The sequence below is a fragment of the Paenibacillus marchantiophytorum genome (genome assembly GCF_014640555.1).
In the GTDB taxonomy this organism is placed as follows: Bacteria; Bacillota; Bacilli; order Paenibacillales; family NBRC-103111; genus Paenibacillus_E; species Paenibacillus_E marchantiophytorum.
Genome location: NZ_BMHE01000004.1, coordinates 30,997 through 88,667, shown reverse-complemented (window position 1 = coordinate 88,667; position 57,671 = coordinate 30,997). Strand labels below are relative to the sequence as shown.

Annotated in this window: 48 protein-coding genes and 2 pseudogenes (1 of these 50 running past the window's edge); 40 read left to right on the top strand and 10 right to left on the bottom strand. The window is 44.7% G+C overall.

What is annotated here, in order from left to right; genetic code table 11:
- Positions 1-110 carry the 3' end of a L,D-transpeptidase gene (locus IEY34_RS37485; protein WP_444544025.1) on the top strand. 1,345 nt of this gene lie to the left of the window's left edge, so 110 of the gene's 1,455 nt are visible here — the last part of the coding sequence; its start codon lies beyond the left edge, outside the window; the stop codon is at positions 108-110.
- Between the two features lie 501 nt (positions 111-611).
- On the opposite strand, the gene IEY34_RS37245 is transcribed toward IEY34_RS37485, so the two are convergent.
- Positions 612-746, bottom strand: coding sequence for a hypothetical protein (locus tag IEY34_RS37245; protein ID WP_268240109.1), 135 nt, complete (start codon positions 744-746; stop codon positions 612-614).
- Positions 747-1,118: 372 nt separating this feature from the next.
- Here IEY34_RS37245 and IEY34_RS05925 point away from each other — a divergent pair, with 372 nt between their 5' ends.
- The 12 genes from IEY34_RS05925 (at position 1,119) to IEY34_RS05870 (ending at position 13,637) form a co-directional block, all read left to right on the top strand.
- On the top strand, positions 1,119-2,474 hold the full coding sequence (locus IEY34_RS05925) for an ABC transporter substrate-binding protein (RefSeq protein WP_189009016.1): 1,356 nt from the start codon (positions 1,119-1,121) through the stop codon (positions 2,472-2,474).
- 86 nt (positions 2,475-2,560) lie between these two features.
- Complete coding sequence (locus IEY34_RS05920; RefSeq protein ID WP_189009013.1) at positions 2,561-3,466, top strand: carbohydrate ABC transporter permease; 906 nt, start codon at positions 2,561-2,563, stop codon at positions 3,464-3,466.
- Between the two features lie 42 nt (positions 3,467-3,508).
- On the top strand, positions 3,509-4,348 hold the full coding sequence (locus IEY34_RS05915; protein ID WP_189009010.1) for a carbohydrate ABC transporter permease: 840 nt from the start codon (positions 3,509-3,511) through the stop codon (positions 4,346-4,348).
- Between the two features lie 147 nt (positions 4,349-4,495).
- On the top strand, positions 4,496-5,938 hold the full coding sequence (locus IEY34_RS05910) for a PTS transporter subunit EIIC (RefSeq protein ID WP_189009559.1): 1,443 nt from the start codon (positions 4,496-4,498) through the stop codon (positions 5,936-5,938).
- 17 nt (positions 5,939-5,955) lie between these two features.
- Positions 5,956-6,789 (top strand): PRD domain-containing protein, encoded by an 834-nt coding sequence (locus IEY34_RS05905; RefSeq protein ID WP_189009006.1) that lies wholly within the window; start codon positions 5,956-5,958, stop codon positions 6,787-6,789.
- A 153-nt stretch (positions 6,790-6,942) separates the two neighbouring features.
- A complete protein-coding gene (locus IEY34_RS05900; RefSeq protein WP_189009003.1) occupies positions 6,943-8,040 on the top strand; it encodes a quinone-dependent dihydroorotate dehydrogenase in 1,098 nt (365 codons plus the stop codon).
- Between the two features lie 26 nt (positions 8,041-8,066).
- A complete protein-coding gene (gene yjbM / locus IEY34_RS05895; protein WP_189008999.1) occupies positions 8,067-8,864 on the top strand; it encodes a GTP diphosphokinase in 798 nt (265 codons plus the stop codon).
- A gap of 3 nt (positions 8,865-8,867) precedes the next feature.
- Positions 8,868-9,287: a DUF309 domain-containing protein gene (locus IEY34_RS05890; protein ID WP_189008996.1), complete on the top strand. Its 420-nt coding sequence runs from the start codon at positions 8,868-8,870 to the stop codon at positions 9,285-9,287.
- Between the two features lie 177 nt (positions 9,288-9,464).
- Positions 9,465-11,063 (top strand): spore germination protein, encoded by a 1,599-nt coding sequence (locus tag IEY34_RS05885; protein ID WP_189008994.1) that lies wholly within the window; start codon positions 9,465-9,467, stop codon positions 11,061-11,063.
- Between the two features lie 18 nt (positions 11,064-11,081).
- Entirely contained in the window at positions 11,082-12,281 is a 1,200-nt protein-coding gene (locus tag IEY34_RS05880; protein WP_189008991.1) for a Ger(x)C family spore germination protein, read from the top strand.
- A 7-nt stretch (positions 12,282-12,288) separates the two neighbouring features.
- A complete protein-coding gene (locus IEY34_RS05875; RefSeq protein WP_189008988.1) occupies positions 12,289-12,522 on the top strand; it encodes a hypothetical protein in 234 nt (77 codons plus the stop codon).
- Between the two features lie 11 nt (positions 12,523-12,533).
- Positions 12,534-13,637 carry a GerAB/ArcD/ProY family transporter gene (locus tag IEY34_RS05870; protein ID WP_189008985.1) on the top strand — a complete coding sequence of 368 codons (1,104 nt, stop codon included), beginning with the start codon at positions 12,534-12,536 and terminating at the stop codon, positions 13,635-13,637.
- Positions 13,638-13,672: 35 nt separating this feature from the next.
- Here the strand turns inward: IEY34_RS05870 and IEY34_RS05865 are convergent, their stop codons facing one another.
- Positions 13,673-14,182 (bottom strand): thioredoxin family protein, encoded by a 510-nt coding sequence (locus tag IEY34_RS05865; protein WP_189008982.1) that lies wholly within the window; start codon positions 14,180-14,182, stop codon positions 13,673-13,675.
- Positions 14,183-14,365: 183 nt separating this feature from the next.
- Here IEY34_RS05865 and IEY34_RS05860 point away from each other — a divergent pair, with 183 nt between their 5' ends.
- The 8 genes from IEY34_RS05860 to IEY34_RS05825 all read left to right on the top strand — a co-directional run bounded on the left by IEY34_RS05860 (position 14,366) and on the right by IEY34_RS05825 (position 29,685).
- The gene (locus IEY34_RS05860; protein ID WP_189008979.1) at positions 14,366-15,895 is read left to right on the top strand and encodes an RsmB/NOP family class I SAM-dependent RNA methyltransferase; all 1,530 of its coding nucleotides are present in this window, start codon (positions 14,366-14,368) and stop codon (positions 15,893-15,895) included.
- Positions 15,896-15,900: 5 nt separating this feature from the next.
- On the top strand, positions 15,901-16,650 hold the full coding sequence (locus IEY34_RS05855) for a pseudouridine synthase (protein ID WP_189008976.1): 750 nt from the start codon (positions 15,901-15,903) through the stop codon (positions 16,648-16,650).
- A gap of 472 nt (positions 16,651-17,122) precedes the next feature.
- Positions 17,123-18,181, top strand: coding sequence for an S-layer homology domain-containing protein (locus IEY34_RS05850; protein WP_189008973.1), 1,059 nt, complete (start codon positions 17,123-17,125; stop codon positions 18,179-18,181).
- Between the two features lie 53 nt (positions 18,182-18,234).
- On the top strand, positions 18,235-22,959 hold the full coding sequence (locus IEY34_RS05845) for a CARDB domain-containing protein (protein WP_189008970.1): 4,725 nt from the start codon (positions 18,235-18,237) through the stop codon (positions 22,957-22,959).
- On the top strand, positions 22,932-25,187 hold the full coding sequence (locus tag IEY34_RS05840) for a glycoside hydrolase family 78 protein (protein WP_189008967.1): 2,256 nt from the start codon (positions 22,932-22,934) through the stop codon (positions 25,185-25,187). The genes IEY34_RS05845 and IEY34_RS05840 overlap by 28 nt, the downstream gene beginning before the upstream one ends.
- Positions 25,188-25,247: 60 nt before the next feature.
- Positions 25,248-26,054: a Cof-type HAD-IIB family hydrolase gene (locus tag IEY34_RS05835; protein WP_189008965.1), complete on the top strand. Its 807-nt coding sequence runs from the start codon at positions 25,248-25,250 to the stop codon at positions 26,052-26,054.
- A 110-nt stretch (positions 26,055-26,164) separates the two neighbouring features.
- On the top strand, positions 26,165-28,243 hold the full coding sequence (locus tag IEY34_RS05830) for a hypothetical protein (protein WP_189008961.1): 2,079 nt from the start codon (positions 26,165-26,167) through the stop codon (positions 28,241-28,243).
- A gap of 5 nt (positions 28,244-28,248) precedes the next feature.
- Entirely contained in the window at positions 28,249-29,685 is a 1,437-nt protein-coding gene (locus IEY34_RS05825; protein ID WP_189008958.1) for a glycosyltransferase, read from the top strand.
- A 56-nt stretch (positions 29,686-29,741) separates the two neighbouring features.
- Here the strand turns inward: IEY34_RS05825 and IEY34_RS36580 are convergent, their stop codons facing one another.
- The gene (locus IEY34_RS36580; protein ID WP_229757502.1) at positions 29,742-29,828 is read right to left on the bottom strand and encodes a YjcZ family sporulation protein; all 87 of its coding nucleotides are present in this window, start codon (positions 29,826-29,828) and stop codon (positions 29,742-29,744) included.
- A gap of 157 nt (positions 29,829-29,985) precedes the next feature.
- Between IEY34_RS36580 and IEY34_RS05820 the strand changes: the two genes are divergently transcribed.
- Entirely contained in the window at positions 29,986-31,068 is a 1,083-nt protein-coding gene (locus IEY34_RS05820) for a hypothetical protein (RefSeq protein ID WP_189008955.1), read from the top strand.
- Positions 31,069-31,133: 65 nt separating this feature from the next.
- On the opposite strand, the gene IEY34_RS05815 is transcribed toward IEY34_RS05820, so the two are convergent.
- Complete coding sequence (locus tag IEY34_RS05815) at positions 31,134-31,763, bottom strand: nitroreductase family protein (protein WP_189008952.1); 630 nt, start codon at positions 31,761-31,763, stop codon at positions 31,134-31,136.
- Positions 31,764-31,923: 160 nt separating this feature from the next.
- Here IEY34_RS05815 and IEY34_RS05810 point away from each other — a divergent pair, with 160 nt between their 5' ends.
- The 9 genes from IEY34_RS05810 to IEY34_RS05770 all read left to right on the top strand — a co-directional run bounded on the left by IEY34_RS05810 (position 31,924) and on the right by IEY34_RS05770 (position 42,541).
- Complete coding sequence (locus IEY34_RS05810; RefSeq protein ID WP_189008949.1) at positions 31,924-32,205, top strand: hypothetical protein; 282 nt, start codon at positions 31,924-31,926, stop codon at positions 32,203-32,205.
- 62 nt (positions 32,206-32,267) lie between these two features.
- Complete coding sequence (queD, locus tag IEY34_RS05805) at positions 32,268-32,741, top strand: 6-carboxytetrahydropterin synthase QueD (protein ID WP_189008945.1); 474 nt, start codon at positions 32,268-32,270, stop codon at positions 32,739-32,741.
- Positions 32,741-33,421, top strand: coding sequence for a 7-carboxy-7-deazaguanine synthase QueE (locus tag IEY34_RS05800; RefSeq protein WP_189008942.1), 681 nt, complete (start codon positions 32,741-32,743; stop codon positions 33,419-33,421). Before queD ends, IEY34_RS05800 begins: the two co-directional genes overlap by 1 nt.
- A 21-nt stretch (positions 33,422-33,442) precedes the next feature.
- A complete protein-coding gene (gene queC / locus IEY34_RS05795; RefSeq protein WP_189008939.1) occupies positions 33,443-34,159 on the top strand; it encodes a 7-cyano-7-deazaguanine synthase QueC in 717 nt (238 codons plus the stop codon).
- A gap of 5 nt (positions 34,160-34,164) precedes the next feature.
- Positions 34,165-34,842 (top strand): response regulator transcription factor, encoded by a 678-nt coding sequence (locus tag IEY34_RS05790; protein WP_189008936.1) that lies wholly within the window; start codon positions 34,165-34,167, stop codon positions 34,840-34,842.
- The gene (locus IEY34_RS05785) at positions 34,839-36,233 is read left to right on the top strand and encodes a sensor histidine kinase (RefSeq protein WP_189008933.1); all 1,395 of its coding nucleotides are present in this window, start codon (positions 34,839-34,841) and stop codon (positions 36,231-36,233) included. The genes IEY34_RS05790 and IEY34_RS05785 overlap by 4 nt, the downstream gene beginning before the upstream one ends.
- 108 nt (positions 36,234-36,341) lie before the next feature.
- Positions 36,342-39,455 (top strand): efflux RND transporter permease subunit, encoded by a 3,114-nt coding sequence (locus IEY34_RS05780; RefSeq protein WP_189008930.1) that lies wholly within the window; start codon positions 36,342-36,344, stop codon positions 39,453-39,455.
- Between the two features lie 11 nt (positions 39,456-39,466).
- A complete protein-coding gene (locus IEY34_RS05775; RefSeq protein WP_189008926.1) occupies positions 39,467-40,765 on the top strand; it encodes an efflux RND transporter periplasmic adaptor subunit in 1,299 nt (432 codons plus the stop codon).
- Positions 40,766-40,822: 57 nt separating this feature from the next.
- Positions 40,823-42,541, top strand: a complete 1,719-nt coding sequence (locus IEY34_RS05770; protein ID WP_189008923.1) for a hypothetical protein — start codon at positions 40,823-40,825, stop codon at positions 42,539-42,541.
- Here the strand turns inward: IEY34_RS05770 and IEY34_RS05765 are convergent, their stop codons facing one another.
- Positions 42,542-43,435 (bottom strand): AraC family transcriptional regulator, encoded by an 894-nt coding sequence (locus IEY34_RS05765; protein WP_189008921.1) that lies wholly within the window; start codon positions 43,433-43,435, stop codon positions 42,542-42,544. It abuts the gene before it with no gap.
- A 146-nt stretch (positions 43,436-43,581) separates the two neighbouring features.
- Between IEY34_RS05765 and IEY34_RS05760 the strand changes: the two genes are divergently transcribed.
- From IEY34_RS05760 to IEY34_RS05750, 3 genes are all read left to right on the top strand, one after another.
- Positions 43,582-44,427, top strand: a complete 846-nt coding sequence (locus tag IEY34_RS05760; protein ID WP_189008917.1) for a sugar phosphate isomerase/epimerase family protein — start codon at positions 43,582-43,584, stop codon at positions 44,425-44,427.
- Complete coding sequence (locus IEY34_RS05755; protein WP_229757493.1) at positions 44,424-45,446, top strand: Gfo/Idh/MocA family protein; 1,023 nt, start codon at positions 44,424-44,426, stop codon at positions 45,444-45,446. The genes IEY34_RS05760 and IEY34_RS05755 overlap by 4 nt, the downstream gene beginning before the upstream one ends.
- A 151-nt stretch (positions 45,447-45,597) precedes the next feature.
- Positions 45,598-46,977 (top strand): MATE family efflux transporter, encoded by a 1,380-nt coding sequence (locus tag IEY34_RS05750; RefSeq protein WP_189008914.1) that lies wholly within the window; start codon positions 45,598-45,600, stop codon positions 46,975-46,977.
- Positions 46,978-47,048: 71 nt separating this feature from the next.
- Here IEY34_RS05750 and IEY34_RS05745 read toward each other — a convergent pair.
- Positions 47,049-47,774 (bottom strand): annotated as a pseudogene (locus IEY34_RS05745) (MerR family transcriptional regulator); the annotation flags it as partial.
- Between the two features lie 94 nt (positions 47,775-47,868).
- Between IEY34_RS05745 and IEY34_RS05740 the strand changes: the two are divergent.
- Positions 47,869-48,495 carry a LysE family transporter gene (locus IEY34_RS05740; protein ID WP_189008908.1) on the top strand — a complete coding sequence of 209 codons (627 nt, stop codon included), beginning with the start codon at positions 47,869-47,871 and terminating at the stop codon, positions 48,493-48,495.
- On the opposite strand, the gene IEY34_RS05735 is transcribed toward IEY34_RS05740, so the two are convergent.
- Together IEY34_RS05735 and IEY34_RS05730 are read right to left on the bottom strand one after the other, a co-directional pair.
- Positions 48,492-49,829, bottom strand: a complete 1,338-nt coding sequence (locus tag IEY34_RS05735; protein WP_189008905.1) for an amino acid permease — start codon at positions 49,827-49,829, stop codon at positions 48,492-48,494. The genes IEY34_RS05740 and IEY34_RS05735 overlap by 4 nt on opposite strands.
- A gap of 81 nt (positions 49,830-49,910) precedes the next feature.
- Positions 49,911-50,204: a Rieske (2Fe-2S) protein gene (locus IEY34_RS05730; RefSeq protein WP_189008902.1), complete on the bottom strand. Its 294-nt coding sequence runs from the start codon at positions 50,202-50,204 to the stop codon at positions 49,911-49,913.
- An 80-nt stretch (positions 50,205-50,284) separates the two neighbouring features.
- On the opposite strand from IEY34_RS05730, the gene IEY34_RS05725 reads away from it, so the two are divergent.
- Together IEY34_RS05725 and IEY34_RS05720 are read left to right on the top strand one after the other, a co-directional pair.
- A complete protein-coding gene (locus IEY34_RS05725; RefSeq protein ID WP_189008899.1) occupies positions 50,285-51,376 on the top strand; it encodes a threonine aldolase family protein in 1,092 nt (363 codons plus the stop codon).
- Positions 51,377-51,480: 104 nt separating this feature from the next.
- Entirely contained in the window at positions 51,481-51,657 is a 177-nt protein-coding gene (locus IEY34_RS05720) for an ATP-dependent DNA ligase (RefSeq protein WP_229757492.1), read from the top strand.
- Between the two features lie 42 nt (positions 51,658-51,699).
- On the opposite strand, the gene IEY34_RS05715 is transcribed toward IEY34_RS05720, so the two are convergent.
- Together IEY34_RS05715 and IEY34_RS05710 are read right to left on the bottom strand one after the other, a co-directional pair.
- Positions 51,700-52,194, bottom strand: coding sequence for a MarR family winged helix-turn-helix transcriptional regulator (locus IEY34_RS05715; RefSeq protein ID WP_189008896.1), 495 nt, complete (start codon positions 52,192-52,194; stop codon positions 51,700-51,702).
- Positions 52,195-52,310: 116 nt separating this feature from the next.
- Positions 52,311-52,727, bottom strand: a complete 417-nt coding sequence (locus IEY34_RS05710) for a MarR family winged helix-turn-helix transcriptional regulator (RefSeq protein WP_189009550.1) — start codon at positions 52,725-52,727, stop codon at positions 52,311-52,313.
- A gap of 273 nt (positions 52,728-53,000) precedes the next feature.
- On the opposite strand from IEY34_RS05710, the gene uvrA reads away from it, so the two are divergent.
- The 3 genes and pseudogenes from uvrA to IEY34_RS38100 form a co-directional block, all read left to right on the top strand.
- Entirely contained in the window at positions 53,001-55,505 is a 2,505-nt protein-coding gene (gene uvrA, locus IEY34_RS05705; protein ID WP_189008893.1) for an excinuclease ABC subunit UvrA, read from the top strand.
- Between the two features lie 61 nt (positions 55,506-55,566).
- Entirely contained in the window at positions 55,567-57,090 is a 1,524-nt protein-coding gene (locus IEY34_RS05700; protein WP_189008890.1) for an MDR family MFS transporter, read from the top strand.
- Positions 57,091-57,510: 420 nt separating this feature from the next.
- A pseudogene (locus IEY34_RS38100) lies at positions 57,511-57,671 on the top strand (IS91 family transposase); the annotation flags it as partial.

Here is a 57,671-nt window from a genome sequence, read left to right as displayed (position 1 = left end):
CGGGTGGTCCTGGATCTGGTGCTGGAAGAGGCAAACCGGATCAATCCTTCAATCTTCCTCTGCAAACGAAGGAAGATAATCCTGGGAAGAAGTACAAATGGCTTGACTAATTAAAAAAATCAACGTGAAGAACCGTCCTGCGATTGGCTAGGACGGTTTTGTTTAACGAGCCAGAATTAATGTGGTTTTGGGTTAGGGGGGGGGGCGAAGCTCCACCTATATTGTTGGCGTCCACCACAGATTTCTTGTTAAGTCGGTATGCGGCATCCAAGGATATCTAATGAACTGTAGGATGCTTATAGATGAGAAAATGGCTGCTTTGGCGATTTTAATGAACTGTATTGGCGCTATCGAGCAGCTTTTGGGCGGTAAAGTGAACGTTTACTTGAAATAGCGCCTCTGGAATTCATTAGATTTTCAGAATGACCGATTTTACGTGAATAAAGGGTATTGAGTTCGTAAGGGGTTTGCCTCAATGTTCATTGAATTGGAGACCTAGCCGAAGGCTAGGTTTTGGTTAATTACCAGAATGTGTTAGAAGAAACGCTTGACAATGAAATCGAAAGCGATTACAATTCAAATTGTGAAGAAATCAATCATTTCTGACATCGTCATTTGTTCAAAATGAGCAGTAAGGTCATGGCGATTATCACAACAACGAATATGGATCCTGTCCAAATGATGGCTTTCTTGTTTACTTCATCTTTGGCCTTGCGGTTCACGGTTAATGGTTTGCGTTTGGACATAAGAATCACCCTTTTCTTCGGAATTAACGATATGATCTATCATAGCATAAGTAAGCTGGATCATAGAATATGAATATGAAAAAGAAAATAAAAAAGATGTATTGACGACGATGTCATTTTATTGTAAGATTTAATCACACGAAGCACACAAAACAACTGAATATGTCAGTTTTGATAACATGTTACCGTAAGGGCATTAGTTATTGAAGAAAGCAAGTTTTTCTTCTATAACTATGCCCTTTTTATTTTTCCATTTATTGAATTGCGAAAGGGGTTGGTAGCACAAACTACTGAGGAACGTTAAACCCAGAAATTAGTTACTTCATAAATTTCAAACAAACAATCAGATTAAAAAAGGGAGAAGATGAACACATGAATATGAAGAAATGGTCAACAATGGGATTGGCTGCATCCATGGTACTTGTAGCTGCAGGCTGCGGTAAGGCAACACCAACAGAAACAACGAAACCGGCTGCTTCAACAGCTCCAACAGCAGCTGCTACGGCAGCAGCAACACCGGCTGGCGGAAAAAAATTAACCGGTGATTTTGAAATCCAGTACTTTGTCGGCGGTTATGGCGATAAATGGTGGAAAAAAGTTATTGCTGATTTCCAAGCAGCAAACCCAGAGTTGAAAATTAAAGAAAGTGCGGGACCAAAAATCAACGAGCAAATGAAACCCCGTTGGATCGCTGGTAACCCACCTGATTTCGTATATATCGATGGACCTGAATTGTTCGATCGCCAAATGGTGACGGACGGACAACTGGAAGACTTGACAGATTGGTTGAAAGACGCGAAAAACGTGGACGGCGAGAAAATTCTTGATTTGCTTGCCCAACAACCACCGCAATACGATGGCAAAATCTACAACATTCCTTTCGTTATGAGCTCATGGGGTATTTTCTATGACAAAGCGCTCTTCAAAGAAAAAGGTTGGGCTGAGCCAAAAGATTTCGAAGATTTCTTGAAAGTTAGTGAAACGATCAAGGGAGCAGGCATTAATCCATTCATTCACACAGGTAAATATCCTTACTACATCAATGGTTCCGTCTTGTACCCAGCTATCGTGTCTGCTAACAACAATGACTACAAATTGCTGCAAGATATGGCTGCAAACAACCTGGATGCATGGAAAAGCCCAGCTATTCTAAAAGGTTTGGACAAAATCGTTCAACTTCGTGACAAAGGTTACATCGACAAAGCTTCCGTTCAAATCAATCACACGGATTCCCAATCCTTGTTCCTGCAGCACAAAGATGCTTTCATTCCGAACGGTCTGTGGCTGCCAAACGAAATGGCCAAAGACGTTCCAGCTACTTTCGATTTCGGATTCATTCCATCCATCACGCAAGATAAAGGTGGAAAAGTGGTAGCTAATACTTCAACTTCAACGTTCGCAATTGCTAAAAAAGCAAAAAACAAAGATGCTGCCAAAGCATTCATGCAGTTCGTATTCTCCAAAACACAAGCATCCCAGTGGGCAGAGCTTAGTGGAGCGCCTTCAAACATTAAAGGTGACATCAGTTCTTCCAAAGCTCCTAACTTCGTTAAAGATGCAGCTAAATTCTTGTCTTCTCCTGATACCATTGTTGTTCCTACTGTTTCCTTCGCGGCTGACGTGGATAAAGCAATGCAAGATGCAACGGTTGCTTTGACTATTGGAACCATTAAACCTGATGAGTGGGTTAAACGTGTTACGGATGTTGTAGCGAAACAAAAGAAATAATAACTGAATGAAGCAGTGCGGAGAACAAGTAAGGTGCAGGCCTTAGGAGTTCTCCGCCATTTTAATGATAGGACGGTGAGGATAGAATGAAGGCCAAGTCAAAAATGTGGAAACGGAATTTGTTCATCGCTTCATTCATCATTCCGACTTTTTTGTTCTTCTGTGTATTTACGATCTACCCTGTTATACAGGCTTTGCAGAAGTCATTCTATGATTGGTCAGGAATGTCAGAGAACAGCACATTTATCGGTTTCGATAACTTTGTTGAATTATTTAAAGATCCAATTGTACTTAGAGCCATTGGAAATGACTATTTCCTCGTGGTTGGTAAAGTCATTGGCATCATGATTTTGGCGACGTTCTTCGCTGTAGCATTAACTCGTTTCAGCATAAAAGGATCCGGCTTCTTCCGGGCAATCTTCTTTATCCCAAATGTCATTTCGGTCGTTGTTATCGGTGTGCTTTGGAACTTTATCTACAATCCGCAAATTGGATTCTTGAATGCGTTCTTGTCACTCTTTACAGATCATAAGGTCGATATCACTTGGCTAGGTTTTCCACAGCACACGATCTGGATGCTATTACCTCCAACGATTTGGGCTGGTATCGGCTTCTATATGATCCTGATGATTGCTGCAATCGTGAATATTCCTGCTTCCTACTATGAGGCAGCTAATATAGATGGAGCCGGTCAATGGTCGCAATTCCGCAATATCACCATGCCGCTTATCTGGGAGCAAATTAAAGTTTCTATTGTTAACATCGTGATTACAACACTTAACGGATCTTTTGTCATCGTGCAATTGATGACGGGTGGCGGACAGCCGGATAATACGACCCAAGTTATGGGATCTTACCTGTATCGGATGGCATTTCAACAATATCATTTCGGTTATGGAGCAGCCATCGGAGTGTTGATTCTCATCATCTCCTTGATCACAACTCTTATCTTGCAGCGCGTTATGCGCCAAGAAACGATCGAAATGCATTAAAGTCATCTTAGAACCTGATTCTGAAGGAGGGGGAGCCATCGTATGGTCATCAAAAATCCGTTAGCCAAAATGCTTGTTTGGATCATTCTACTGATCTGGAGTGTAGCCGTATTGTATCCATTAATTTGGACATTACTGGACGCACTCAAAAATAATCAACAATTTTTCTTAAATGCCCCATGGGCTTTACCGAAATTCCCGCTGCTTTGGGAAAACTTCTCCTATGTTTGGAGTAAATATAACTTTAATATTTATTTCGCGAATTCCATTATCGTAACTGTTGGCAGTACACTGTTAGGCATGATTTTGGCTGCTATGACGGCCTACATTTTAGCAAGATATGATTTCAAAGGAAACAAACTCATTTTTACGATTTATATTGCTTCGATGATGATCCCTTTCGCGCTTGCGTTGATTCCACTTTTCTTTTTGCTAAGTGATTTACATTTGACGGATTCGTTAATCGGATTAATTCTCGTATATGCAGCACTGAATCTTCCATTCGGCATTTTCTTGCTCGTAGGGTTCTATAAATCATTACCGAAAGAAATTGAAGAAGCAGCCATCATTGATGGAACTTCGCATTACGGGACATTTTTCCGTGTTATGCTGCCATTGTCACAGCCTGGATTGGTTACCGTTATGATCACGAACATGCTGAACAACTGGAACGAGTATTTCCTAGGGGTTGTTATCAACAGTGACCCAACGAAATATACGCTGCCAATCGGTCTTGCTGTTATGCAAGCTGAGATGCAATATCGGACAGAGTGGGGGCCATTGTTCGCAGGACTTCTGATTACAACGGTACCTACACTGATTGTGTATATGATTTTCCAACGTCAAATTGCAAGTGGCATTACGGCTGGAGCGGTGAAATAACGGCATACTGGCTTGCATAGAAAAAACACCTTATCCTAGAGGATTTTATCCTTTCAGGAGGGTGTTCTTTCTACTATAATTGGGATATAAGCAAGAGCAAACAAGAAACGGCCAAACTTGTGGGCTTAAAGGTGAACTCATATGAGATTGATGTATATATTGCAAAAAATAGGACGTTCTTTGATGATCCCGATTGCGGTGCTGCCGGCGGCATCCATTCTCTTACGTATTGGCAAAATGACTTTTGATGATCCCTTTCTAATGCAGATGGCTCATATCTTTGAGTCTGGGGGAAGCGCGATCTTTGATAATCTGCCTTTAATTTTTGCGATTGGCATTGCCATAGGATTAACATCCGGTGATGGCATCGCTGCACTCGCGGCTACAGTTGGTTATTTGGTGTTCAACAATGTCTTGCAGCTTTTTCAAACGGGGACCAATTCTGCCGAGCGGATGGACATGGGCGTATTGGGCGGCATGCTTGTCGGCGGTTTGTCGGCGTTGTTTTTTAACAGATTCCAACACATTAAATTGCCTAAATCACTCGGATTTTTTGGGGGCAAGCGATTTGTGCCTTTACTTACATCGCTTGTGATGGTATTCCTTGGTGTCTTGATGGGAAACATCTGGCCTCCAGTACAGAAATTTATCAGTGTTATAGGCTTGTGGATTGTAGATAACGGAAATGTCGGTGTTCTCATTTATGGCATTATGAACAGGCTCTTAATTCCTACCGGGTTGCATCATATTATTAATAATATAGCATGGTTTCAAATCGGAGATTATACCACAGATACGGGCAAAATTGTCCATGGCGATATCTCGCGATTTTTCGCAGGAGACCCTGAAGCGGGAATGTTCATGACCGGTTTTTACCCCGTCATCATGTTCGGTCTTCCTGCAGCAGCATTAGCCATTATCAGAAGCTCATCTTCTGCCAATCGAACACTGATCGTGTCCGTCATGCTTAGCGCAGGGTTAACCAGCTTTTTGACGGGCATAACGGAACCCATCGAATTTGCCTTTATGTTCGTGGCACCTGGTCTCTATGTGATACATGCTGTTTTGACAGGCTTCTCCATGCTGATCATGAATATGCTCCAAGTCAAAATGGGATTTGGCTTTTCGGCTGGATTTATTGACTTTATTTTGAGTTGGCATGTATCTACAAAACCATATTGGGTTATTATCGTTGGAGCTGGGTATTTTATCTTATATTATGCAACTTTTCGTTTTTACTTGCACTTCTTCCCGTTAAAAGTGTCGAGCCGTGATGAATCTTCGGATGTCGAAGCCGAACCAGATTCTAATAAGGCTGAGTTCGTAGAAGACCGTCCCTCCCGTATTTTAAGGCATATTGGCGGAGCTGCGAATATTGTTTCCATTGATGCTTGCATAACCAGATTACGACTGTTAGTGAATGAAGATCATTTGGTCATTGATAATGAACTCAAAGAACTTGGAGCCATCGGGGTTATCAGGCTTGGCAAAGGAAATATACATGTGGTGTTTGGTACAGAATCGGAACAAATTCGTGAAAGCATTAAACCTATGCTGAGCTTACATAAAGACAAATCAGGACAAACCTAAGAACGCGGAGGTGTCTTATGATTGAAAGAACGATTATTCATGTTCTATCACATAATGTCGTGATGGCCCATTTGACATCCGGCAAAAATTCAATTGCCTTCGGCAAGGGGATTGGATTCAAGAAGACGCCGGGTATGCTTATTAATGAAGCTGAAATTACCCAGGAGTTTTTGTTGCACACGTCGGAAGTGCTCAAAAACTATGAACAAATATTAAATGCGGTTGATGTGAAAATTATCGGAATTACAGAGGAAGTCATCGCGTATGCACAAAGTATGCTCGAAGGCGACTTTTCCGAAACGATACATGCTTCTTTAGTTGATCATATTAATTTTGCCGTAGAGCGCCAAAAGCGCGGGATCTTCATTACTAACCCTTTTGCTTATGAAATCGGGTATATGTATCCAGAAGAATACAAGGTAGCTAAGAAAGCGGTTGAATTCTTGAATGACCATCTGGATGTCAAATTGCCGGAGGATGAAGTTGCTTTCCTGACGATGCATTTCAACAGTGCTCGCAAAAAAGAGCAGGCTGCAGATTCGTTAGCCGTCGTTCGAGTGGTTTCACAGACGATTGAATCGGCCAAGGAATTAGGCTTTAATTTCGATAATTCATTCTCTACCTTGCGTTTTATCAGCCATTTAAAAGGCGTCATTGAACGGGTTAAACAAAAAAAGACGCTTCAAAATTCCTTGCTGGATAAAATAAAAGAAGAGTACGGGGATACTTATGTGAAAGCAAAAGTGCTCTCCTTGATGCTCAGTGATGCGCTCCAACTCGAAGTGCCGGATGACGAAACGGGCTACTTGACGATGCATCTGGAACGAATGCTTCAGCGAACAGAAGTATAGTGTTGGTATAATGATAATGGATTCCCTTGCAACCTACATGGAGCGGGGATTTTTTGTTTGAAAAAAGGAATTTAGCCTTACAGTGGATTGCATATTTGCACATTGTCAGCTAAACTGACTGTTAGAGTCATTAGAGAACGGAGTGCATAGGACATGCTGTATAAGAATGTAGGAAAACCAATTTTGTTCCGAATGGATCCGGAAAAAGCGCATCATTTAACCATTGACGGCCTAAGTGCCGTAAGTAAATTTCCCGGAGGAAAACAACTTCTTAAAGCGATGTATGGCGTTGCCCCATCACAAGCGATGGCCCAGCAACTATGGGGTTTGCACTTTGCAAATCCGGTAGGCCTGGCAGCAGGCTTAGATAAAAATGCGAAAGCTGTCAAAGGTTTCTCACAACTTGGTTTTGGTTTCATGGAAGTTGGGACAATTACACCAAAACCACAACCGGGCAATGAGCTGCCGCGGCTATTTCGTCTTCCGGAGGACAAAGCGCTTATCAATCGGATGGGCTTCAACAATGTCGGCACGGATGAAATGGCTAGAAATCTGCAGAAGACAGGAAAACGGGAGATCCCGGTGGCCATTAATATAGGTAAAAATAAAACAACACCGAATGAACAAGCCGAAGAGGATTATCGGGCTTGTATTCGCGAGTTATATACATATGGTGACTTCTTTGTAGTGAATATTAGCTCACCAAATACACCTGATTTGCGTAATTTACAGCATGGGAATGATTTGAAGCGATTGCTCGATGCCGTCACTGCCGAAATGCAGCTTCAACAGCAAAAGAGTGCTCACGCAAGCAAACCGGTGTTGGTTAAAATCGCGCCTGATCTCACGGACGATGAACTGGAATTAACGGTGCAATCCATTAAGGAAAGTGGCGTCTCCGGCATCATCGCAACCAATACAACGCTCAGCAGAGAGGGGCTTGTGCATCAGAATCGTGAACAAGCAGGCGGGCTTAGCGGAAGCCCTCTTACGGATCGTTCCACGGAAGTTATCAGACGCGTCTATCAATTAACGGAAGGCAAGCTTCCGATTATTGGGGCGGGCGGGATTTTCACGGCTCAGGATGCCTATGACAAAATACGTGCTGGCGCGAGTTTAGTTGAGGTGTATACCGGCTTAATCTACGAAGGTCCAGGCCTATTGTCGAGAATAAATCAAGGGTTGGCAGAGTTATTAAAGAGAGATGGCTTTACTCATATTTCCCAGGCAATCGGTGCTGATCAGAACTGACTTCTTTCGAAACGGAGGATAAAAGGATGGATGGACGAGACTGGAAGAAATTTCTCCTGCCTTACGAACAAGCGGTAGAAGAGTTGAAAGTAAAATTCAAAACGTTGCGTGGCGAACTTAAAAGCAGAGAAGAGTATGCTCCTATTGAATTCGTTACAGGACGTGTCAAAAAGATATCGAGTGTACTGGAAAAAGCCAAACGGTTAAGTGTGCCAATGGATCAGTTGGAATCAGGCATCGAAGATATTGCCGGCATTCGAATTATGTGCCAGTTTGTAGAAGACATCGAACGTCTGGCAGTTCTGATCCGAAGTCGGCAAGATATGAACGTAGTCTATGAAAAAGATTATGTAACGAATAAGAAACCAAGCGGCTACCGCAGCTTTCATATCATTATTGAATACCCTGTGCAAACGGCATTAGGCATGAAACGGATATTAGCGGAAGTGCAAATTCGGACACTAGCTATGAATTTCTGGGCAACGATTGAGCATTCTTTGAATTATAAATATAAAGAGCAATTACCAGAAGATGTTAGGTCTCGCCTAAGCAAAGCGGCTGAAGCTGCATATCTATTAGATCAAGAGATGTCCAGTATACGCGGTGAAATTGTGGAATCTCAGAAGATGTTTGAGGATAACTCGAATCTCATCAATAAAGTGCTTAACAACATTCAGGAGCTTTACTTCTATTATCGTGTGCGGGAGGCTGCACAGTTTCAGCTAAGATTTAATGAAATCTGGGAAACCGAAGATGGATTAAGTGATTTGTCTGCTGATATTGAGGCTGCGATCTTCCGAGCCAAAAAAGGAGAACATAACTAATCTATGGGCTCCTATGATCGTTTATATGTCGCTTATTTGTACTATTTCAATGATCAACGGGACTATTTTGAGTGTCATGAAGTCATGGAGGAGCTCTGGCTGGAGGAAGGCCGAAGCCCTTTGTATCAAGGTCTACTGCAGGTTGCAGTAGGCCTTTATCATCATGCGAACGGGAACGTAAGCGGGTCGATTAAACTATTTAGTGCAGGCTTAGATAAGCTTGCTCCGTATCCTGCTGATTCACTTGGAATTAATTTGGGCCAATTGATTCAAGACAGTCAAGCTTACTTAGCTAAGCTGCTTCGATTCGAAACAGAACCATTCGCTCCTTATGATTTGGATATTCGAATTATGGACGAGGAGCTTGAACAGCTTCTTCAGAAAATAAAGCTGGATCCGCCTCAACATGAGCATAGCGAATAAGATTAGAAAGATTAAAACCTAGAACTGCACTTTAAGTGAAAGCTTAAAGTGCAGTTCTAGGTTTTTTATTTATGTAAAATTAAAACGATCGGTGAAAAATACATAATTTTGCAAAATATAGGGGAGACTTTGCCATAAGACATTTGTAATTTTTTAGAGCTTGGTGGTGGCGAAAGCATGAGAACATGGAAAAAAACGCTACATCAAATATTTAATCGTGAACGAATCCTTACACCGCCTGCCCAGATGCCCGATCAGCCAGAGCTTAGTCAGAATCTTTTTCAAGATACCAGCTTAAATATCGCGCAAGTGAAAAAGATTTTTGGCAATAGCTCTGATATCATAACGGGTGATCTCTGTTTGGATGTCGAGACCGATCATAGGATTGGCTATATTTTTTTGGAACAATTAGTCAATAAGGCTTTTTTTCAAGATATGATGTCTACGCTGAGCGCAAGATCGGCACAGTTGATGGAAGAGATCAATACCGGCTTCTATTTGTACCCAGACTTGGTTAAAAACATGCTTCGAACCAGCGGAGAAGTCAGAACAGTGGGGACGTTCGCCGAACTATGTGAAAATATGATGTGCGGTGAAACTATCTTATTCATCAATGGCCATCCGCTTGCCTTTTCCGTAAATACGGGAGGTGGAGATCAACGATCTGTGGAAGAGCCTTCCACGCAATCCGTTGTGAGAGGACCGCGAGACGGATTCACGGAATCAATTGGGACGAACATTTCACTCATTCGCAGGCGGATCAAGAGTCCAAATTTGTGGTTGGAAACGATGAAGATTGGCCGAGTTTCACAAACGACTGTATCCATGATGTACATTAACGGTATTGCGAGTGACAAAATTGTAGCGGAAGTACGAACAAGATTACAACGAATTGATATTGACGGCATTCTGGAAAGCGGCAATATTGAAGAGCTTATTCAAGACGAAACCTTTACGCCATTCCCCACGATGTACAATACAGAACGGCCGGATGTGGCAGCCGCTGGTCTCCTGGAGGGCCGCGTTGCCATTTTGGTGGATGGGACGCCATTTATCCTGAAAGCGCCTGCGCTGTTCGTGCAGTTTTTTCAATCGGCTGAAGACTACTATCAACGTTCCGAATTTGCTACATTGATTCGCATTTTGCGATATATATGTTTCTTTATTTCGTTGATGGCTCCCTCATTTTATATCGCCGTTACGACCTTTCATCAAGAACTTGTCCCTAGTTCTTTGCTTTTTAATTTGGCCGCACAGCGAGAAGGCATCCCTTTTCCAGCTTTTGTCGAGGCGCTCTTGATGGAGGTAACCTTCGAGATTTTGCGTGAAGCTGGGGTACGTCTGCCTAAGACGGTCGGCCAAGCTGTATCGATCGTTGGTGCCTTGGTCATCGGACAAGGTGCCGTAGATGCGGGATTGGTTTCTCCCGCCATGGTTATCGTGGTTGCGATTACCGCGATATCCAACTTCGTGATTCCAGCATTCAGCATGGGGATTCCGATCCGTATTTTACGGTTTATTCTGATGATGTTTGCCGCCACATTTGGTTTATTCGGAATTACGGTTGGATTAATCGGGATGGTGCAGCATTTGTGCACCTTGCGTTCGTTCGGTGTGCCTTACATGTCGCCAATGGCTCCTTTTGTCCTAGCAGATCAGAAAGATACCATTATCAGATTGCCGCAGTGGGGGCTTTTCTCAAGACCGCGCTTTATTAGCCCTAAGAATCAAATCCGGGAAAACAATTCTCCGCAAACGAAGCCAGAACGGGAGTAGAAGGAGGGTTCAGCCAGTATGAAGAAGGTGGGTTGTATCTTATGCATACTTACTTTGCTTGGTTGTGTACTCTCCGGCTGCTGGGATCGACATGAATTGAATGATTTGGCTATCACGGTTGGCATGGGATTCGATAAGAGTGGCAAAGAATTTTTAGTTACCTCACAAATCGTAAATCCCAATGAAGTTGCTGCCAAAAAAGGGAGTGGATACAGCACTCCGATTACCACGTTATCAGCTACTGGCGTCTCAACGCTGGAGGCTGTTCGGAAGATGACAACGATGGCTCCGCGGAAAATTTTTGCTTCTCATTTGCGGATTTTGGTGATTGGGGAAGAACTTGCCCGGCATGGCATCTCCAAAGTGATGGACGGTGTCTCCAGAGATCATGAAGTGCGTTCTGACTTCTATATCATCGTTGCCAAAGGGACAACAGCGAACAAAGTCTTGAAGATTTTAACGCCAATCGAGAGGATACCCGCCAATAAAATGTTTAAGACACTGGAAACTTCGGAGAAATCCTGGTCACCGACGGTAAGTGTTCAATTAGACCGGTTTCTAACCAATCTGGGAGATCCAACAAGAGAGGCTGTACTGACAGGATTGATCGTAACAGGAGACAGTAAAAAAGGAGAGAATAAATCAAATTTAAATCTGACCTCGCCTGGGGCCATCTTAGAGTATTCGGGGTTAGCCCTATTCAAGAAAGACAAGTTAGTGGATTGGCTGAACGAAGAAGAAAGCAAGGGCTACAACTATGTTATGGGGAATGTCAAAAGTACCATGGGACATCTGACCTGCCCGCAAGGGGATGGAACGTTATCCGTAGAAATCATCCGGGAAAAGACGAAAATGAAAGGCAAGATCGTCAATGGCAAGCCTGAGATCAATCTTAGTGTTTATTTGGAGCAGAATATCAGCGAGGTTCAGTGCCAAATTGATTTGCTGGATCCGCAAACGATAACGGAATTAGAGCAACTCGCGCAAAAAAATTTAATCAGTGTTATGCAGAGTGTTATCCAGAAAGCGAAGAAAAATAAGGCTGATATTTTTGGATTTGGAGAGGCCATTGAAGATGCAGCGCCTAAGACTTGGACACGAATAAAATCGAATTGGGAAAACGAGTTTGTAGATTTGAACGTTCATATTAGCGTTGAAGTGCAAATTCGACGTCTAGGGACCATAAATAATTCATTGATCGAGCGTTCGGAGGAGTGAAATCATTGTGCTAACTTCTATTACGACCATTATCATCAGTGCTATCATTGGTTTCCTAGAAGGTCCTTCGCTGCTGAAGAAAAAGTTAAAGCTGGAAAGCTGGATCTTCTTTACAATCCTTCTCATAGGGACCTTGCTTAGCATTCTGCTGGAATTGCGTGTGAAGCTCCCCAACCCGCTAGATTTGATTACTTATATTTATAAGCCTATAAGCGATTATGTTTTTGGTATCCTAAAGTAGAGGTGTCTGTAATGATTGAGAAAGGTAAAATCGGTGTTCATCAATTCACTATCCTCACGATTCTCTTTACAGTCGGCAGCTCTATTCTCATAGCACCTTCAGGACTTGCTTATGATGCCAAACAAGATGCTTGGATTGCGGCACTGCTCGGCTTGCTTGTCGGTTTACTTCTGGTGGTTCTGTTGTACTCGCTAGGGGGACGCTTTCCAGGCAAAACGCTCGTTACATATTGTGAAGAACTTATGGGAACATGGCTTGGCAAAGGGGTAGGTTTTCTTTACTTTTGCTTTTTCTTTATTCTCGCTGCGCTAGTTCTAAGGAACCTAGGGGACTTCATTACAACCCAGGTATTAGTGGATACGCCGTTGCAATTTACACATATCTTCTTTCTATCTATTGTCATTTTGGGGATTCGGAATGGTTTGGAAACATTCACACGAACATCAGAAATTTTTCTGCCCTGGGTGCTGCTCTTCTTCTTTTTGATGTTTATTTTCCTGCCTACGCAAGTAGATGTTAAATTCATGCAGCCTATTATGGGCTATGGCCTCAAGCCGATTGTAAGAGCTTCTGTTTCTTTGATTGGAACACCTTATTTGGAACTTGTTGTTTTCTTAATGATTATTCCATTTATTAACTCGACGAAGAAACTAGGGAAGTCATTCCTGGTTGGGGTTTCGATCGGCGGGGTGTTATTGATCCTGATATCGCTTTTTTCCATACTTGTTTTAGGTGATAAGTTAACATCCGTTCAAATGTATCCCAGTTATAGTTTGGCCAAGAAAATTAGCATCGGATCTTTCCTTGAACGTTTGGAAGTTATTATGGCTGGCATCTGGTTTATCACGATCTATTTTAAATTGACGATCTGTTTCTACGCTGCGACCTTGACGTTTGGCGAGGTGTTCAGAATGAAGGAAATCAGGCAGCTATATTTGCCACTGGGGATGATTCTGATTGTTCTTTCCATTGTCTCCTACCCCGATGTTGCCTATTTTATGAGATTTGCTACGAAAATTTGGCTTTTTTACTCGGCTACTTTCGGGTTCGTTATTCCATTAATCTTACTGGTAATAGCGATGCTGCGAAAGCGCAAATATAAGTTAAGCAAGTAAAAAAGCAGCGGATATCCGCTGCTTTTGTTGATGAATTAACCTTTATATTTTTGGAAAAAGGCTTTGAACATCTCAGGTGTGTTGCCGCCAGTTGAACCTTGCTCAGGCACACCGCCAACCATGCGATCCACTTCTACGCCATTTTTATAATAGACAAGGGTAGGTGTTGAATCGATTTTGTATTTCTGCCAGCCATCTTTGAATTCTTCTAAATTAAATTGCTTCACGTCAACATTGAGTTCTTTTTCCAAGGGAACAAGAACAGGCGTGGTGATTTTGCAATGCGGACAAGTGGAAGCGTAGTAATATTGGAAAAAAGTTTCTTTGTTCTTCAGTCTTTGATCCAAGTCCTTAGGAAGAATCAAGTTCTGATAGTTTGGATCGGTTAACTGCTTAACGGTTTCCGGGTTCAATTTGGACGCCGCTACGCCGTAAGGATTGCCCGCATTCGCTTGATCCGATGATTTGGTGGACTGTTGATTAACGAAATATAAGCCCCCGAATAAAACAACAACAATGCCAAGATAAATAAGCAGCTTCTTCATTCATGCACCTCTTTATGATGTTTACTATCTACTATCTTCTATAAAAAGTATAGCATATCCTGTTTGTATTTTGAAAATAATTGGCTGTTTGGTGACAGTTCAGCTATAATACCGATAGGTTATCGGAAGAATAGGTTAATTAATCGTTCAGATAGAGAATATAGATGAAAGAGAAGATGTTGGATGACGAAGCAGTTACCGACCCTTTTTAGGGATAAAATGATTGATTTACTGGGTGTAGAGGAATTCGAGCAATTCCTGGCATCCTATGACGAAGCGAGATTGTTTGGCATACGCGTGAATACAGCTAAGATCAGTAAAGAGGAGTTCTTGGCCAAAAGTCCATTTACACTGACCAAAGTGCCATGGGCTGCGGATGGTTACTATTATGAAGAGGGCGAGCGTCCTGGTAAACATCCTTACTATCATGCAGGCCTCTACTATATTCAGGAACCAAGCGCGATGGCTCCGGTAGAGTTGCTGGCAGCAGAGCCTGGCGAGCGAGTTCTGGATTTATGCGCAGCACCAGGAGGGAAATCGACTCAGATTGCCGCTAAGCTGCAAGGCGAAGGGGTACTTGTCGTGAACGATATTCATTCGGATCGCGTGAGGGCATTAGTTAAAAATCTGGAGTTGTCGGGCGTAAGAAATGCCGTTGTTCTAAATGAAAAACCGGAGCGGATGTTGACGGTTTTCCAGGGGTATTTTGATAAAATTTTGATCGATGCGCCTTGTTCCGGAGAAGGAATGTTTCGTAAAGAAGAAGACATGATGCAGCAGTGGGAACGTCATTCCGTCCAAGAATTTGCGCACATGCAAAGGGAATTACTCGGACAAGCAGCTGAGATGCTGGCCCCCGGAGGACGGATTGTTTATTCTACCTGCACATTTTCTCCAGAGGAGAATGAAGCGCAGATTGCTGAATTTCTGGATCGCCATGCAGATTTCCATGTTGTGCCTGTCGATCAGTTTGGCGCTGGGCATCCAGACTGGCTGAGAGCTCCTTGGTGTGAGGAAGGGGCGTATTCACCTCGCGCTTTGGCGGAGGTAGCGGGAACGGCTAGGCTTTGGCCGCATCGACTGAAGGGCGAAGGGCATTATGTGGCTGTTTTGCAGCGAGTTGGGGCGAGTGCGGGAGCCGTCAGTGCTGAGGAACTGAAGGAGCGGGTCGCGAGTGCGGGTGACGCTGACGTGGGGGTGAAGAAGCGCGGCGGCCGTGAGGCGCTGCGGGGCAAAGGGCGCGTGGAGGCAGCGCCTCACGCGGTCAGTTTGGAGCCGCTGCTGGCGTTCGCGGGCGAGCTGCTGCGCAGCGAGCCCTTCGCCGCCGCGCGGCTGGTCTGTTACGGCGAGCACGCGTATGCGTCGCCGGCGGGGCTGCCCGAGCTGCACGGACTGAAAGTCGTGCGGCCAGGCTGGTACATCGGCTCGCTGCACCGCGGCCGATTCGAACCGTCCCATGCGCTAGCCATGGGACTGCGCATGCGCGAAGCCAAGCGAGCGCTGAGCTTGGCTTCGAGCGACGAGCGAGCCCTCAGGTACCTGAAGGGCGAGACGCTCGAAGTCGCGGAGAGCGAGATTATCCGCGACCTGGAAGTGACCAAGGCAGCCAAAGGCTACTGCCTGGTCTGCATTGAAGAGCATCCCATCGGCTGGGGCAAATGGCACGATGGGATGCTCAAGAACGAATACCCGCCCGGCTGGAGGTGGAATTAATCGCCATGAAACAAACACAACGGCTCGATAAAATACTCGCCCATGTGGGCATTGGCACTCGCTCTGAGCTCAAACGCCTTGCCAAAGAAGGCGCGATTATCGTCAATGGCGCTAAAGTCAAAGATAGCGGTATGCAGGTGAATCCCGATACCGATGTCATCACAGTGAATGGAGAAACAGTCCTGTACCGTGAATTCGTTTACCTGATGATGAATAAGCCTCAAGGCGTTGTCTCTGCTACGGAAGATAATCGTGATCGCACCGTAGTTGATCTATTGGACGCAGCATATGCTCCATTCGAAGTTTTTCCTGTGGGACGACTGGATAAGGATACAGAAGGCTTCCTTTTGCTAACCAATGATGGCAAGCTTGCACATAATCTGCTTTCACCACGTAAGCATGTACCCAAAACGTACTTTGCTAAAGTGGAGTGGGAGGTTACTGAAACGGATCGTGAATCTTTTTCGCTGGGGGTCACCTTAGACGACGGTTATGAGACGCTTCCAGGTAATTTGCGCATATTGGAGGGAGGAAGTGAGTCCGAAGGGGTACATGCTGAGATTGAACTCACAATAATGGAAGGTAAATTTCATCAAGTGAAGCGTATGTTTCAAGCAATCGGCAAAAAAGTCGTCTATTTGAAACGAATCTCCATGGGACCCATCGCTCTCGATCCCTCATTGGCTTTGGGGCAAGTGAGAGAATTGAGCAAAGAGGAGCTTGTTGCTCTGCAGAATGCTCATGAATCTCAGTAAATTATGCCGGCTATGAAACCGTGCGTCTGGCACTTGGAGGGGCATAGAGGATATAACAACCAGGAAATGATAATTTAGTTGGTTGGGGTATTTTCAGTGGAAAAAATCCAATAGAATCTCTTTTTTAACCGTGTTTAACTGACTTCTATTGGAATTTGTCCAATGACACGCACGGTTTTTCGTCTAAATTCACTTTGCAGGGCTCTTCTGTTGGAGATTTTCCAATAGATCAGGTAATTTACAAATATTCACTCCAATTGCATAATGTATTCCAAAATTTTGATTTACAAAAATATAATTATATGGTATTTTTTGATTATGAGATTTTGGTAATTTCTTGCGGAAGAACCGCCTTTGTTATCGCTAAGTATTATGCGATTACAGGGCGGTTTTTTCTGTTTATGGCAGTTTGATAAACAAAATAATATAAAAAACAGCAAATGAGAAATTGAATAAGGAAGAGGGTCATGAGTTGAAAAAGAAAGTTATTTTATTCGTATGTTCAGTTATTTGTGCAGGATCGTTGGGATATGATGTTTACAACTCTCTAGCACAAGGCGTGGACCAACTTAAGGATATTTCTGGGCATTGGTCCGAGCAAGCGATTCGGGATGCAGCTAAATCTGGCTATGTGGACGGTTATGCCGATGGGAATTTTAAACCTGATACTTCCATCTCACGTGCAGAGTTTATCAAGATAATTGCTGCAGCTACAGGTGAGAAAGTTAACAAGCAAGAAGGAGATGGATGGTATAAACCTTATACAGATCGTCTGAAAGAAAAAGGTGTCATACCTGAAATATTTCCAGAGGGCTATGCGGAGCCGTTACAACGCTATGAGATGGCGATGTTATCTGTAAGAAGCACAGATAATGCGCTTAAGGGTACAATGCAAGAAGCTACATCACTGGGGTTAATTCACGGCATAAGCACAACGGATTTAGCGCCATATGGGACAAGCACCCGCGCACAAGCGATCACAGTCATTGAGCGTATTCTGGCGGTTAAACGCGGCGAGCAATTGCCCGTCGATAAGTATGCTGCTAGCAAGGCAGAGATTGATGCTACTGGCAGTAATGTTGGGACGATGCTGGGTTTGAAACCCAAGGAGATTGGGACGGTTTGGAATTATGGGGAAGGAGTTACGGTGAAGCTGAACCAGCTGATTATTGCGGATCCGAGTGATGCTGATGATCCTTATATGAAATTGGTTGATATGAGCACTTGGTACAAAGATACAATTCAAGTTGAAAATGTTGTAGTTCTGGCTAAATTTTCAGTTGCTGTAAGTGAAATTGGAGTAAGTAAAACAGGTGAGTTGCATCCTTATCAGTTATTGTACTTGCTAAATACAAATAACCAACTTCTTCTCAGAAGTCAACAACTTAAACGTTGGATTATGTTTGATAAAACACAAGTACAAGAAGGGTATGTTGCTTATTCAATAGAAAAAAAATTTGCATATAAAGAACTAGTATTTGACATTCTCAACAATCATATAGGTCTAGCAGACAATAGGGAAGGTGAGTAGTACTGCGCAGAGTAATAGTTATTATCTTACTTCTAATGATTGTTTTAGAGTTTATGTTTCAATTTTTTTATTTGGATGGAGCAAAAGCTGCTACAGGAATTCGTCTGTACTACGATTTTGAGAAAAGTGCTTATACAACTACACCAGTTGCGGCACAGTATTCATCAGCACCTAATAAAACATTTGAGCAGGATATTAGCATTTTTTTTGATGGTTCAATTGAAAGTGTTTCTTCAAGTTATCATGCTGGTCAAGGTGGTGCGGTTTCATTTACAACAAATTCAATCAAAATAACAAGTTTTGAAGGGGAAAGATCAAACTTGTATGGCAAGTCTCTCACAAAACCGATGCATCAAATTTACCGCCAACCTAAAGGAATGATTTGGGAGCATGATGCTACCAAAACACCATTTCCAATAGAATTCAATGGAGTAGTTAATGGAGCAGTATCATCGTACCCTGGGAAAATACCCATGTATGGACGTAAGAGGTACACTAACTCTCAGTTCGACTATTCTGATATTAGTACTTTTGGACCGGATTTACGTTATTCATATCAATCATCACTGTACTCTAGTAATGGAGCTAGTGGTGATAAAGTTGCTGATTATACTAAAGAAGGGTATGCAGTCACAACCGCATATAGTGTAAGTATGCCTGACAAATGGTTTTTATCAGAATCTGAAGCAAATGTAGCTGGAACAAATGCTGATATTACAGATCGTGATAAGCTAACTCAGAATTCAATAAATATTTATAATGCTGAAAAGCCTAACAACTCATATGGAGCCATCCCCTTGGCATTCGGAAAAGGGGATTCCCCTGGTAATGGTATGATTAGAACTATGATGTTGTTGGATGATACAGTTCCAGCCTTGCAGATTGAAGATGCGGACGACACAGACGGCTCAGGAGGATTACTACGCAACTACCAAATGTACGCCATAGGCCTATGGAAAGGAACAACCTACAAATACCAAATGTACATAGACGTAACCTACACCCCGCCAGTCAAACCCGATCTTGCCGCGCTTTCCATCGACGCAGGTTCCTGTGTTGCCTTGAATGTTAGTACCAACATCACGATCAAGTTTAAAAATCTAGGTATTGATATACCAAGCAGCTCCTCTTTTAGTGTAACGGTGGCTGCAGATGGTGCAGTCTTCAAAGCTTTCACCTACACCTCAGGGGTCAGTTCTGGACAAACAATTACAGAGGTGGTCCCCTTCACATTCAGTGGTACGAAAAGTATCACACTTTCTGTCGATTCCAATGATTCAATCTCCGAGTCAAGTTCAACCAACAATGTGTTGAGTCAAATGATAGTGCCCCAGTCTAGCTGCTCACCGAGTGGTGGCAATTTCAGCGGGACTACGAAAGCAGATAAACCAACAATACTGTGGAAAGAAAGCAATATTATACAAGCGGATTGGACGATTCCTTCTGGTTGTACGCCTGTGAGAGGCAGGTTTGTTTTATCGCAAGCAACAGGGGGCTATGTACAATATGGTTGGAGCACGTTGAAGGCCTCTTCTACTAGCGACAGTTCTATTTTTTCCTATGGGATGATGGGATATATCGGGTATCCAGGAAACTTGGAGAGTGGAAATGTATTAATCGAATATAAGCTTGAAGATAGCTGTGGAGGGATATCTTATTTTGGTACGGGTACTTTTACGATCGGACCTAAGCCACCCAACCGTCCTCCCCAATTTGAGATTGGCTGGTTTGCAGATATTGATTATTATAGCCGTACACCTATTATGGACGCTGTAGTGGGCGATAGACTGAATGTTCGTTTATTACCTGAAATTGCTCCAAATCACTATGATCCTGATGATGATATCGTCACTTTTGAATGGCGGTTCGCCGAAAGCGCAAGCACGTGGATAAAAAGCTTTCCATCGCAAGGTTATTTAAAAGGCGAGGATAAGTTAACTGGGCTAACTGCACCCAACTCGGTAGGCGATCATATGATTACGGCACGAATGTGTGACCCAATAGGAGCTTGCACACAAAAAGAAGCAACCATCCAAATTATGCGCCCCGAACCAATGCCATGTATAAACGTTCCTAATCGTGTCGTTCAAAATAGACCATTGCCAGCCAATGCAATAAATGGAGCTTGCAGTAAACCAGCAAAAAATAGAACAATTGCACAGCAATTTTGGACCAATAAACATCTGGTTTATCCTACTGTGGGTTTTGAAACCATAACGCTTGAAGTTACGGACAATTACGGAGTGCGAAATTTACCAGAGAATAAAGCCATTAAACAAATTCATGTTGAGGAAGACAGACCACCTGTCGCTTTAATTAATTTACCGCTGATGGCTGTTCGGGGGAATGTCCCTTTTAAGGATATGTCCTTTAGTCCAGATAACGATATCATTGTTGCTACAACAGCAAGTTATCAATATGACAGCGATAATGATGGGAATTATGAAGAGCACTCCCCCATAGCAATACCATTGATAGTTGGTGGTTATACATCGCTTCCAGCAAGTCAAGTGGGGAGATATCGAGTTACGGTTCAGACCACGGAAGACTGGGGTTTGACGGATACGAAACAGTTTCCAATTCATATTACAAATGATTCGCCAGAGGTTTCTTTTACTGTGACTAGTGCAAATCCGGAACCGCCACTTTTTAATACCATGCAAGAGAATGAGATGCTTATGGCTTTTGGAGATATATGGCAAGGTTCCAGTCTGATCCATTCAAATTTGGATAAAGTAAAGAATATTGGACTTACCTATAACACGGTGACGAAAGGTTTTACGTCTCATTACGGCAAGGCTCCTTACAACGCACCAGCTGCAAATCTTGTTTTTACACCTTCAACCGTTACACTAGGCATGAATGCGAGTCATAGCTACAACGTTCCTCAGCTTTTCAGCACTCAATTCCTTGGAAAGAGGTATGGCGTTGCCTCGATTGGTGGATTGTTGGTAACTACGCTTGTGGCTGATTCAACGGGGGGTACAATCAATGTAAATACGGGAAAACCTTATTCTCAGCCCGTTGTCAAATACGAAACAGGTATTTATTCAGGAGCGACAGCTAGTCATCCTGGGAACTATTTATCCTATGATGCCAAAGGAGGTTCCTACTCCTTAACTTGTAAATATTTTTACGCGGATTACAGCGACGACGATGATGTCTATCATTATTGGTGTGATTACACAAGAACAGGTGCCAGTGGGAATATTTCTTGGGTGAAAAGTTTTGAATATAGAAGTTATAGTGTATTAAACTACCTGCAGCTACCTACCGAATCTTATCAAGCAGGTACTTCTTCTTTTATGGAGATTAATGATGATGGGACGAAAATAAAACTTCCTGCTGCTTTGTTTAAACCCAATTATTGTTGGTACTGTGGCGGTGATTCTTCGGATTGGATTGATGTAGAAACAGGTGTGATCGTTCCGACATCTTCGGTTAGTAGACCTCCACTGACCAGTGGTGCAACATACGAAGATGCTGACGTTGTTGTTATTGGGCATAGCGACGATAACAATACATATTACAATTACAGTCGTAGTACGAATAGCAGTAATTACAGCATGGGCAATAGGGGCACCATTACTAATTATTTGACATCCTACAATAAGCACACAGGAGTGACTACAAGGCTTGACATTAGTAGTGTTCCTTACGATGATGCTGAGAGACATAGTGGTGGGGATGCCAATTATTTAAATGGCGGGGACTATACAGAAAGAAAGTCATTTCGAGATATACGGTTTACGGTTTCGGCCGATGGTTTCGTGTATGTCGTTGACGGTTTGAATAAAATAGTTATCGCCAACAAGCATGCAGTTAAGCTTGCCGAATATACCACTGCTGGAATGAGGCCTACTAATACGAAAAGTTATTCTGTCTTGTATGAAGATTATCAATTTACGATGGATGGTGCAGGTTTCGGGGCTGATGGAGAGTTTTATGTAATCGCACACGAGCGTCACTATAAGGATCGGCGTTATAATATTATGCGTACTTCATGCGGCTCTTGCAGTGCGGGTAGTTATATATCGAGTTATGATGATGATTATACGGGTTCCTACGAAAAGTATTACTATTACAGGATCAAAGGTGCAGTAGTGACGAAACCAGATTATGGTGCGAACGAGTTGGGGCAAATTTTGAAGAAGGATACGGATCTCTCGGACGCTGATTATTACTTTGATTTTATGCAGACGAATCCGAACTACAGTGTCAATTCTCCATCGGGCATTAGTTTCAGAGCACAAAATCATTCTAATATGTATAGGCTAGAAGTGATTTCCAACCGATTATCGCTATCCAAAATAATAAACGGTGCAAGAACTGAATTGCGTTCAAGTTCGATAGCTTTACATACAACAGATTTTACTAATTTTAAAATATCTGCCCGAGGCTCGAAAATAAAAGTAAGGATGGGAGCGACGCCGATTTTTGATGTTTCTGACAGTACGTTTAATTCGGGTAGTTATGGAGCATTTATTGGAGGTTTTGGCTCGCAGTTTCGTAATGTCTCGGTGAAGATTCCCATCGTCGACACCAATCAAATAAGCGATGTGGGTATAGCAGGTGAAGCGTTGACTTATCAAACGGAGTTTAATGACCCAGAATTAGATCCACACCTTAAGGTCAAGGACAAATGGCAATACGAGCATACCCATTCAGCGAAGTTTCTAGATGCCGGGGATGGCAAAAGTGGCCTCTCTGCCTTCCATGGAGAAGTTGTTACGGAGATCCAATTAAACTTTTGGACAAGGTTGGTATCTATCGGATGACTTTGTGGGGGACGGATGATCCCGCGCCTAGTGGTTATGCTTTCCCAAATTCTACCTTCGAAGCTTACCAATCGGAATCAGATCCATATGCCAGAAATGTATTGATTCACAGAAGGCCGATTAGCGTTCTTCAGGTGTCACAGGATCCTTATTATAATGTGACTTATGATGATCAAAGCTACGATCCGGATCGCTGGTTATCAGAAGGAATTTGTTCGACGGAATCTACAGGGATCAATTACTGTGCGAATAGAGGCATTCTTGATCGTAAATACGAGTACATTTTACCTGATGGCACCTCTGTTGAAGGCAAAATAAGCAGAGTAAAAGAAATGGGCATGTACACGTTCAGGGTGGCTGTCAAAGATGAATATGGCGCTTGGTCTGACTGGGCAGAAGCTTTTATTTGGCTCAATGCTCCACCGATTAATCATGTTCCTTTTGTTCAACTTACCTCACCCTCTGGTGTGGATTATGACCATCCCTCGGGATCTGCCACTACGAATCCGCTTTTTTCGTGGAAAGCTGTAGATTATGATGCTGACAGTATGATTAAGGCTTACGAAATTGATGTGCAGTATTACTGGTACGATTATTATAGCAATCCTCAGTACCGTTGGATTAGCTATAATAATCCCAATGTTGTCAGATCAGCGAATGCAATAAGTGATGGAACAGTCGTCCCTATGTCGGCCCCCTACTATATGACCTTGAACAGTAATCAAGTGTATAAAGTTAGAGTAAGGGTTCAGGATGAATTGGGGTTATGGTCTGGATGGGATGAAAAATACATGAGCAGCGGCTTTCCGCCAAATGCGTGGCTGACATACCCGAACGGAACTCGAACAAACCCAACCGCAATAACAGGAACTTCACTGATCCCATCATGGAACCAATCTGATGCTGATGCGAATACAGAATTCAAAAGTTGGCAATACCGCGTTTTGGATGAGAACGGAATGCAGCTGAAGTACACCTCTGCTGGGGGTTATTATGATGTTTCACGAAGTGGGTCCTATGAATCTGGATGCAGCGTGGATTCGGACTCTGGGTCGAGGTACGGATGTTCCTACTACACACGGTTAACTTCATGGATTGCTGAGAATCCGTTCCCCATAGGGCTGCTGCCGAATGACGGAAAACCTTTACAAAAGCAAGTTCGTGTCTACGATGGGAAGTACTGGTCTGATTGGTCAAACTCGGGTTGGTTTATGACTAATCGTCCACCAACAGCCAGCTTGGCTGTGCCCAGTGGGTCGCAGACGACGCCTACTATTTTTTCAGAGTTAAGGCCTACATTTAAGTGGAATCAATCTGATTCTGATCCGGCCACAACGTATATGTATTTCCAACTGCAGATTACGAATGAAGCCAACAACCTTATGGTTGTGGATTCCGGTCAGTTCTATCAAGGAACGATGTCTAATTCAGGAAGTTGGGTTGTGAATCAAGATTTGCCAACAGGGGGGAAGCTTCGTGTGCGTGTTCGAGTTTTTGATGGAATTGCTTGGTCTGACTATTCGGACCAAACGTGGTTTTACATAAATCGCGCACCGGCAGCAGATTTTGATTGGTCCCCTAAGCCAGTTTGGGAAGGTGATCGTGTTCGGATCGACAATTTATCAACGGATCCTGACGGTGATAAGTTATCTGCTCTATGGACGGTTGAGCACCCCGATGGGACTGTCAAACAATTTTCCACGAAAGATGTGACAGATCTCTTCTTAAATCCAGGCACGTATAAGATTTCGTTAACTGTTGCTGATAATTTTCTCTCTTCAACGGTTATCAAATGGATGACAGTACTTCCTTTAACGATTCAATCCAGTGTGAATTACACAGCTAATTGGCTGATATGGCATGAGAAAAGCGGTCATCAAACATCAGTACCTCCTAAAGAATTTTATTCTGGGGAAATTTTCATAGTATCCAGCATCAGTTCACCGGCCCCAGTGGAGGAAGTGACAGCATGGATCGATTCGACGGGGATAGATGGGCAGCCCCTTTATGTGTCTGAGCGCTTGATGGCTTTAGCAGGAGATGCGGTTTTATTTCAGGGTGAATTATTTGATCCGAAGTTTCAGTCTTTTTCAGAGGGTTTGCCGGAAGGATTACAAACGATTCATTTTCGCATCCAATATAAGAATGGGATTGTTAAATCGGAAGATATCCCGATCCAAATCATAGGGAATGTGAATAAATCAGTTGGTGTACATAGGGTTCAATAACCAATGGTCCTATGTTACAATAAAACGATCTAAACGCGAATTACAAGGAGAGCGAAAACTTTGAAATATCGACTAATTGCTCTGGATGTAGACGGAACGCTTCTAAATGACGACCATGTATTAACAGAAAAGACGATTGCAACGATTCAAGAAGTTCATGATCAAGGATGTCATATCGTCCTTTGCACAGGAAGAGCACCGGACAGCACGTTGCCTCTTCTTCAGCAATTGGGATTGGAAGGAACGATGATTACCCATAATGGGGCTGCCACGGTTTACGCTGATGAGCGGGGACTCACGTTAGTTAACGAGTTTGCTTTTACAGTGCCTGAAATTGAGCCTATGTTGAATTATGTAAGAAGGGAAGCCATTCATTTTGATGTTTGCACTTCATTCAACATGTATATTGAGCGCATAAGTGATTATGAGAAACAGATGTACAAGAAATTTTTGATTACCCCTAAGCTTGTTACGAGCGTATCAGAGCTAGGGCTGCCGATCGTCAAATATACGCTTTTTAGCCAGCCGGATGTGCTCGATCGCGTACAGCAAGATTGGGAAGAACAGCAATTATATGGACATTTGCGAATGATTCGCAGCGGAGATTTATTTATTGATGTGATGAATCCGATCGCGAATAAAGGGAATGCTTTGAAGACTTTGGCTTCGTCATTAGAGATAGATCCTAGTGAAATTATGGCCATCGGCAACTACTTCAATGATCTGGAAATGATGGATTTCGCCGGTCTTGGCGTTGCAGTAGCCAATTCTCCAGAGGGTGTTTTGCAGGCTGCGGATGTAATAACATCATCTAATAATGATGAAGGTGTGCATGAAGCTTTAATAAAGTATTGTTTGTCCTATTAAATTCCGATTAAATCCCCGGTTTTTGGGGGTTTTTGTCGTTTTGGGGGTTTTTCCATATTATTACGTATGGTAGAATGGGAGAAAGAATACTAGGTTAGGACGTGATGTGATTGGGAGAAAAGTTAAAGTCTAGGAAAAAGGGAAAAGCAATGAAGGTTGCCTTAACGACTGCGTTAGTGACGATGCCTTTCGTTGGGGGAACGCCGCTTGATGTTCACGTATCAGCCAATGAACTGCCACCACCCGTACCTGTCAACGAAATAAGTAATATGGTGATTCCTTTAAACGGATATTCGAATGTAATCGATTTGAAAACCATTTTTAGGGGACCTAGTAACAATTTTGAAATCAATTCAAGCAATTTAGCAGTTGCTAACCTTGATCAGAATTTAACTTCAGCAGGCTTGTTGAAAATTAATCCTGCTACTGTCGGGACAGCTAGTTTCACAATTAAGTATAGTAATGATGGGCTAAGATTCGTCGAAACGTTTGATGTGACCGTGGACGATACGTTAACTGCACCTAAAAACTTTGACATCGTAGAAACAGTCAAAAAAATCATTGCTAACCCGTCGCAGTATTCGGATGCTAATTCGATAAAAAATCTTCTTTCCACAATCGGCCCCGCCAAAGCCCCTGGAACTACGGAAGGCAATCATGCTCCATATCAAATTACACCAAGTTCATTTGTGACTAGTTATACGATTGACAAAAACGAGACAGACCTAGATAAACTGAAATTGAAAAATCTTCAGAGCTTTTTCGCTGATATTGACGGGGATGAAATTCAAATTTCAATCGTTAAATTAAGTGGTAATTCTGCCGACATCGTAGAGTATTACCCTGTCGAAGAAGAAGGAGGATCAGAAGAGGAACCTCAAACTCAGTGGAAAATTGATCCTAAATCAATTGGGACCAGTACCTTCAAGGTGTTCGCGCGTGATGGGAAGGGTGGGGTAGTTTCGGTTGGACCGGTTACTGTTAATATTACTGGCACAGGTACGATTAATCATCCTCCTGTTTTGAACGTAAATAATCCTTTTAATGATCGTGAAGTTACCGCTAGGAGGAACGTCTCTCTTGGAAGAGTAAAAGATTTCTTTACTGACGCAGATGGAGATAACATTTCAGTATCGTTTGCTTCTTCAAATTCTGACATTGCAACAATAATTAATGAAGAAGGAAATATTACGCTAGTGCCACACCGTGAAGGTATAGCAACATTTTCAATATCATATAGCGATGGTTACGCTCAACATGTAGGTCCAAATTTCACGGTAACTGTGAAAAATGGCTCCCCTGTATTGAATTTAACAAACAAAATTGTTCATCATTTTTCAACACATTCAAATCCAGATTACAATCCGAGCAACGCTGTTCTTCATTTATCCAATAATTCAGAGATTGATTTAAGCGAAATGTTTACAGATCCTGAAAATGATAATATGCATTATGAGATTAAAGTTTTGCATTCGGGTGGCAGCGCAGAAACATTAGGTATCGAGGGAAGCATTATTAGAAGTTCAATGATCCCTAATCACGGTGGGAGCATAGACAAGATATTTGCCTATGATTCTCAACACGAAGTACCTACTGAACTAGACGTTTCCATTAACAATAACAATTCAGGGTTATTCCCTGATAGTATCAACGGAATGGATATGTACGAATCCAATGCTGCAGGAACGAGCAGCTTCATTGTGGATTACAGAAGCAGATGGGGAATTGGAGACGACAAAAGCATTGTCAGTTTTAGATCAAAAAATCAATCATCAGTAACAGCCAGTGTCTACGAAGACCACTATTTGAAATTTGATGCTGCTTTATTGGAGGCTGACACGAGTTCAGCTATTCAAGTTTTATCTGTATTGAAGGAGTCGGAATATATCATGTATCAGAGTGATTTTACCATCAATGTGATCTCTCCCTACGATACGCAATACAGTGGTGATCCAGCTATCAGCTTTTCGCGGTTATATCCGTCTTTTGATTATGGAAAAAGATATTATGGAAGCTTCATAACTTCAGATAATAATGCAATTCTATCGTTTGAAACAGGTTCTTTTGTACGTATTTCGCAATATGATCAGATGCATACCCAAACGGTCTTTATCATAGATCCCGAATTTGGAAGTCGTAAATTTATCGTACCTTTCATCAAACCAATCCAGCCGCCACTTCCAGGGTAGTGAGTATGGATCAATTACAAGATAAGCTATCAAGTTTCCTTACGAATAAGCAGTTTGCTCTTGCGGAAACCGAACTTAAACAGGCTCTTGCCAAAAACCCGCTAGACGCGCAACTATGGGTCATGCTAGGCGAAACTCTTTTGCTTCAAAATCAAGGCCAAGCAGCCAAGCGCGTTTTCGACCGCGCTTGGCTGCTTGATCCTCAAGCGCAGTGGGCAGCCCATATTTATAAGCGGTTGGATCAACTTGCGGCTGGTGAGCCCCGCGAGGATATGGATGATCTGCTCGCGGTGCCCAAGGTCACCGTAACTGCCGCTATTTTAACTCAAAATGAAGCGTCTAATATTGCAAAATGCATCTTAGCTTTGCAGGGAGCTGTAGATGAGATTCTCCTCGTAGACTCTTCGACGGATGAGACGCGCCTTATTGCTGCTCAGTACCCTAAGGTAAAGATTGTTCCAATTACCTGGACGGACGACTTTGCCGCGGCACGCAATATAGGTCTTGAGCATGTGAAATCCGACTGGGTGATTTGGGTAGATGCGGATGATGTGTTGGTTTCTGAAGACATCGCTTCTTTGAGAGAAGCTGCAGGTGTATTTCATCATTTGGATGCGGTTCCTGCCCTGCACGTTTGGCATTTGAATCAAGTGAGTGGCACGATTCACCATGATTTCTCACAAGTTCGCATGTTTCCTATGCGCAGAGGGCTTAGATTCTATGGGCGTGTGCATGAACAAGTGGGAACTGACAAGGGGATTTTCCACAATGATATGTACCGACGCGCGGTTAAAATTAGATTGTTTCATTTCGGTTACGAACCTTCTGTCATGCAAAGCAGAGCCAAATTCGCAAGAAATCTGCGCTTGTTGAAGCTTATGACACTCGAAGAACCGGAGAACCCTGGTCATTGGTTGTATTACGGCAGGGAGTCGCTTCGCATTGGCGAAGAAAACCAGGCGTATGCCGCGTTGCTCGAGGCGGAGCGCCTGGGGCTGCAAACACCGATGTTTGGCAGGATGCCTGATGTGTATAAGTTTCTATATCAGATTATGATGGTACGCACGAATTTCACTGAAGCGGAAGCGTATTGTCACAAGCTGATTGCCAGTCATCCCGATTTTCCGGATGCTCACTATATGCTGGCTCAGGTTCGGGTGAAGCAAGCGGATGCCTTGCTGCGATTAGCGGAGATCAGCTATAAGAAATCGCTGTCCAGTTTGCCTCACTATCGTGGCAGTGTGAGTGCGGATTACAAACTCGGTGAGTGGAAGGTAGAGGTGGCTTTGGGCGAACTTGCCATGCGCTCAGGTAAATTAAGCCGAGCCAAAGGTATTTTCGTCAAGCACAGTCAACAAAAAGAAGTTAGTGAAAGGCTGAAAGCCAAAATCACTGCCATAGAAAACGAACGCCAACGATTAAATGAATCTATGAATTCATAAAAAAGAGACGGTTCCAACGTCATGACGTGGATGCCGTCTCTTTTTGCTTTTTTAAATTAAATAACAAAAGCGCTAGTGATAATAACCAATAAAATAAAGAGTACCAAGATGGCCCCGGATGAGTGTGCACCGACTGCTGACATGTGGATTTCCCTCCTTCTTGAAGCTAGTTATAAGATAGCATATGAAGCAAGGGATAAATGTGTATAGACGTTTATCCTGATTACTCATAAATTGGTCGATGTTGGGGGAATCTACAGAAGAATTATAATAAGATCTGTAGAGGAGGCGAGTAAAGTCGTGGCCGATATTATGCTTAGACCCGACCTGAAAACAGCAGGCGGCGAAGTCTGCGATATTATGTATAATGGGGAGTTTGTCGGTACGTTAACGCTAGTCTACAGGGAATCGGATCGACTTAAAGGCTCGATTCATCTGGAGCAGCAGTCGATTACGATCGCAAACAAGAAAAAGGTGTATGCGTTCGTACAATCGTATATTCAAGATGTGATTGATGCCTGTGGAATTAAGGAATGCGAGGTTTTGGTCAGTTACAGTGAGTATGACTTTGTCATTGCGACAGATCATGCTATGCAGCCAGCTATATTCGAGGTGGACAATTTGGCGGATATCCGGCAATCCCATGATGAAGCCGTCAATTATGAATGGGTGAGCGATGAGACGCGTTTCGATGACATTGATGCTGATTATGGGCTGGACCAAATGGATATGATTCAAGAGCGTAAGAAGCAGCATGGTTATGAGCTTGTTATTGTTGCGGAGAACAGAAATCGTGTAGAATATCATGTTTATGATAAGGATTCAGAGTTGGTGGCTGAAGCGTCTACGCATGTATATGGTTCGGATGTCATTGGTGATGTCATCTGGAAATTTGATCCGTTTGATGAAGAAATGGATTTGGTGACGGAGTTAGTTGTTGCCGATTTCAATGAAGATGAGACGGATACGTTCATTTTCAATATGATATATAACGGAGAAACGATTGATACGGTGGAGTTGACGCATATTGATTTATTGGATTTGGTCGAAGATATCCATAGCGATGCGACGCTTCCGCCTAATCCGGAGGATTATACGATTGTAATGGCTCGCGATGATGGGGATACGTTAACGTATGAAATCTATCAACAGTCTTATGGCGGCTTGCCAATAGGCACAGCTACGGTTGATGTCAGTTCTCGGCAGTTGACGGGGTTTATTGATTTCCGGGAACCTGGTGATTCGGATGACCGAGAGTTAATCGCTTCTTTATTACTGGACGAGCTGGATAAAGAAAAAGACTATGAAACCTTTAATGTGTCTATGCTATATCGCAATAAGCTTATCGATGAAATATGGTTTGAAACGGATCCATTCCATTAACTCACATAACAAAAGGCATGAACTCCCATACTCAGATGGAAGCCATGCCTTTTGTTCATTTTTTATTAAAAAGTGTTGGAAACGACAACTTGATCCAAGGAGAAACGGCCAGCAGATCTTGCAGGCGTAGCAGCTAATCCAAGGCTGATCAACATAACAGGTACATAGCGGGAAGGTACGTTGAAAGCTTCAACGAATTTGCCAGCATCATAACCACCCATTGGGCAAGTGTCATAGCCAAGGGATTTAGCAGCCAGCATAAGCTGCATGGCAGCCAAGGAACCATTACGGATAGCTTCATCGCGAGCGACTTGCGGATATTGGTAAGCTCCTTCGATTTGAGCTACCAAGCTGTCTTTTACGGATTGAGGAATGAAACCTGCTTCTACAGCTGGACCAAAAACAGCATCCGCATTTTTGTTAGCTTCCAGATCTCCTAGAACAGCGATAACCACAGAGCTTTCAACGATTTGTTTTTGTCCATAAGCGATTGGCAGTAATTTTTCTTTTTGAGCTTGATCGTCAATGACGAGCAGTTTCCAGTGCTGCAGGTTCCAGGAAGAAGGTGCTAAGGAAGCTCCAGTCAGGATGGCATCCAGATCAGCTTTAGGAATTTGGTGACCTGTTTGATATTGTTTGACAGAGTGACGCTCTTCCAATACTTTTAATACTTCGTTTTGTACTTGTGTGCTCATTAGGGTTTCCCTCCAGGAAATAAAAATGAATTCTTTATAGTGTGGTTTATTTACTAACAAAATATACTGTAATCATAAATGTTATAGTTAAAACTGTCAAGAGAGTCTTTCGTGATGTCGTAAAATGTTGGATAATGAAAGCATGGAAGGGGGGGGCCTCTTGAAATTGACGCAAAAAGAACTGAGTCATCTTGTTTTTCTATCCGAGGTTGTGCTCACGGGGAAGAAGAAGAGTTTGATGGATGAGACTCTGCAATGTTTGTTATATATTGTTAAATCTTTGGAGGAAGTTGAACTCCCCGATACGGTGATTCATCAGATTGAAAGCTTGACAGCTCTTATTGAATCGGATTTAAGAGATGAGAATGAGAGGATTCAGGAAATTCGCAGCCATTTGGACTGGTCGCCCAGAGCGAGAAGGAATCCATCGGATGGATTGTGAGGATGGTGCTCCTCATGCTATCATGTAGAGTACTGTTTTTTTATTATTATGAGGTGATAGATATGAGCTACGAAATCCCCAGAGATGTTCAATTGTTGGGGCGTGACATCCAAGAGAACCAATTAAAATATCACAATAAATTCGTTCTGATTTCCAAAGAGTTTACGTTTGACAGCGCACATCATTTGCATTGTTACGAGGGAAAATGTAAAAGTCTGCACGGCCATACCTACAAGCTTCAAGTTATTATGCGTGGGCAAGTGGATAGCCGGGGGATCGCGATAGATTTTGGGGATATTAAACGTATAGCCAAGGAACGGGTCATTGATCGTTTGGATCATAAATATTTGAATGATGTTCTGCCGGCTATGAATACAACCGCTGAAAATATGATCGTTTGGATGTATGAAGAAATTCACCAAGCGCTCGTGGAAGAGCAGTTGTATCCGGCGATTAAGCTGGAGGAAATTCGTTTGTGGGAGACGCCAACCAGCTACGCGGCGATCACGCGCGCCATGATGGAGGAGGATGTGTAATGCGAGATATCCGCATTCCGATGGTCGAAATCTTCGAGACTGTTGAAGGGGAAGGAACCCGTGCCGGGTTCCCGACGATCTTCGTCCGTCTTTTTGGTTGCAATCTGCGCTGTACCTGGTGTGACACCAAGTACAGCTACCCGCCGGCGGAAGCGGAGAACGTCATGACCATTGCTGAGATTGTCAGCAAGGTCAGTTCGTTCCGCTCCCGGCATATTTGCCTGACCGGCGGCGAGCCGCTCCTGTACGGCGAGAAGTCGCTCGCATTAATTGAAGCGCTCGCCGAGCTGGAGCAGGTCGATGACCTGCACATCGAGACGAATGGCGCGATCGATCTCGCGATGTTTGTGGAGCGGGTAGCATCGCCTAAGGTGCGCTACATTATGGACTTCAAGCTGCCCGACTCCGGAGAGATGGAGCAGATGATTATGAGCAATTTCGCGCTGCTGCGCGAACAGGACGAGCTTAAGTTCGTCATCGGCAGCGAGCTCGATTTCTCCACCGCGGTGAACGTGCTGGAGCAGCATCCCACGAAGGCGCTGCCAATGTTCAGCCCTGTGTGGGAGACGATGCCGCCGCATAAGCTTGTCGAGCATATGCTGAGCGCGGGCTTGTCCAAGGTGAAACTCAATATGCAGCTGCACAAAATCATTTGGGACCCGGCAATGCGAGGCGTTTAATTTAGGAAAGAGGTGCAATCGATGAGTACAAGCGAAGTGACGAAGAAAAGAGCTGTCATTATTTTGAGTGGCGGATTAGATAGTACAACCTGCATGGGGCTTGCCGAAGAGGCAGGCTATGAGCTATACCCGCTTTCTTTTGACTATGGGCAGCGTCACAAAATCGAGATTGAAAATGCTAAGCAAGTTGCTGAGCATTACGGTGTCAGCAAGCGTCATAAGATCATCAAGCTGGATTTCTTGCGTGATTTCGGTGGAAGTGCGCTAACGGATGACAGTATAGCTGTGCCTGATGTGATGAATGGGGAACAGGCCGCAGAAGGGGAGTCGGAGATTCCAGTTACGTATGTGCCTGGACGCAACCTGCTCTTCCTGTCTATTGCCACCTCCTATGCGGAAGTGACAGGTTCGGAAGCCATATATATCGGTGTCAATGCCTTGGATTACAGCGGGTATCCGGATTGTCGTCCGGAGTTTATTCATAAAGTTGAAGAAGTTATCGCTTTAGCGACGAAGGTCGGTGTAGAAGGCAAGGGCATCACGATCGAGACGCCGTTAATTGATTGGACGAAAGCGAAGATTATCGAAGAAGGCTTGAAAATCGGAGTGCCGTATGAACTTACGACATCCTGCTACAACGGAAAGACGGAAGCATGCGGCGTTTGTGACAGCTGCAGACTGCGCTTGAAAGGTTTTGAGGAAGCGGGTTCCAAAGACCCTATTCCTTATCTCGTTTAAAGCTTATGACCAGGGTCATGGTGGTTGATGACGATGCCGACATCAGAGAATTGATTCGCGTTTATTTGGTTGGTGAAGGCTTGACGGTTGTGCAGGCTAGCAATGGACAAGAAGCGCTCAAAAAGCTAGAGGCAACGCCAGCAGATCTGGTGGTGCTGGATGTCATGATGCCTTTGATGGATGGTTGGGAGCTATGCCGCGAATTAAGAGAGCGGTATAATGATCTTCCGCTGCTGATGGTAACCGCCAAAGGCGAATCTGTTCACAAGGTGAAAGGTTTCCAACTGGGTACGGATGACTACTTAGTGAAACCTTTTGATCCCGTGGAGCTGGCTTTGCGGGTCAAAGCACTGTTGAAAAGGTACCGGATCAATGCATCCCAGACCATCACATTAGGCGATGTAATCATTGATCGCTCGGCTTTCGAGGTTCGGCTCCAAGAGCAGCGTTTTGCTTTGCCTCTGAAAGAATTCGAGCTTCTGTATAAACTGGCCAGCTACCCGGCCCAAATTTTCACCAGAACCCAACTGATTGAACAAATCTGGGGGATGGATTATGAGGGCGACGAGCGAACGGTCGATGTTCATATCAAAAGATTGCGAGAGCGCTTCGAGCCGCTTACCGAGGAGTTTCATATTGCGACAATTCGCGGACTGGGCTATAGGCTTGAGGTGCGGTCATGATTAAATCCCTCTATACCAGAGTGGTTTTAACGTTCTTAGCGATTGTTGTCATAAGCGTATTGGTTGCTTTTCCGCTGGCGACTTTCATGTTCACTAATCGCCTCTCAGCGGAGGTACAAGCCGAGATGCTGGCGATGGGCAAGCAGTTGACTACCCTGACTGAAGACATACAGCCCAGTAATTTAGATGCTTTTTTATCAGGGACTAATCGGCTTAATGAGAATTATAGTTTTACCTTGTTTGACGATAAGGGACATCCCTCAACGCCAATCATGTTGGATAGAAGAGGGCTCCCACGTATTCAGGCTTCTGAAGTGGCTGCCGTCCTGGCTGGTGACATTTATAAGAGTCTCGATTATGAGGGCTCCAAAGATCCATTTAATCGGATTAAAGTTGGGGTGCCTTTTCATATCGGTGGCAAGGTGTATGCCTTATTCATCCATCCGAATATTTCGAAAGATGTGCAGCGTCAAATCCAGAAGCTTATTATTTATGTGCTTGTTATCGTGCTTGCTGTTGGAAGTCTGCTCATTCTGATTGCTTCGCGGTATTTGGTAAATCCACTCAAGAAGCTGACACTGGCGACGGAACGTTTATCCCGCGGCAATTTCAATGTTCATGTCTCTGTCAAACAGAAGGATGAACTGGGTATGTTGGCACATAGCTTTAATCATATGGCTGGCGAGCTGAAACAACTCGAACAGATGAGACAAGACTTCGTCTCGAACGTATCGCATGAAATTCAATCGCCGTTGACGTCCATTCGTGGTTTCTCCAAGGTGCTGCGCAATGCAGACCTCGATGTGTCCGAACGCGATCATTATTTGGTAATCATTGAACGAGAGAGTGAACGGTTGTCACGGCTTAGTGAAAACCTGCTCAAGTTGGCTTCGCTGGAATCGGAGCATCATCCTTTTAAACCCACTACTTACGATCTAGATGAACAACTGCGTAGAGTCGTTGTCTTCTATGAGCCGCAGTGGTCGAGTAAGCAGTTGGACTTGGACTTGGAGCTTCCTCGTGTGAAAATAACCGCAGACAGTGACCAATTAAGTCAGGTATGGATGAATTTGCTTGGCAATGCGATCAAATTCACACCTTCCGGCGGCGCGATTCGAATTCATTTGCAACCGCTGAATGATCGGATTCGGATCAGTATTCTAGATACAGGGCGGGGGATCCCGGCAGTTGATCTTGAACGCATTTTTGAGAGATTCTATAAAGCGGATGCAGCCAGAGAGCGTGAAACAGATGGAAGCGGTTTGGGGCTGGCTATCGTGCGTAAAATTGTTGAATTGCATCATGGCGTGATTGAAGTCCACAGCGAGATAGATCATGGCACACGATTTTCCGTGACGATTCCCATTATGAACTATCCGAATAAAAAGTAGACAGAGAAACCCTGACATTATTTTCAGGGTTTTTTTGGTTTGTTCATATTGGGTTCATATTGTACGTGTATCTTAGGTTAATAATCATTTGATGAGGGGAGTACAGGAATGAATCGACTTACACACTTTTCCATGAAAAATGTTTCGGCCTTATTTATAATCATGATCATGCTTTTCGTAGGCGGACTTTATTCAGCTACACAGCTTAAAGTAGAGAACATGCCGAACGTTTCTTTCCCGGTAGTTGCTGTAACGACTACGTATACAGGAGCTCCAAAGGATGTCATGGATGAAATTACCGATCCGATCGAAGAAAAGCTAGCGAATCTCGAAGATTTGGATTCGATGCAATCAACGTCGAGTGATAATTTCTCCATGGTTATCATCATGTTCAAACAAAACGTTGACATTGATAAGAAAAAACAAGCTGTGCAAGACATGTTGGCGGAAGTTAAGCTTCCTGCTACAGCGGGAGCTCCTAAGGCTTCCACATTCGGGGCAGCTTCATTCCCTTCCAACTATTTAGTTGCTTACGCCAATGACGGGGTTAGCCAGACTGAACTAGACAAGTCCTTTAAAGATAAGATCAAGCCAGGGCTTGAAGGGATTAAAGGGATTGACCACATGGACGTTATTGGCGCCAGAAGCACATCTCTGGATATTGAGCTGGATGCTTCAGCCCTTGATGTTTATGGTTTGTCACCAGGCATGGTGAGCAACGCGATTAATTCCGCCGCGGCTGCAAGTCCGATTGGCAGCGTCGAAATTAGCGGCAATAACAAAATGACGCGTGTGACCGGTAATTTATCCAGCTTGTTCGATCTAGAGCAAGTCGAGATTACAACGCCTAAAGGCGATGTTGTTTTACTTAATCAAGTGTCCAAAGTTAAGGCTATTACGGAGTCAGACTTCAATGGTCGATTGGATGGCAAACCAGCGATTGGGTTGATTTTGTACAAAGCTGGCAGTGCCAATGCGGTAGAATTCTCCGGTTCGATTGAGAAAATGATTGAAGAATGGCACACAACGCTTCCTAATATTACGTTCAAAAATACGTACAATAGTGCCGATCAAATTAAAGAATCGATCGCTGGGCTTGTCCGTGAAGGTATCGTGGGAGCCATTCTAGCCTCCTTGATGATTCTCGTTTTCCTAAGAAACGTACGGATGACGTTAATCGTTCTAGTCTCAATTCCATTGTCTATCTTGATTACCTTGTTGTTAATGTCCCAGTTGGGCTTAACCTTGAATACGATGACGCTGGGCGGTATCTTTATCGCCGTAGGACGTGTCGTCGATGACTCAATTGTCGTTATCGAGAATATTTATGCTTCCTTGGAAAAAGCGCAGGAACGCAAAGAGTCCGTTATCGCGTTAGCAACGAAGCAAGTTTCTATGGCTATTACGTCTTCAACGCTTGCCACTGTCGGCGTTTTTGCTCCACTGGCATTGGTAACCGGTGTGGTTGGCGGATTCTTTAGACCTTTTGCATTAACTATCGCTTGTGCTCTATTATCTTCCTTAATTGTTGCCTTAACCGTGATTCCGATGTTGTCCAAACTGCTTGTGCTTCGCAGTAAGCCAGGCAAGGTGCAACATGATGAAAACAAACCGACACGTTTGACAACATTCTATGAAAAAGTGTTAACGTGGAGTTTGACAAATCGCATTAAAACACTGCTTATTTCATTGCTGCTGCTCGTTGTCACGATCGCAGGAACCGTACCTTTCCTGTCCGTTGCTTTCTTGCCAGCTTCCAAACCATCGACAACACTATACTTCCAGTTGAAATTGCCGTATGCCACTTCTTTTGAGGCGACGGATGCGAAAACCAGAGAAATCGAAACCTTTTTCCTAGGTGCCAAAGATTCTACGGGTGAGCCTGTGTTTAAATTTGTTGAAGGCTTAGTCGGTTACGCTGGGAAAGATGATGAACGGATACCGTACGCATCGCAAATTTTCGTTCAATTGAATGATAAAGTTGATCCTACACTAGTAACTGCGGAAATGAAGGCTTATATCTTATCCGAATTGCCTAACGGTTCGGATGTACAGTCCAAGTCTATGGAAGGCGACTTTGGCGTTGCATCGACAGACTTCGCTTACACCTTGCAAGGTGAAGATCAATTGCAATTAGAAAAAGCGGCAGGCATAGTGAAGGAGAAGCTGCAAGCTTTCCCAGAACTTAGCGAGATTGCCGACAATTTAAGTGATGCAAAAACCGAAATTGAAATCGCTGTGGATCAGAAGAAAGCAAGAGCGTATGGCTTAAGCTCATCCTCAGTTCGAGATACAGCGCGTGCATGGATTCAGAAACAAAGTTTGGGCGACATGAAGTTTGACAATATCGTCTATACAACAACCGTATCGCTGGATAAAGTGGATAAAGATACCCTTGAGAAATTGGGCAATATCCCATTAACCGCTACAAACGGATCCAAAGTGCTGCTCAAAGAAGTTGCCAAAATCAATGAAATTAAAGGCGCAGCATCATTGGCGCGTGAAGATCAGCAGCAACTTGTCAAAGTTACAGCGAAAATTAACGATAAGAATAAAACTGCCGTCAGCACTAAGCTGAGCGCTGCATTGAAAGAAGTTCAACTGCCAGAAGGCGTAACGCCGAAAGTTACAGGCGTGTCGGACGATGTTAATGACAGCTTCAAACAATTGTTCGTTGCTATGGCAGCTGCCATCTTTGTAGTTTACTTGATCATGGTATTGGCCTTCGGTAATGCCAGCGCACCTTTTGCGATTCTATTCTCTTTACCGCTCGCTGTTATTGGGGGACTGCTCGGACTTGTTATTGCCAGAGAACCGTTGACCGTAACTTCCATGATCGGATTCCTCATGCTGATTGGTATCGTCGTGACGAACGCGATTGTCTTAATTGACAGAGCGCAGCAATTGCGCGATGAAGGTTATACCGTACGTCATGCATTGATCGAAGCAGGGAAAGTCAGACTTCGTCCGATTATTATGACGGCGGGCGCTACGATTATGGCCCTCGTGCCTTTAGCTTTAGGAATTTCCGCTGAAGGCGGGTTAATCGGTAAAGGATTGGGCGTTGTTGTTATCGGTGGTTTGATTACTTCAACATTGCTGACACTCGTTGTCGTGCCAATCATTTATGAATTGATTGAAAGCACGAAAAACCGATTCAGCAGTAAGTTCAAACGCAAAAAAGGTTCCGAACAAATAACACCAAGTACGTTAGAGGTATAGGAGGCACATAGATGATTAACGATCGTTCGCACAAAAGGAAATTCAAATATCGTGGGATGGGAGTGATCGCGCTGCTTACAGCAGCCGCGCTCCTCGCATCAGCTTGTTCAGCTCCCGGAGCAAATGGGGCTGCAACGGTTCAACTAGCTCCACGCACCGTGAAAACGGAAGATATTAAGAAGCAGAAAATTAGCAACCCTATTGAACAGGTAGCCGATGTTGCGGCAGGCACGACACTGGATGTCGTAGCCAAAGCGAACGGCGAAGTCACACAAGTGCTGAAAAGCCGCGGTGAATATGTCCAGAAGGGGGATGTCCTCTTCGTTCTGGACAATAAGGATGCCCTGTCAAACAAGCGCAAGAGCGAGCTGTCCGTAAGAAGCGCACAAGAGTCCTTGCAGCAAGCCAAGGATAACAAAGTAAATAACCGCAAAGATTTGGCGGACAATGTCACTCGTTCCCAAACAGCCTTGAAGAATGCGCAGCAGGATTATAATAAAATCCGCAATGATTTCGATGCGGGAACGGCTGTTCAACATCAGGTAGATCAAGTGAAACAAGCATTGGATAACGCACAGATGAGTCTAGATGCGGCGCAAAGCAAGCTGAGCGCTTTCGATAACTCGGATTCGATTTCCTCCATCTTGACGCAGTCGGAGTCAGCCAGCTTATCTTTGGATGATGCCACACGCGCACTTGAAAACTATGAAATCAAAGCTCCAGGCAATGGCGTGTTAACAGATTTTAATATCGTTGTTGGACAAACGGTGAATGCCGCGGCAGGCAAAGTAGGTCAAGTACAGCAAATTGATCCGATCAAAATCAAAACGGAGCTTTCTGAGACCAACTATCAGCTCACCAAAGGCAAAAAAGAACTTATTTTCTATAATCCAGATCAACCAGATAAAAAGGGCACAGCCCAAATTAGTTATTTAGCGCCTATTATGAGTGCTGCAACCAAAACGTATACGTTGGAGTTGGATGTACCGAACAGCGATCATAAACTGCAGCCAGGCAGCCGGTTCATGGTACAACTGACAACGGAAACGGAAGAGAAAGTAGTTGCAATTCCGACCTTGAGTATCATTCGTGAAGAATCGAATACCTTTGTATTTGTGAAACAAGGCGATCAATATCAGAAACGCAAAGTGAAACTGGGACGAATCAACGGCGAATATCAGGAAGTGCTAGAAGGTGTCAAAGACGGCGAGAGCTTAGTGGTAACCGGACAAAACACCTTGAAGGATGGACAAAAAGTAGATGCGGCGGCCGCTTCAGCCGCTCCTTCGGCGACACCAGCAGCGAAATAAATAACTAGATCCCTAAATCAGACATCGATGAACATTTTACAAGAAGGAGAATTCTAAATGAAAAAGAATCCATGGAAAACAAGCCTTACGGCTATCGTACTGGGTACTATGCTAGTGCAAGGCGGTATGACCGCATGGGCGGCTGATACTTCAACACCTGTGAATGCAGCGCCAACAGTAAATTACGGATTGACGGCTGATATTCGCGCAGCGATCAAAAATGTCAGTGTGACGCCTACGGCGACGGGCTCTCAGCTTGCGGTGACGGTTCGATTATATAATGGGGGAGCTACACAGAACCGTGTGCCAGAGCACGAGCTTCGCGTACAAACCACAAGCGGTGTATCATATACGCTGAAATCAAGCGCGAGCAACAAAGAATCTTTGCAGCCCAAAGAAATTGGCGAGCTCGTCTATTTGAGTGCAATTGACAGCAAAGAGATCGGGCAGATTGCCCAGCTTTCCTTCGTGAACGTGGACGTCTACTCCTATCCGAAAGTGGAGACTACGTTGCTGACTATGCCGACGAATTCCGTCTGGTATGGCGGTACGGGATCAGCCGCTCTGCTTAATCTGGGCAGCTTGACCTGGGGCCAGACATTCACACTTCCTGGTGTGAATTCGGGCTTGACGTACACGCCAGTTGAAGCTTCCATGCAGAACACAGCGACAGGCCGCGTAACCGTTGTTACGGTCTTGGCGAGCAATCCCGGTGCAGGACGTGAAACGATCCCCGCATTCCGGGTGGATGCTCAGTCCGAACAGAAGAACTATGAAGGCAAACGTGCTGAAGCAGAATCAATCTCCTTGGAAGCAGGAGAAAAGAAATACATCCATTATGCGATTCCAGTTGAAAATGGCGTGACATTGTCGAACTTGCTCGTGCTGTCCACGGACTCCTTCGTGCCTAAAGGCGGCGGTCAAGCAGCAGAAGTAGCAACGGGCAAGCTAGCGATCACATGGCCCAAAGCTGAGCAAGTGAACGCTGGTACTGTGCCATACACGATCGGAAAACCGATTTCGTTCGATAGCTTAACCAACGTGGTTGACAAGAAAACGGAAGTCTCGCTCGTTGAACTTCATCTTCATGAGAATCCAGGCGAGGGCTACCAAACCGCGGTCGCGAAATTCAAGTTAACGAACACAAGTTCAACACCGACGGCGATGCCGACATTCCAATCCGATTTGGTCAGCTCGCAAGGCGTTACGTACCAAGGTGCTCGCCAAGCGAATGTGACACCGATGTTGAACCCAGGACTTAGCTATGTGGTTAGCTACTCCTATATTGTTCCACAGTCCGAAGAGGGCACGAGCTTCACGTTGAAGCTGCTTGATGCTGCTGCCGCGGCACCTTACACGACAACGATTGCTGCTCTGCAAACGGATATTCAGAAAGAAGGAACGGAGTCCACGATTTCCATGTATCCGTTCGATTTAGTATTCAATGATGTTTCAGTGTCGACGCAAACTACGGCGCAATTAACATATACGTACAAGTTCAGACTTGATTTAGGGATTACGCAGAAAGAAAATGTTGTTGTTGATAACAATTTCTCCAAATTAAGATTTGAAATCGTGGATAGTGCGGGACGAGTTGTTGGCTCGAAGGATGCCACGTTCACTGGCGTTAACAAATTAATCAGCGGCAAGCAAACGCTGGATGCATCGAACATCACGACGGATCAATTCAGCTACCCGTTCACAGTGAACGTTTATGAAACGATCGAAACGCAAAATGGGACAGCGAAGCGTCTGGTGAAAGTAATTAAAGGATAATTACACACGGGCTTTCACGGACTTGGCATAATCCGATGGTGACATGCCAACCGTTTTCTTGAAATCTCGCGAGAAATAGTGAATGCTTGTATAGCCGAGCATCGTCGAAATCTCAGTGAAATTATAGGATTCTTCACGAATGAGTGATTTAGCTTGTTCGATTTTGAGCGACTTGAAAGTTTCCATGACCCCGGTTTGCAATTGGGATTGGAAGAGTTCTTTCAAGCGACTTTTACCCAGATGAAATGTTTGACATAGATGATCCAGGGTGAAGGATTGAGAGAGATTCGCCTGCATATAGGTAACAATTTGCTGAACAATTCGTTGTTCAGCTTTTTCTTTTTGCACAGAGGATTGCTTCACGGTTTCGGGAACACAAGATTGGCCTTGATTGCGAATTAACGTAATGAGAAGCAGTTCCAGACTGGATTTAATGACTTGTTCGGAGCCAAAGGGCGCCGACGGATTTCTTTGGAGCACATGAACGGCAGGCTGGTCAAACGGCGGGAGAAAGGCCTGAAATCCTTCCTGGATGATCAGGGACAGCATATTCCGCTCCTTGTCGCCGAGTGACATAATGCGATTCTCGAAATGGGACATGGCGGCGGATGAACAGTCGAAACAAATGACAATCAGATTCGGCGGTTTATGTTCGTGTTTCACATTGACTGTATGGAATTCCTCGGGTTTATGAAAAATAATGTTCCCTTGACGAAGCGTGTGAAGATGATCATCCGCTCGCACCTCGACTTCACCTTTATCGACATAAAGAAACTCCCAGAAGTCATGCTGTTCTCCCTCGAAGACGTAACCCTTGGCATATTCGAAATAATGAAAAGAAATCAGGTTCTGTATGGTTACAAGCTCTTGAAGCTGCATCCTTGGAAATTCCATGCTGTTCGTCCTTTCTACCTCTTGTAAATGGATACAGCCTCATTTTATCATACTCATTTTTGGAAAGTACAAATAAAACGGCTTTTTGGATAAATCTTCTCCGTCCCGGCTCTCCTATAATGAAGAGAGAGACGGAGGAGATAACGATGAAAAAAGGAATCAATATGTGGTCATTTCCGAGTTCACTAACGGTGAAACAAGCGATCACGCTAGCGAAGGAAGCAGGATTTGATGGGATTGAGCTTGCTTTAAGCGAGACTGGAGAATTAAGTCTGGAAAGCAGCGCAGAAGAAATCCAAGGTTACCTTGCGTTTGCCCAAGAGACAGGCATCGAAATCAGCAGCTTGGCAAGTGGTTTATATTGGGATTATTCCTTAACAAGCGGACAACCTCAAACGCGTGAGAAAGCCAAAAGCATCGTCAAAAAGCAGCTCGAGTTTGCTTCTATCCTGGGTGTGAATACGATTCTGGTCGTGCCTGGAGCCGTTGGGGTTGATTTCATTCCAGGTGCCGAAGTTGTTCCCTATGATCAAGCTTATGATTATGCGCTGGAAGCGTTCCAAGAGCTTGCAGCTGAAGCCGAGGCGCGCAACGTCTCCATTGGTATAGAGAATGTGTGGAACAAATTTTTATTGTCGCCTCTGGAAATGAGAGACTTTATTGATAAAATCAATTCGCCTTTTGTAGGCGCATACTTCGATGTGGGGAATGTCTTGTATGCGGGTTACCCGGAGCATTGGATTGCCATTTTGAATAAACGGATCAAGAAAGTTCATTTCAAAGATTATCGCCGCGCCGCGGGCGGGCTGCATGGTTTCGTAGATTTGCTGGCGGGCGATGTTAATTATCCGGAAGTTGTCAAAGCTCTTGAAGCCATTGGCTATAACGATTATGTGATTGCCGAGATGATTCCGAGTTATACACATCACGGTGAGCAAATTATTTTCAATACATCTGGTGCAATGGATGCAATCCTTGGGAGGAAGAAATGATGCTGAAAGTAGGATTAATCGGAGTCGGTTTCATGGGACGTACCCATATTGAGAATTATATTCGATTGGAAGCGGAAGGCGTTGCGATCAAGCTAGTCGCTTTATGTGATATTGATGCCAATAAGCTTGCGGGTCAAGGGTCTGGCGGCAATATTGAGACAACGGGATCAAGCATTGATTTCGATCAATTTCATAAATATACGAGTGTAACTGAGATGTTGGCAAATGAGCAGTTGGACTGTGTAAGCATTACACTGCCCACCTATTTGCACAAAGAAATATCCATTCAATGCTTGAATGCGGGGGTCCATGTCCTGTGTGAAAAGCCGATGGCGCTGAACGCAGAAGAGTGTCAGGAAATGATTCAGGCAGCGGAAGCGAATGAGAAGCAGTTGTTAATTGGGCAGTGTTTGCGATACTGGCCTGCCTACGTGTATCTCAAGCAAGCTGTGGAAGAACAGACATATGGCAAAGTGCTATCCGGCTATTTCTACCGCGGTGGGGCTACTCCAACTTGGGGACCGTGGCTGATCGATAAGGACAAGAGTGGCGGCGCTCTGCTCGATATGCACGTTCATGACATTGATACGATCAATTGGTTGTTCGGGAAGCCGGAATCCGTCTCCTGTTTGGCAAGGAATGTTGTGCCTGGCAGCGGGTACGATGTTGTATCCACCAACTACCTGTACGAAGATGGCAAAGTCATTAATGCGCAAGCGGACTGGACACTGGAAGGCGACTATGGCTTCGACATGCAGTTCCGTGTGAATTTCGATAAAGGCAATATCATTTTCCAAGGAAATGGCTTGAAAGTGAATGTCAATGAAGGCGCAGGTTTTGAGCCTGAGATCTCAGCTGAAATGGGCTACTACGAGGAAATTAAATATTTTGTTGGAACATTGCTTCGCGGTGAGCGTATTCCAGCGGCTACGGCTGTCAGCACTAAGGATAGCATTGAAATTGCAGTAGCAGAAATTGCCTCAGCAGATAGCCGCGGCGCATGGGTTCAAGTTAAATAATTTAAAAGTAACGAGCCTCCAAAACCATATGCGATATGGGGTTGGAGGCTTTTGGCTTGAGCACGATCGATGGATATTAGTAGCATTTGACTGAAATCGCTTACGTATCCTAAACTAAAGGCATTTGAATTGAGGGTAAGGAGCATACGAAGTGACACACACAGAAACAGTGGCATCTTGGAAAAAGCTTAGTCTGTTCGCGGTTACATGGCCGATCTTCATTGATTCCGTACTGCGGATGATGCTCGGGACGGCCGATGTATTTATGCTAAGTCGAATATCCGATCAAGTAACCGGCGCGGTTGGCTTAGCGAATGAAATTATTGTATTTTGCATTTTGATGTTTGGTTTCGTTGGCATCGGAACAAGTGTCGCCGTGGCTCAGAATTTGGGGGCAGGCCGACCGAAAGAGGCAAGTCGAATTTCAGCGCTGGCGATTACGATCAATTTAATTTTTGGCCTCATCGTCAGTATGGCGTTAGTCCTTTTTGGCGAACCCTTAATGCGTCTAATGAATTTGGATCCAGGTCAAGTAGCCATTGCGAAGAAATATTTAAGTCTTATTGGCGCTTTTATTTGGGTGGAGGCTTTATCGTACGCGATCTCCTCTGTCCTTCGCTCGAACGGTCAGACGCGAGACGTGATGTATGTGACGCTTGGCGTAAATATCATCCATATTGCAGGCAACAGCCTGCTGATCTTCGGTAATCTGGGATTCCCGGAATGGGGAGTAACCGGCGCCGCAGTGTCAACGATCGTCAGTAGATTGTTAGGACTTATCGTCCTAATCATGATCCTGTATCGTCGTATTCCAGTACGGATTCGTCTCCAAGATTACATCACTTTCGATCGCAGAATCGTGAAGCAGATATTAAGCATCGGCCTGCCTTCTGCTGGGGAACATCTGTCCTGGCAGTCGCAGTATTTGATGATCGTCAGTTTTGTGAATATTATTGGTCAGGTGGCACTAAGCACGCACGTCTATGTTATGAACGTAACGAATTATTTCATGGCGCTGGGAATGGCTATCGGAATGGGAACCGAGATCATCATTGGCCACATGGTAGGCGCCGGAGAGTATAAAGCTGCTTATCATAGACTGTTAAAAAGCTTGCGCATTACGTTTGTTGTGACTTTTGCCGTTGTCGGGATTGCCGCTATTTTCCGCAAAAGCATCTTGGGCTTATTCACGGATAATCCGGATATTATCGCAATGGGTTCAACCATTTTACTGCTCTCCGTATTGCTGGAGCCTGGCCGAACGTTCAATCTTGTCGTCATCAATTCCTTGCGGGCGGCAGGAGACGCCAAATTCCCGGTATTCATGGGCGTGCTATCCATGTGGGGCGTGGCCGTGCCGCTAGCCTACTGGCTGGGCATTCACATGGAGATGGGCTTGCTAGGGATCTGGATCGCATTTGCAGTCGATGAATGGGTGAGAGGCTTAATCATGTATCTGCGATGGAAAAGCGGTGCGTGGAAGAGTAAATCGCTGGTTAAGCCAATGGGCAGTATCGCACTAACTGAATAATCTCCAGAAAAGAGGCTGCCCTTAAGTCATTAAATTGACTTTTGAGACAACCTCTTTTTCATATAGTAGCATCAAGGAGATTTGATACCAGCATAGATATGAATCGCATCTCTCAGAAATTCAGCCGTGCCAGGCTGCTTTTCATCATAGTATGCTTTGAACCGTTCGTCGTCTACATACATTTGAGCAACGCCGGCATGAGCTTCCTTGGTGTATTCGCTCCAGTAATAGGACAACCACGTTCGATGCAAATGAGCCGCTTTCTGGGCTAGTATACCGGAAGGATCACCGGTTTGGAACGCTTCTGCCAAGGTGGACGTCACTTCGCCTGTCAATCGGGTGAGTTCTTCATGTTGTTCCTGTGTCATGTTTTTGACTTTTTGGTTGGATGTATGGATGGTTCCATCCCCATATTTCTCACGGAGTTCTTGGCCATATTTCTGTTCATTTTCCTGGATCATGTTCTGTTTAAAGCCTTCGAATTTCTCTGTATCCGTCATCGTTATTCTCCCTTCGGAACGCGCAATGGTTTTCTCCACATTCGCAATCAAAGTATTTAATTGGTTTCTTTTGTCGAGGAGTTGTTGATGATGTTCTTTAAGCGCACTGGCTCCGCTGAAGGAGGGGGCTGAGATGATTTCCTTAATACTTTCCAGACTAACGCCTAATTCTCTGTAAAAAAGAATCTGCTGCAGTCTGTCGACCTCGCCCTGACCATAGATTCGGTACCCTGATGAGTTGATTCTTGCCGGCATAAGAAGCTCAATTTCATCATAGTAACGAAGCGTTCTAGTACTTTTTTAAAATTTAATGGTAATACAATCCAGTACCATTGAATAGGATGATACAAGCCTGGGCCTGTACGTATCAACTGATGAATGGGTGATTGGATTGCAAACGATGCTTAGTTTTTTGTTGTTGGGGATTTCGCTTTCAGCGCCGATCGGCCCTATTAATGCTGCGATGCTGGATAGAGGCATCAAACGAGGCTTTCTTCATGCCTGGATGGTGGGAATCGGGGGTATGCTGGCTGACGTAGTGCTTATCGTCCTCATCTACTTCGGACTTGTCCATTTTCTGACGACACCCTTCATGAAAACATTTCTCTGGATATTCGGGGCCTTCATCTTACTCTACTCGGGCATTGAAAGTTTGATGAGCGCTGGCAAGCTGCAGGGAAATGGGAGTCAGTCGGAAGAAACGATGACCAAATCGTTCCTTTCCGGTTTCCTCATGTCGATTACTAGCCCTCTGTCGATTCTCTTCTGGGTAGGCATCTATGGGTCTGTTTTAGCTGAAACGATAGCGGTTTTTGATAGAAATCACGTGCTGTTATACACGGGGATGTTGTTCGTGGGCATTGTATTGTGGGATATTTTTATGGCGTCATTAGCCAGTACGTTCAAAAGATTTCTCACGCCGCGTTCACTTTCCGTCATATCCGTCGTCTCGGGATTATCCTTGATCGGTTTTGGCTTGCACTTTGGTTTCAAGGCTGTTCATGCGTTGGTCGGTTAGACGCGAACCTTCTTTTTCCATGTAAAGCTCATTCCGATAGCAGTTAAACTAATGACGGCCGTTAACAGGAGACTGATCCAGAAACCCGGACGGCTGGTGGGATGAAATAAAGTGCCGCTGATGGCCGCGAGAATAAGCGCAATACCCAAGTATCGCTTGATTTTCCCCCATGCGTTCAGCGGGAGTAAGCGACCTGAAGAAAGCAGGATAAATAACCAATTCAATAGCAGCATGATGCCGGCAGCCGTTGTAATGTAAGCGTATAGTTGTTCGGGCAACAACAGCGCCATAACAACCGCGGATGCGAGACCTCCGGTTGTAAAACCGATGGCAGGAAGCGGCATCTTTCTCTTGCCTTGCGTCTGTTTGGCGAATATCGCAGGCGCATCATGATCTTGAGCCATGGTGAAGAGAATCGTCGTAACCGCGAACAAAGAAGCTACCATCGTAGAGAATCCCGCTATGATTAGAATAGCATTAAAGGCATGTGGGACGAAGGGAAGCTGGTACGCGCTCAAAGCTACCTGAAAAGGGCTCACTTTTCCTTGCAAAGCAGCTAGCGGCAGCAGCGTAAGCACGAGGACTAGCGAGGCGATATATAGGATGGTCAACAGCAGAAGCATGATATTTCCTGCTTTGGGCGCGTCTTCCGGCTTCCGAAGTCTGGCCGCCATAAGTCCAAGAATTTCAATACCGCCAAAAGCATAAAAAGCATAAATAAGCGAAGACCAGGACCCGAGCAGCCCAGAAGGCAGAAAGGTCTCTTTGGTCATGGGGAAATGCGGCTTATGGCCGTTGCCTGAGATATATCCGAGGAGTGCGGCACCTGCTATCAAGAGAAACATCACGATTGCCGAAACTTTGATCCAGGCAAAAATGCGTTCAGTCCGTTCGAAGACTTGATTGCCAGCCAGAATAACGCCTAATCCAAGGACTGCATATAGACAGGCGAATACCCACATCGGAATCCCCGGAAACCAGAAGCGGGTGAATAAGGATAAAGCGGTTAATTGACTCCCCATCAATAAGAGTTCAGAACTCCAGTACACCCATCCATTTGTAAAGCCTGCCCAGCGTCCATATGCCTTTTTGGCGTAGGTTTCAAAGGAGCCTTGCTGGGGATCGGATTGTGTCATTTGAGCCAAAACATCATAGACGATATAAGTGCCTATTGCCGCGAGTATAAACATGAAAAGGACGGAACCGCCGGCCATTTGAATACCGATCCCTGAGCCGAGGAAAAAACCGGTGCCAATCGTGCATGCGACGCCCAGCAAGGATAACTGCCACCATGTCAACGTGGCGGATTGCTCTTTTTTTAGCTGCTTAGTCATAGCGCTCCCCATTGTAAAAAAGGATAATAACGTCTGTTATTATCGCTTGACCATTGGTAGAATATACATGGGGAGTTAAAGCTAAGCCATCAGCGCGAATAAGTGATCACCCTTGCTAATCACATCATAAGAAGCTAGCTTGGCGCTCGGAACATTATGACATCGCCCCGTATGCGATTCAAATGTCCACCCGTGCATGGGACATTCCAGCTCGCCATTTTCGAGTTCGACCGTATAGCCGGAATGCGGGCAAACACTGGATAGAAGTTGATATCCGTTATCTATTTCTGTCAGAAAATACGCTCTGCCCAAGAGATGAACCTCTGCAGGCAAGGTAGTAAATTGGTCTTTGGCGCCAAGTAAAATTTCTTTCATAAGGAAGTCCCCTTTTGGATGAGATATCTCATTTTATACCAAAAGAGAGCCGTAAGGCTATACAAAGGAGATTAGGAAATATGACACCGGTAACTTTATTACAGCAAGCATTTCAGCAAACCATCTACCCCGTAAGCGGTCACGGCAAAAGAAATATCCAAGTATTAAAAGAGGTTCTGAATCACTGCGAGGATGAACTGGATAGTGATAATTATGGGAGCGGACCGCTAATCGAAGACTTCCAGAACGATATGGCCCGCTTTTTTGGCAAAGAGTCTGCCGTCTTCTTTCCAAGCGGAACAATGGCCCAGCAAATTGCTTTGCGGATCTGGTGCGATGCCCAAGGGATCAAGAAGGTCGCTTACCATCCTTTGAGTCACCTGGAAATCCATGAAGAAGGCGGATTGAAGGAGCTTCATCAGATCGAAGCCATCCTTCTAACGGATCAGGACAAGCTTATTCGACTCGAAGATGTCGTACAGTTGAAGGAAGACATTGCTTGTTTGCTGCTAGAGCTGCCGCAGCGTGAAATTGGCGGGCAACTGCCTGCGTATGAAGAGTTGGTCGCTATTTCTGCTTACTGCCGTGAGAAAGGGATCAAGCTGCATCTGGACGGTGCAAGGCTCCTGGAGGTGCTGCCTTATTATCAGAAGACTGCGGCGGAGATTTGCGAGCTTTTTGACAGTGTGTATATGTCCTTCTATAAGGGGATAGGCGGGATTGCGGGAGCAATACTGGCCGGCGGCGAAGCCTTTACGAAAGAGTCGAAGGTTTGGAAAAGACGGCATGGGGGAGATTTAATCAGCCTTTATCCCTATATTCTGAGCGCAGCTTATTATTTCAAACAACGACAGTTTAAAATGGGACAATACTATGAGGAAGCGATAGAATTAGCTGCTCTGTACAACGACTGCCCTGCAGTTGAAACGCTGCCAGTAGTACCGGTAACGAACATGTTTCATGTTCATATTGGTCTCCCCAAAGCAAAGCTGGAAGCCCTCCTGGTCGCCATGTATGAGGCAACAGGGGTGGGCTTGACCGCTTATCTCAAAGAAGTGAGTGAAACGAGCTGCGCCTTTGAGGTTTGGATTGGTGATCGGTATGGGCAAGTACCGAAAAAGGAGCTTGCGCATGCTTTTGAATGGTTGAAGACGGCCTTGCGAGCCGTTTAAAATGACGCGGATAACCCCACACTGGTGCTAAGGAGCGCAAAGGGGGAGTTATTATACTTTTTACAGCGATTAAACCAAATCTCGCGCAGAACGGCGAAGAACCTTTGGATGATGAGAATTATTTCTTCGAGCCTAAGTGGGATGGTGGACGCATTCTCCTTCATAAACAGGGAAGCCGCATGGAAGCTTACACACGTGCTGGGTACAAGGTGACAGATAAATTCCCTGAATTAAAGGCAAACTCATCCTGTTACGTTCGTTGCTTTCGGAAAAGAACCTAGCCGCACAGGCTAGGTTCTTTATCTTTTTGTCTCGGATATTGCTCAGGAAGTTGATTTACTGCGCATCTTGGAGCTGAGAAGATGAATCTGTCCTTCGATGACATCGCTTGCTTTGTCAAGAAACTGAGTAATAAATTCTAGCTCTTCTGGCGTATAGGAGGCAGCTAGCTTGATCATTTCGGTATGCAGCGGATGGTATGTGCTGCTGACCTCTTCTTTATATTCATAGACGGGGACAATAATGACTTTACGACGGTCTTTAGGGTCATTTTCCCTGCGAACATACCCATTTTTTTCAAGCCGATCAATTAAAGCGGTAACGCTGCCCGTAGCAAGTCCAGTTAGCTTGGACAGCTCTCCAGCGGTGATTGGACCTTTTTCGCGTAAAATATCCACAGAGATATAGTCATTATTATATAACCCGAGTGATGCGGCAACATTTTGCTGGTATAAGACGGTTCGGGTTCCCAGCCCGCGCATGCGCAAAGTGAAATTTTCTTGCAAATCGGTGGGTTGATCTTGTTCATGACGCAACATAAGATAATCTCCTTTATGAACAACGAATAATAGAGATATTTGAACATTGAGATACTAGGATTTATAAGGTCAATCAAGTTCATTTTATCTAAATAATTAAGGATTTGCAAAGCCCATCATAGATGTGAGAGAAGCGGAGTCTGATCCTCCAGGATCGTGCTTGCTTTGCTTAAAAATTGCGTAATCAGGTCAAGCTCTTCAGCTGTATAAGAGGAAGCTAGTTTAAGCATGGCTTGATGAAGCGGGGAGTACGTAGCGTTGAATGCTTCTATCGATTCATACTCCGGAACAATAATGACTTTGCGGCGATCCTGAGGGTCATGTTGTCTGCGAACATAGCCGATCTTTTCAAGTCGATCTATCAAGGCGGTAACGCTGCCTGTAGCAAGTCCAGTCAATTTGGAGAGTTCGCCAGCTGTAATTGGCCCCTTTTCGCCCAAGATATCTACGGAAATAAAATCATTATTGTATAAACCAAGAGAAGTTGCAACATGTTGTTGATATAATACCGTTCGGGTTCCTAGTCCTCGCATACGCAAAGTGAAGTTTTCCTGAGGGTCCGTTGTTTGGTCTTGTCGATGGCTTGACAAAAGGCAAACCTCCTTTTAAAATAAAACTATCTCGATTATCAAGATATTCGTTAGACAAGATACTTGATATACGTGATAATATAATCTCATAGTATCGAAAACAGAATTAAATTGCAAAGGGAACAAAAAAATCAAATTGTTTACAATGCAATTCGTCCGTAGGTTAGGCCCATACTAAGCAGAAGATGGATTGTTAGGAACGTGAGGAGGATCAGTGTGAAAGATAAGATTGATATAATTGGAGCCCGAGAAAACAACTTGAAAAATATTTCGCTATCCATTCCAAAGTACAAGCTGGTTGTCCTAACCGGACCTTCGGGATCAGGCAAATCCACATTGGCTATGGACACACTTCAACGTGAATGCCAGAGGCAGTACCTGGACTCCATGGGGATGACTTCCGATGCCATCGGCAAGCCGAAGGTGGATGCCATTGAAGGATTATCGCCTTCCATCAGCGTCGGCCAGCATGTCACCAACCGCAACCCACGCTCTACCGTAGGTACTGTGACTGATATCTATACGTTCGTTCGGTTCATCTTCTCCAGACTTGGGGAGCGGATCTGTCCATTCTGCAGCGGCAGCATACCGCCATCATTCGAGCCGTTAGGCGCAATGGCTGAAGAAGATGAGGAGATGGATCACCTGACAACGAACTGCCCGCATTGCAAGGCAGAACTTGAGAAGCTGGGCATGTCACACTTTTCTTTCAATAAGCCGGAGGGAGCCTGTGAAGCATGCAGCGGACTAGGGCATGTGGCTAGTATTAATGAAGCGGCTGTCTTCCAAACGGAACTCAGCTTGAGCGCGGGAGGCGTTGCCTCGTTGAACGGCGTGCACCGCGATATTCAGACACGCATTCTAGTCGCGGCTGGAAAGCATTACGGCTTCGTCTTCGACCCGGATCAGCCATTGAAAGAGTACGGCGAAGTGCAGCGAGATTTGCTTTACTACGGTGTCGAGAGTGAAGCATTCAAACGCCATTATCCGCATGTGAAGGCCGCTCAAGGAACGAAATTTGAAGGTGTCATACCTAGTTTGTGGCGACGCTACAAGGAGAAGGAAGGGGATGCCGGAGGCAAGGAGAAAGAGGGCGGCTTCTTCCATGAGCAGCTGTGCCCCGAATGCCTCGGCGCTCGCCTCAAAAAAGACGTACGGCTTGTTCGAGTTGCGGAATCCTCTATCACAGAGGTATCCGAGTGGTCACTTGGCGACGTCTACGAATGGACGAAAGGGTTGCAGGAAGCGCTGCCCCCTGAAGGACTTCATCTCTTGGAGCCAATTCTTCATGACATGCCCTCGCGGCTGAGGCGGATTATGGATGTCGGACTCAGCTATCTGTCCATGAATCGGCAGACAGTGACACTGTCAGGAGGAGAAGCACAGCGTCTACGACTGGCTTCGCTCCTTGGCTCTGGTTTAACAGGCGTGCTGTATATTCTGGATGAACCAACGACAGGCCTTCATGCACGGGATACCATTGGCTTAATTCGCGTACTCCAACAGCTGCGTGATCTTGGCAATACCGTCCTTGTCATCGAACATGATGTGGAGATGATGCGTGCGGCAGATCACATTATTGATATCGGTCCAGGAGCTGGTTTACAAGGGGGAAACGTTGTAGGCGAAGGAAGCCTAGAGGATTTGATGTCGAGCGAGCTATCGGTCACTGGAGCCTATTTAAGAGCAGAAAGACTGCCAGCTCCAGCGCGCATCCGAAGGAAAGGGAGCTGGCAGCGGATTACGATCCGGGAGGCCAGCGTGCGCAATCTCGCTATTCCCGTCGTTTCTTTTCCGCTTGGCTGTCTAGTATCGGTAACTGGCGTATCCGGTTCGGGTAAATCCACGCTGGTCTTCGATATTTTGGCCCATGGAAGTTCCGTAGGCGCCGAACAACAGGGATGCAAGGAGATTGCAGGCTTGGAGCATGTGGGAAATGTTGTTATCTTTGATCAGTCGCCGATGGGGAGAATGCAGCGTTCTAATGTGGCGACTTATACCGATATGTTTACGCAGCTTCGCCAATTATTTGCTGGATTGCCTGAGGCCAAGAAACGAAAGCTGACGTCGAAGCATTTCTCATTTAATACGCCAGGAGGGCGTTGTGAGACTTGCCAAGGGCTAGGCGTACTCTCTGTAGATATGAATTTCCTTCCCGATCTGGAAGTAAAGTGTTACGATTGCAAAGGCAGAAGATTTACGGATGAAGTCCTGCAGGTTAAATATGAAGGATTGTCAATCTCGGATCTATTGAACTTGTCGGTACAGGAAAGCTTGCCAATCCTGAGGACTGAGCCTAAGATTGTCGGTTTAATTGAGATGTTGTGCGAGGTCGGACTTGGTTACCTGAAATGGGGGCAATCGGTCAAAACCTTGTCCGGCGGCGAGGGCCAGCGGATCAGACTAGCCAAAGAACTAAGCAAACCGTCCAAAAACCATACGCTCTATCTGCTCGACGAACCAACGACAGGCCTCCATCCATCGGATATTAAGCAGCTTCATACCTTGCTTAATAAACTTGTCGATACGGGAAATACTGTAGTCGTTGTTGAACACAGCCTGGAACTGATCCGGGAGTCGGATTGGGTCATTGATATCGGTCCGGAAGGAGGCACTGCGGGCGGCAAACTTGTAGCCGAAGGCACGCCAGAGCAAGTCGCCGAAGCAGCGGGTTCGTATACAGGGAAGTTTTTAAAGCGGATTTTGACGGAAGGGTTCTGATTGCCCGAGTGGAAGTCTGCTCAAGATAGAAGTTGATGAAATGTGGAGGGAACGAGAGAAAATGGTAAAAAATAATAAAATGGGCATTATTCTTGCAGGTCTTCTGTTATCCATTCTTATGGCATCTATGGATAATACGATTGTAGCCACAGCAATTGGTACGATCGTAGGGGATCTAGGTGGATTTGACAAATTAATGTGGGTGACATCAGCTTATCTGGTGGCAGAGATGGCTGGTATGCCGATTTTCGGTAAATTATCTGATATGTATGGCCGTAAGCGTTTCTTTGTCTTCGGTATTCTCGTATTCATGATTGGTTCTGCCTTGTGCGGAACCGCAGAGTCTATCGTTCAACTGAGTATTTACCGCGCGATTCAGGGGATTGGCGGCGGCGCGCTCATGCCTATCGCCTTCACGATTATGTTCGATGTTGTTCCTGCGGATAAACGCGGCAAGATGGGCGGCTTATTCGGTGCTGTGTTCGGTTTATCGAGTATTTTTGGACCTCTCCTTGGGGCATATATTACCGATTATATTCACTGGTCTTGGATTTTCTATATCAACTTACCGCTAGGCGTGATTGCATTCGTCATGATTGCTTTCTTTTACAAAGAGTCTGTTCAGCATTCCAAACAAAAAATCGATTACCTTGGCGCATTTGCCTTAGTAGCTTCCATCGTGTGTCTGATGTTTGCGCTTGAGCTTGGCGGCAAACAATACGCTTGGGATTCGAGCACGATTATAGGGTTATTCGCAGCTTTTGCTGTGCTGGTCATTGCCTTTATTTTTATCGAACGTCGCGCGGAAGAACCTATCATTACTTTCGGCATGTTCAAAAACCGGCTCTATGCAACAAGTAATCTAATGGCGATGTTTGCCGGGGCAGCGTTTATTACGGCCTCTATCTACATTCCGATCTTCATCCAAGGTGTTCTCGGCGGTTCGGCAACGAATTCGGGGCTCGTTCTGCTTCCGATGATGCTCGGTTCCGTTGTTACCGCCGCGGGTGGCGGTTCCATGCTTGCTAAGTTTAAGTATCGCTCCATTATGATTCCGACTCTAGCGCTGCTTGTTATCGGTATTGCGCTGCTCACGACGCTAACGACCGGTTCTTCGCGTTTCATCGTCACCATCTTCATGATTATGGTCGGACTTGGCATCGGCGCCTCATTCTCCGTGTTAAGCAATGCGGCGATTCACGGTTTCACGGCAAGGCAGCGCGGCTCCGCAAGCTCGACGCTCAACTTCATGCGCTCGCTCGGCATGACGCTGGGGATTACGGTATTCGGCATCATTCAAAGTCATGTGTTCACCAGTAAACTAGCTTCCATGTTTGGCAGCGGCGGTCAAATGCCTGTAGGAGTAGATTTGGGTGATCCCCGTAAAATTTTGACGCCGGAAACGAGGGGGTTAATCCCTGCGCAGGTGCTGGACAAAATTACAGAGGCCCTTTCCTCATCGATCGTTCAGACCTTTGCTTGGGCGATTATCCCATCGGTTATTGCGCTTATAGCCGCGTTTGCTATGAGTAAAGAAAAGTTTGATCCTGCTTCTGAAATGGAAGAGTATGCGGCTTCGCATTAGCGAACGTCAAGCCACGATACTAGCAAAATGTGTCATGATCGCGAGCTTGAGGGAACTAAAGTACGCTATAATTCTGAAAACGGCCATATTCCACGCCAGTGGGAACTACGATCCGCTATGTCACCATTTCTCGGTTGGAATCAGCAGATTCCGCTTAAATAGCGGATCTCAGTTCCCTTTCAGGCTACGTTTACCCTAGTTCCTTCCATTTAGCGGATCATAGTTCCTTTTCACACGACGCTCTCTGTCATTGCAAAGCCCAAAGGGAACTAGGATCCGCTATATTGCTGAAAACCGTTATGAAGACGCACATCTCTTAGGGCGGCAAAATTGCTTTTCTTATAAAATAATAGCCAGAAAGTATAAGTTTATTTAGTGGATTCTCCCTTTTTAGTTTTTTGGTAAATTTAGAAACAGGACATCCTACACCGAATTTTCTTTGATGAGAATCGCTACTATGAAGCTAATAAAAGCAAGGATGGCAAAAAGATACGTCCCGTAGTGCTGAAAGAAATCGGAAATTTCGAGATTGTGGAAACCCGAAAAAAGGGTTTAAGCTGCTCGCATGTGAAGGGTGCCAC

What these genes read in the sequence shown, in the direction of transcription:
- IEY34_RS37245 (WP_268240109.1), bottom strand. Translation starts at nt 746, where the DNA reads ATGTCCAAACGCAAACCATTAACCGTGAACCGCAAGGCCAAAGATGAA.
- IEY34_RS05855 (WP_189008976.1), top strand. Translation starts at nt 15,901, where the DNA reads ATGAAACAAACACAACGGCTCGATAAAATACTCGCCCATGTGGGCATT.
- IEY34_RS05770 (WP_189008923.1), top strand. Translation starts at nt 40,823, where the DNA reads ATGAAAAAGAATCCATGGAAAACAAGCCTTACGGCTATCGTACTGGGT.
- IEY34_RS05815 (WP_189008952.1), bottom strand. Translation starts at nt 31,763, where the DNA reads ATGAGCACACAAGTACAAAACGAAGTATTAAAAGTATTGGAAGAGCGT.
- queD (WP_189008945.1), top strand. Translation starts at nt 32,268, where the DNA reads ATGAGCTACGAAATCCCCAGAGATGTTCAATTGTTGGGGCGTGACATC.
- IEY34_RS05785 (WP_189008933.1), top strand. Translation starts at nt 34,839, where the DNA reads ATGATTAAATCCCTCTATACCAGAGTGGTTTTAACGTTCTTAGCGATT.
- IEY34_RS05925 (WP_189009016.1), top strand. Translation starts at nt 1,119, where the DNA reads ATGAATATGAAGAAATGGTCAACAATGGGATTGGCTGCATCCATGGTA.
- IEY34_RS05865 (WP_189008982.1), bottom strand. Translation starts at nt 14,182, where the DNA reads ATGAAGAAGCTGCTTATTTATCTTGGCATTGTTGTTGTTTTATTCGGG.
- IEY34_RS05880 (WP_189008991.1), top strand. Translation starts at nt 11,082, where the DNA reads ATGAAGAAGGTGGGTTGTATCTTATGCATACTTACTTTGCTTGGTTGT.
- IEY34_RS05885 (WP_189008994.1), top strand. Translation starts at nt 9,465, where the DNA reads ATGAGAACATGGAAAAAAACGCTACATCAAATATTTAATCGTGAACGA.
- IEY34_RS05915 (WP_189009010.1), top strand. Translation starts at nt 3,509, where the DNA reads ATGGTCATCAAAAATCCGTTAGCCAAAATGCTTGTTTGGATCATTCTA.
- IEY34_RS05760 (WP_189008917.1), top strand. Translation starts at nt 43,582, where the DNA reads ATGAAAAAAGGAATCAATATGTGGTCATTTCCGAGTTCACTAACGGTG.
- IEY34_RS05700 (WP_189008890.1), top strand. Translation starts at nt 55,567, where the DNA reads ATGGTAAAAAATAATAAAATGGGCATTATTCTTGCAGGTCTTCTGTTA.
- IEY34_RS05735 (WP_189008905.1), bottom strand. Translation starts at nt 49,829, where the DNA reads ATGACTAAGCAGCTAAAAAAAGAGCAATCCGCCACGTTGACATGGTGG.
- IEY34_RS05800 (WP_189008942.1), top strand. Translation starts at nt 32,741, where the DNA reads ATGCGAGATATCCGCATTCCGATGGTCGAAATCTTCGAGACTGTTGAA.
- IEY34_RS05845 (WP_189008970.1), top strand. Translation starts at nt 18,235, where the DNA reads ATGTTTCAATTTTTTTATTTGGATGGAGCAAAAGCTGCTACAGGAATT.
- IEY34_RS36580 (WP_229757502.1), bottom strand. Translation starts at nt 29,828, where the DNA reads ATGTCAGCAGTCGGTGCACACTCATCCGGGGCCATCTTGGTACTCTTT.
- IEY34_RS05900 (WP_189009003.1), top strand. Translation starts at nt 6,943, where the DNA reads ATGCTGTATAAGAATGTAGGAAAACCAATTTTGTTCCGAATGGATCCG.
- IEY34_RS05825 (WP_189008958.1), top strand. Translation starts at nt 28,249, where the DNA reads ATGGATCAATTACAAGATAAGCTATCAAGTTTCCTTACGAATAAGCAG.
- queC (WP_189008939.1), top strand. Translation starts at nt 33,443, where the DNA reads ATGAGTACAAGCGAAGTGACGAAGAAAAGAGCTGTCATTATTTTGAGT.
- IEY34_RS05790 (WP_189008936.1), top strand. Translation starts at nt 34,165, where the DNA reads ATGACCAGGGTCATGGTGGTTGATGACGATGCCGACATCAGAGAATTG.
- IEY34_RS05725 (WP_189008899.1), top strand. Translation starts at nt 50,285, where the DNA reads ATGACACCGGTAACTTTATTACAGCAAGCATTTCAGCAAACCATCTAC.
- IEY34_RS05870 (WP_189008985.1), top strand. Translation starts at nt 12,534, where the DNA reads ATGATTGAGAAAGGTAAAATCGGTGTTCATCAATTCACTATCCTCACG.
- IEY34_RS05905 (WP_189009006.1), top strand. Translation starts at nt 5,956, where the DNA reads ATGATTGAAAGAACGATTATTCATGTTCTATCACATAATGTCGTGATG.
- IEY34_RS05920 (WP_189009013.1), top strand. Translation starts at nt 2,561, where the DNA reads ATGAAGGCCAAGTCAAAAATGTGGAAACGGAATTTGTTCATCGCTTCA.
- yjbM (WP_189008999.1), top strand. Translation starts at nt 8,067, where the DNA reads ATGGATGGACGAGACTGGAAGAAATTTCTCCTGCCTTACGAACAAGCG.
- IEY34_RS05860 (WP_189008979.1), top strand. Translation starts at nt 14,366, where the DNA reads ATGACGAAGCAGTTACCGACCCTTTTTAGGGATAAAATGATTGATTTA.
- IEY34_RS05710 (WP_189009550.1), bottom strand. Translation starts at nt 52,727, where the DNA reads ATGCGAGGACTAGGAACCCGAACGGTATTATATCAACAACATGTTGCA.
- IEY34_RS05730 (WP_189008902.1), bottom strand. Translation starts at nt 50,204, where the DNA reads ATGAAAGAAATTTTACTTGGCGCCAAAGACCAATTTACTACCTTGCCT.
- IEY34_RS05755 (WP_229757493.1), top strand. Translation starts at nt 44,424, where the DNA reads ATGATGCTGAAAGTAGGATTAATCGGAGTCGGTTTCATGGGACGTACC.
- IEY34_RS05715 (WP_189008896.1), bottom strand. Translation starts at nt 52,194, where the DNA reads ATGTTGCGTCATGAACAAGATCAACCCACCGATTTGCAAGAAAATTTC.
- IEY34_RS05890 (WP_189008996.1), top strand. Translation starts at nt 8,868, where the DNA reads ATGGGCTCCTATGATCGTTTATATGTCGCTTATTTGTACTATTTCAAT.
- IEY34_RS05780 (WP_189008930.1), top strand. Translation starts at nt 36,342, where the DNA reads ATGAATCGACTTACACACTTTTCCATGAAAAATGTTTCGGCCTTATTT.
- IEY34_RS05765 (WP_189008921.1), bottom strand. Translation starts at nt 43,435, where the DNA reads ATGGAATTTCCAAGGATGCAGCTTCAAGAGCTTGTAACCATACAGAAC.
- IEY34_RS05775 (WP_189008926.1), top strand. Translation starts at nt 39,467, where the DNA reads ATGATTAACGATCGTTCGCACAAAAGGAAATTCAAATATCGTGGGATG.